The sequence below is a fragment of the Streptomyces sp. SCSIO 30461 genome (genome assembly GCF_037023745.1).
GTDB lineage: Bacteria > Actinomycetota > Actinomycetes > Streptomycetales > Streptomycetaceae > Streptomyces.
In genome coordinates this window covers 1839577-1897247 of the sequence record NZ_CP146101.1, presented here as the reverse complement: position 1 = coordinate 1897247, position 57671 = coordinate 1839577, and the positions used below count along the sequence as shown (strand labels likewise).

At 69.9% G+C, this 57671-nt stretch carries 52 protein-coding genes, 1 pseudogene and 1 riboswitch (2 of these 54 only partly in view); of the genes and pseudogenes, 14 read left to right on the top strand and 39 right to left on the bottom strand.

Translation table 11 applies throughout. From position 1 onward, the window contains the following. The 6 genes from V1460_RS08600 to V1460_RS08575 form a co-directional block, all read right to left on the bottom strand. Positions 1-936 carry the 5' portion of a branched-chain amino acid aminotransferase gene (locus V1460_RS08600; protein WP_338673132.1) on the bottom strand. It extends 153 nt beyond the left edge of the window, so the window shows 936 of its 1089 coding nt (coding positions 1-936); its start codon is at positions 934-936; its stop codon lies beyond the left edge, outside the window. A gap of 281 nt (positions 937-1217) precedes the next feature. Continuing rightward, positions 1218-2258, bottom strand: a complete 1041-nt coding sequence (locus tag V1460_RS08595) for a 3-isopropylmalate dehydrogenase (protein ID WP_338673130.1) — start codon at positions 2256-2258, stop codon at positions 1218-1220. Positions 2259-2489: 231 nt separating this feature from the next. Beyond that, the gene (locus tag V1460_RS08590; protein WP_338673129.1) at positions 2490-2621 is read right to left on the bottom strand and encodes a hypothetical protein; all 132 of its coding nucleotides are present in this window, start codon (positions 2619-2621) and stop codon (positions 2490-2492) included. A 452-nt stretch (positions 2622-3073) separates the two neighbouring features. Beyond that, a complete protein-coding gene (locus V1460_RS08585) occupies positions 3074-3313 on the bottom strand; it encodes a hypothetical protein (RefSeq protein ID WP_338673128.1) in 240 nt (79 codons plus the stop codon). A 147-nt stretch (positions 3314-3460) separates the two neighbouring features. Further along, positions 3461-5092, bottom strand: coding sequence for an L-glutamate gamma-semialdehyde dehydrogenase (gene pruA, locus V1460_RS08580; protein ID WP_338673126.1), 1632 nt, complete (start codon positions 5090-5092; stop codon positions 3461-3463). Between the two features lie 89 nt (positions 5093-5181). Further along, entirely contained in the window at positions 5182-6108 is a 927-nt protein-coding gene (locus V1460_RS08575) for a proline dehydrogenase family protein (RefSeq protein WP_338673124.1), read from the bottom strand. 184 nt (positions 6109-6292) lie between these two features. Here V1460_RS08575 and V1460_RS08570 point away from each other — a divergent pair, with 184 nt between their 5' ends. Beyond that, positions 6293-7513 (top strand): helix-turn-helix domain-containing protein, encoded by a 1221-nt coding sequence (locus V1460_RS08570; protein WP_338673123.1) that lies wholly within the window; start codon positions 6293-6295, stop codon positions 7511-7513. Positions 7514-7635: 122 nt separating this feature from the next. Here V1460_RS08570 and serA read toward each other — a convergent pair whose 3' ends face one another. The 6 genes from serA to V1460_RS08540 form a co-directional block, all read right to left on the bottom strand. Beyond that, complete coding sequence (serA, locus tag V1460_RS08565) at positions 7636-9237, bottom strand: phosphoglycerate dehydrogenase (RefSeq protein WP_338673122.1); 1602 nt, start codon at positions 9235-9237, stop codon at positions 7636-7638. 375 nt (positions 9238-9612) lie between these two features. After that, on the bottom strand, positions 9613-10614 hold the full coding sequence (ilvC, locus tag V1460_RS08560) for a ketol-acid reductoisomerase (RefSeq protein ID WP_338673120.1): 1002 nt from the start codon (positions 10612-10614) through the stop codon (positions 9613-9615). A gap of 121 nt (positions 10615-10735) precedes the next feature. Then, entirely contained in the window at positions 10736-11260 is a 525-nt protein-coding gene (gene ilvN / locus V1460_RS08555) for an acetolactate synthase small subunit (RefSeq protein ID WP_338673119.1), read from the bottom strand. Between the two features lie 34 nt (positions 11261-11294). Beyond that, positions 11295-13178, bottom strand: a complete 1884-nt coding sequence (locus tag V1460_RS08550; RefSeq protein ID WP_338673117.1) for an acetolactate synthase large subunit — start codon at positions 13176-13178, stop codon at positions 11295-11297. Between the two features lie 210 nt (positions 13179-13388). After that, positions 13389-16268 (bottom strand): EAL domain-containing protein, encoded by a 2880-nt coding sequence (locus tag V1460_RS08545; protein WP_338673115.1) that lies wholly within the window; start codon positions 16266-16268, stop codon positions 13389-13391. A gap of 427 nt (positions 16269-16695) precedes the next feature. Next, positions 16696-17649 carry a 2-hydroxyacid dehydrogenase gene (locus V1460_RS08540; protein ID WP_338673114.1) on the bottom strand — a complete coding sequence of 318 codons (954 nt, stop codon included), beginning with the start codon at positions 17647-17649 and terminating at the stop codon, positions 16696-16698. Positions 17650-17725: 76 nt separating this feature from the next. Between V1460_RS08540 and V1460_RS08535 the strand changes: the two genes are divergently transcribed. The 4 genes from V1460_RS08535 to V1460_RS08520 all read left to right on the top strand — a co-directional run bounded on the left by V1460_RS08535 (position 17726) and on the right by V1460_RS08520 (position 21679). Further along, a complete protein-coding gene (locus V1460_RS08535; protein ID WP_338673112.1) occupies positions 17726-18793 on the top strand; it encodes an aldo/keto reductase in 1068 nt (355 codons plus the stop codon). Between the two features lie 223 nt (positions 18794-19016). Further along, positions 19017-20204 (top strand): PQQ-dependent sugar dehydrogenase, encoded by a 1188-nt coding sequence (locus tag V1460_RS08530; protein ID WP_338673111.1) that lies wholly within the window; start codon positions 19017-19019, stop codon positions 20202-20204. Positions 20205-20218: 14 nt separating this feature from the next. Next, positions 20219-20395: a DUF6191 domain-containing protein gene (locus V1460_RS08525; RefSeq protein WP_338673110.1), complete on the top strand. Its 177-nt coding sequence runs from the start codon at positions 20219-20221 to the stop codon at positions 20393-20395. Between the two features lie 375 nt (positions 20396-20770). Beyond that, entirely contained in the window at positions 20771-21679 is a 909-nt protein-coding gene (locus V1460_RS08520; protein ID WP_338673108.1) for a hypothetical protein, read from the top strand. Positions 21680-21872: 193 nt separating this feature from the next. Here V1460_RS08520 and gatB read toward each other — a convergent pair whose 3' ends face one another. From gatB to gatC, 4 genes are read right to left on the bottom strand one after another with little or no spacing between them, the layout of a single operon-like run. Next, entirely contained in the window at positions 21873-23387 is a 1515-nt protein-coding gene (gene gatB / locus V1460_RS08515) for an Asp-tRNA(Asn)/Glu-tRNA(Gln) amidotransferase subunit GatB (RefSeq protein ID WP_338673107.1), read from the bottom strand. 16 nt (positions 23388-23403) lie between these two features. Continuing rightward, positions 23404-23643, bottom strand: a complete 240-nt coding sequence (locus V1460_RS08510; RefSeq protein WP_338673106.1) for a hypothetical protein — start codon at positions 23641-23643, stop codon at positions 23404-23406. Beyond that, complete coding sequence (gatA, locus tag V1460_RS08505; RefSeq protein WP_338673105.1) at positions 23640-25139, bottom strand: Asp-tRNA(Asn)/Glu-tRNA(Gln) amidotransferase subunit GatA; 1500 nt, start codon at positions 25137-25139, stop codon at positions 23640-23642. The genes V1460_RS08510 and gatA overlap by 4 nt, the downstream gene beginning before the upstream one ends. A 5-nt stretch (positions 25140-25144) precedes the next feature. Further along, on the bottom strand, positions 25145-25441 hold the full coding sequence (gene gatC / locus V1460_RS08500; RefSeq protein WP_338673103.1) for an Asp-tRNA(Asn)/Glu-tRNA(Gln) amidotransferase subunit GatC: 297 nt from the start codon (positions 25439-25441) through the stop codon (positions 25145-25147). 342 nt (positions 25442-25783) lie between these two features. Here gatC and V1460_RS08495 point away from each other — a divergent pair, with 342 nt between their 5' ends. Next, positions 25784-26389 (top strand): SGNH/GDSL hydrolase family protein, encoded by a 606-nt coding sequence (locus tag V1460_RS08495; RefSeq protein ID WP_338673102.1) that lies wholly within the window; start codon positions 25784-25786, stop codon positions 26387-26389. A 208-nt stretch (positions 26390-26597) separates the two neighbouring features. Here the strand turns inward: V1460_RS08495 and V1460_RS08490 are convergent, their stop codons facing one another. The 6 genes from V1460_RS08490 to mnmA all read right to left on the bottom strand — a co-directional run bounded on the left by V1460_RS08490 (position 26598) and on the right by mnmA (position 34736). Continuing rightward, a complete protein-coding gene (locus V1460_RS08490; RefSeq protein ID WP_338673101.1) occupies positions 26598-28715 on the bottom strand; it encodes a bifunctional diguanylate cyclase/phosphodiesterase in 2118 nt (705 codons plus the stop codon). Between the two features lie 262 nt (positions 28716-28977). Then, positions 28978-31161, bottom strand: coding sequence for an NAD-dependent DNA ligase LigA (gene ligA / locus V1460_RS08485; RefSeq protein ID WP_338673100.1), 2184 nt, complete (start codon positions 31159-31161; stop codon positions 28978-28980). 35 nt (positions 31162-31196) lie between these two features. Continuing rightward, complete coding sequence (locus tag V1460_RS08480; RefSeq protein ID WP_338673098.1) at positions 31197-32213, bottom strand: methionine synthase; 1017 nt, start codon at positions 32211-32213, stop codon at positions 31197-31199. 53 nt (positions 32214-32266) lie between these two features. Beyond that, complete coding sequence (locus tag V1460_RS08475) at positions 32267-32956, bottom strand: SDR family oxidoreductase (RefSeq protein WP_338673096.1); 690 nt, start codon at positions 32954-32956, stop codon at positions 32267-32269. Between the two features lie 16 nt (positions 32957-32972). Continuing rightward, positions 32973-33512, bottom strand: coding sequence for a TIGR00730 family Rossman fold protein (locus V1460_RS08470; protein WP_338673095.1), 540 nt, complete (start codon positions 33510-33512; stop codon positions 32973-32975). Between the two features lie 96 nt (positions 33513-33608). Next, positions 33609-34736, bottom strand: coding sequence for a tRNA 2-thiouridine(34) synthase MnmA (gene mnmA, locus V1460_RS08465; RefSeq protein WP_338673094.1), 1128 nt, complete (start codon positions 34734-34736; stop codon positions 33609-33611). 85 nt (positions 34737-34821) lie between these two features. On the opposite strand from mnmA, the gene V1460_RS08460 reads away from it, so the two are divergent. Next, positions 34822-35505, top strand: coding sequence for an N-acetylmuramoyl-L-alanine amidase (locus tag V1460_RS08460; RefSeq protein WP_338673093.1), 684 nt, complete (start codon positions 34822-34824; stop codon positions 35503-35505). A 221-nt stretch (positions 35506-35726) separates the two neighbouring features. Here V1460_RS08460 and V1460_RS08455 read toward each other — a convergent pair whose 3' ends face one another. From V1460_RS08455 to V1460_RS08445, 3 genes are all read right to left on the bottom strand, one after another. Next, a complete protein-coding gene (locus V1460_RS08455; RefSeq protein WP_338673092.1) occupies positions 35727-36890 on the bottom strand; it encodes a cysteine desulfurase family protein in 1164 nt (387 codons plus the stop codon). Positions 36891-37052: 162 nt separating this feature from the next. Next, entirely contained in the window at positions 37053-37328 is a 276-nt protein-coding gene (locus V1460_RS08450) for a DUF4190 domain-containing protein (protein ID WP_338673091.1), read from the bottom strand. 16 nt (positions 37329-37344) lie between these two features. After that, a complete protein-coding gene (locus V1460_RS08445; protein WP_338673090.1) occupies positions 37345-37503 on the bottom strand; it encodes a hypothetical protein in 159 nt (52 codons plus the stop codon). Between the two features lie 91 nt (positions 37504-37594). Between V1460_RS08445 and V1460_RS08440 the strand changes: the two genes are divergently transcribed. Then, positions 37595-38260, top strand: a complete 666-nt coding sequence (locus V1460_RS08440) for a TetR family transcriptional regulator (RefSeq protein WP_338673089.1) — start codon at positions 37595-37597, stop codon at positions 38258-38260. 76 nt (positions 38261-38336) lie between these two features. Here the strand turns inward: V1460_RS08440 and V1460_RS08435 are convergent, their stop codons facing one another. The 11 genes from V1460_RS08435 to V1460_RS08385 form a co-directional block, all read right to left on the bottom strand. Further along, positions 38337-38543, bottom strand: a complete 207-nt coding sequence (locus V1460_RS08435) for a hypothetical protein (RefSeq protein WP_338673087.1) — start codon at positions 38541-38543, stop codon at positions 38337-38339. A gap of 69 nt (positions 38544-38612) precedes the next feature. After that, positions 38613-39479, bottom strand: coding sequence for a thioesterase family protein (locus V1460_RS08430; protein WP_338673085.1), 867 nt, complete (start codon positions 39477-39479; stop codon positions 38613-38615). A gap of 26 nt (positions 39480-39505) precedes the next feature. Continuing rightward, positions 39506-40189, bottom strand: a complete 684-nt coding sequence (locus V1460_RS08425) for a trimeric intracellular cation channel family protein (RefSeq protein WP_338673083.1) — start codon at positions 40187-40189, stop codon at positions 39506-39508. 121 nt (positions 40190-40310) lie between these two features. Beyond that, positions 40311-41387, bottom strand: coding sequence for a dipeptide ABC transporter ATP-binding protein (locus tag V1460_RS08420; protein WP_338673081.1), 1077 nt, complete (start codon positions 41385-41387; stop codon positions 40311-40313). Further along, positions 41384-42376 carry an ABC transporter ATP-binding protein gene (locus V1460_RS08415; RefSeq protein ID WP_338673080.1) on the bottom strand — a complete coding sequence of 331 codons (993 nt, stop codon included), beginning with the start codon at positions 42374-42376 and terminating at the stop codon, positions 41384-41386. Before V1460_RS08415 ends, V1460_RS08420 begins: the two co-directional genes overlap by 4 nt. A gap of 4 nt (positions 42377-42380) precedes the next feature. Then, a complete protein-coding gene (locus V1460_RS08410; protein WP_338673079.1) occupies positions 42381-43343 on the bottom strand; it encodes an ABC transporter permease in 963 nt (320 codons plus the stop codon). Further along, the gene (locus V1460_RS08405) at positions 43343-44338 is read right to left on the bottom strand and encodes an ABC transporter permease (RefSeq protein WP_338673078.1); all 996 of its coding nucleotides are present in this window, start codon (positions 44336-44338) and stop codon (positions 43343-43345) included. The genes V1460_RS08410 and V1460_RS08405 overlap by 1 nt, the downstream gene beginning before the upstream one ends. A gap of 106 nt (positions 44339-44444) precedes the next feature. Next, on the bottom strand, positions 44445-46112 hold the full coding sequence (locus V1460_RS08400) for an ABC transporter substrate-binding protein (RefSeq protein ID WP_338673077.1): 1668 nt from the start codon (positions 46110-46112) through the stop codon (positions 44445-44447). A gap of 253 nt (positions 46113-46365) precedes the next feature. Beyond that, positions 46366-47163, bottom strand: coding sequence for an enhanced serine sensitivity protein SseB C-terminal domain-containing protein (locus V1460_RS08395; protein WP_338673076.1), 798 nt, complete (start codon positions 47161-47163; stop codon positions 46366-46368). Between the two features lie 105 nt (positions 47164-47268). Then, positions 47269-48021 carry an enhanced serine sensitivity protein SseB gene (locus V1460_RS08390; protein WP_338673074.1) on the bottom strand — a complete coding sequence of 251 codons (753 nt, stop codon included), beginning with the start codon at positions 48019-48021 and terminating at the stop codon, positions 47269-47271. 181 nt (positions 48022-48202) lie between these two features. Next, positions 48203-48922 (bottom strand): AAA family ATPase, encoded by a 720-nt coding sequence (locus tag V1460_RS08385; RefSeq protein ID WP_407077424.1) that lies wholly within the window; start codon positions 48920-48922, stop codon positions 48203-48205. 128 nt (positions 48923-49050) lie between these two features. Continuing rightward, positions 49051-49178: riboswitch (glycine riboswitch) on the top strand. Between the two features lie 160 nt (positions 49179-49338). On the opposite strand from V1460_RS08385, the gene gcvT reads away from it, so the two are divergent. The 4 genes from gcvT (at position 49339) to V1460_RS08365 (ending at position 53714) form a co-directional block, all read left to right on the top strand. Then, positions 49339-50454 (top strand): glycine cleavage system aminomethyltransferase GcvT, encoded by a 1116-nt coding sequence (gene gcvT, locus V1460_RS08380; RefSeq protein ID WP_338673072.1) that lies wholly within the window; start codon positions 49339-49341, stop codon positions 50452-50454. Between the two features lie 76 nt (positions 50455-50530). After that, positions 50531-50905: a glycine cleavage system protein GcvH gene (gene gcvH / locus V1460_RS08375; RefSeq protein WP_338673071.1), complete on the top strand. Its 375-nt coding sequence runs from the start codon at positions 50531-50533 to the stop codon at positions 50903-50905. Positions 50906-50948: 43 nt separating this feature from the next. Further along, on the top strand, positions 50949-52208 hold the full coding sequence (gene glyA / locus V1460_RS08370) for a serine hydroxymethyltransferase (RefSeq protein ID WP_338673069.1): 1260 nt from the start codon (positions 50949-50951) through the stop codon (positions 52206-52208). Positions 52209-52346: 138 nt separating this feature from the next. Continuing rightward, positions 52347-53714 carry an L-serine ammonia-lyase gene (locus V1460_RS08365; protein ID WP_338673067.1) on the top strand — a complete coding sequence of 456 codons (1368 nt, stop codon included), beginning with the start codon at positions 52347-52349 and terminating at the stop codon, positions 53712-53714. A 140-nt stretch (positions 53715-53854) separates the two neighbouring features. Here the strand turns inward: V1460_RS08365 and V1460_RS08360 are convergent, their stop codons facing one another. Next, positions 53855-55552 carry a TlrC/CarA/OleB/SrmB family ABC-F type ribosomal protection protein gene (locus V1460_RS08360; RefSeq protein ID WP_338673066.1) on the bottom strand — a complete coding sequence of 566 codons (1698 nt, stop codon included), beginning with the start codon at positions 55550-55552 and terminating at the stop codon, positions 53855-53857. A gap of 340 nt (positions 55553-55892) precedes the next feature. On the opposite strand from V1460_RS08360, the pseudogene V1460_RS08355 reads away from it, so the two are divergent. Then, positions 55893-56185, top strand: a pseudogene (locus tag V1460_RS08355) (hypothetical protein); the annotation flags it as partial. Positions 56186-56261: 76 nt separating this feature from the next. Here V1460_RS08355 and V1460_RS08350 read toward each other — a convergent pair. Then, positions 56262-56477: an EF-hand domain-containing protein gene (locus tag V1460_RS08350; RefSeq protein WP_338673065.1), complete on the bottom strand. Its 216-nt coding sequence runs from the start codon at positions 56475-56477 to the stop codon at positions 56262-56264. A 112-nt stretch (positions 56478-56589) separates the two neighbouring features. Between V1460_RS08350 and V1460_RS08345 the strand changes: the two genes are divergently transcribed. Beyond that, the gene (locus tag V1460_RS08345; RefSeq protein WP_338673064.1) at positions 56590-57234 is read left to right on the top strand and encodes a GNAT family N-acetyltransferase; all 645 of its coding nucleotides are present in this window, start codon (positions 56590-56592) and stop codon (positions 57232-57234) included. Positions 57235-57564: 330 nt separating this feature from the next. Here V1460_RS08345 and V1460_RS08340 read toward each other — a convergent pair whose 3' ends face one another. Further along, positions 57565-57671: the 3' portion of an ATP-binding protein gene (locus V1460_RS08340; protein ID WP_338673063.1), read on the bottom strand. The gene runs 397 nt beyond the window's last position; 107 of the gene's 504 nt are visible here — the last part of the coding sequence; its start codon lies off the right edge, out of view — the gene reads right to left on this strand; its stop codon occupies positions 57565-57567.

The following is a 57671-nucleotide window of genomic DNA, read 5'->3' as shown; positions in this document are numbered from 1 at the left end:
GATCACCGCGGCCGTACCGCAGGCGAAGACCTCCCGGAGCGCGCCGTTCTCGGTGTCGCGCCGCCAGTCATCGATGGAGATCCGGCCCTCCTCGGACTCATAGCCGAGATCGCGGGCCAGCTTGAGCAGGGAGTCCCGGGTGACACCGGCGAGGAGGGAACCGGTGAGCTCCGGGGTGACGATCTTGTTCTCGTAGACGAAGCAGAGGTTCATACCGCCCAGCTCCTCGACCCAGCGGTGCTCGACCGCGTCGAGGTAGGCGACCTGCTCGCAGCCGTGCTCGGCCGCTTCGGCCTGGGCGAGCAGGGACGCCGCGTAGTTGCCGCCGGTCTTGGCGTCGCCGATGCCGCCCGGGACCGCGCGGACCCGGTCCTCGGAGACCCAGATGGAGACGGGCTTGACACCCCCGGGGAAGTAGGCGCCGGCCGGGGAGGCGATGACGATGAAGAGGTACTCGTTGGCGGGGCGCACCCCGAGGCCGACCTCGGTCGCGATCATGAACGGGCGCAGATAGAGCGAGGATTCGCCGCCGTGTGCCGGGACCCAGTCGATGTCCTGCTGGACCAGAGCGTCACAGGCGTCGATGAAGGTCTCGACGGGCAGCTCCGGCATGGCCATCCGGCGGGCCGAACCCTGGAAGCGCCGGGCGTTGGCGTCGGGGCGGAAGAGGGCGACCGAGCCGTCGGGCCCGCGGTAGGCCTTCAGGCCCTCGAAGATCTCCTGCGCGTAGTGCAGAGTCATGTTCGCGGGGTCGATCGAGAGCGGGGCGTACGGCGTGAGCTGGGCATCGTGCCAGCCACGGCCCTCCGTCCACTTGATCGTCACCATGTGGTCGGTGAAGTGGCGCCCGAATCCGGGGTCGGCCAGGATCGCCTCGCGCTCCGCGGCCGACAGGGGACTCGATGAGGGCTTGAGCTCGATCGGGGTGGTCGTCATGTCTGCGTGTCCTTCACCTTTTGTGTGTGACGGACCGCCTGCACGTCTGTCCGGAAACGCCCTGCGCTACCGGTATGGCTTGCTCACAGCTGGTACCGGTACCAGGACGTCCGAGCTTCCCCGTACCGTGCGGCCCCACGCCCGATTATCGCAGGGCGCGGATGGGCGGTGCGGAGTGGTGTGCGTGCGGCCCATGGCTCGATGGTGGCACCCGGAGGCCGCACAGGAGAAGCCGCCGGGTCGCTTGACCCGGCGGCTTCGATGTGTCTGAAGTCGACGGGTCAGCCCGCTGCCCGTACGGCGAGCGCGTCGCCGATCTGGTCGGTGGTGCGGGCGGTACCGTCCCGTTCGGCCAGGTCGGCGGCGACGGCTTCCTCGATACGGACGGCCTCGCCCTCGTAACCGAGGTGGCGCAGGAGGAGGGCGACGGACAGGACCGTGGCCGTGGGGTCGGCCTTGCCCTGGCCCGCGATGTCCGGCGCCGAGCCGTGCACGGGCTCGAACATGGACGGGTACGCGCCGGTCGGGTTGATGTTGCCGGACGCGGCCAGGCCGATGCCGCCGGTCACGGCGGCGGCGAGGTCGGTGAGGATGTCGCCGAAGAGGTTGTCGGTGACGATGACGTCGAAGCGCTCCGGCTGGGTGACGAGGAAGATCGTCGCCGCGTCGACATGCAGGTAGTCGGTGGTGACCTCGGGGTATTCCTGAGCCACCCGGTTGAAGATCTTCGTCCACATGTGACCCGCGTGGACGAGGACGTTGTTCTTGTGCACCAGCGTCAGCTTCTTGCGGGGGCGCGCGTCGGCCCGCTCGAACGCGTCGCGGACCACCCGTTCGACGCCGTACGCGGTGTTGACGCTGACCTCGGTGGCGACCTCGGCGGGCGTGCCGCTGCGCAGCGAGCCGCCGTTGCCCGTGTACGGGCCCTCGGTGCCCTCTCGGACCACGACGAAGTCGATGTCGGGGCGGCCGGCGAGCGGGGTCGCGGTGTTCGGGAAGAGCTTCGACGGACGCAGATTGACGTAGTGGTCGAAGGCGAAACGCAGCTTGAGCAGCAGCCCGCGCTCCAGCACGCCGGACGGCACGGACGGGTCGCCCACCGCGCCGAGCAGGATCGCGTCGTGCTGCTTGAGCGCCTCCAGCTCCGCGTCCGGAAGGGTTTCCCCGGTACGGTGCCAGCGCTGGGCACCGAGGTCGTACTCCCTGGTCTCAAGCTTCACATCGTCAGGGAGCACGGATGTGAGGACCTTGAGGCCCTGGGACACGACCTCCTGGCCGATGCCATCACCGGGAATCACTGCGAGATTGAGGCTGCGAGACATACCGGCACCGTACTCCCCGTCCCAGCGTATGACACGCCCCGTCCATCATGCGGACGGAATCCTCGGACACCGGGTGCTGCGCGTCGCATGCGTTCCTGTCTGCATGGTTCGCCTTGCCTGCGTGGTTCGCGCCGTCCGCACCGGCACACACACGCGTCGCACCGGCTGCTCAAGCCTCCGCCCCGCGACGGAGGCTTGAGCAGCCGGTGCGGCCCTCACCCTGACGATGGGTCAGTGGCCGGTCTGGCCGCCGTTGTCCCGGCGGTCAAGGGCGCGCTGGAGAGCGGCGGCGGCGTTCTTGCGGTCGGCGTCGGTCACCCGGGGGGTGTGGCGGACACGGCGGCGGAGGGTCGTCTCGGACATGGTGATCGACTCCTTGAGATCGAGAGCCGTGCGCAACCGCACGGCATATCTGCGAGGGGCCGGAAGAGGCGGGGAGCGGGCCGCAGGGATTGCCTGCACGAGGGCACCGGCTCGCGACCGCCATTCGCTGGATCTAGCGAGACGTTCGGCTCCTACAAAAGTAGGGGAGTCCGAGCGCCGTGTCTCTACAGTTAGTCGGACTTCCTACTATCTGAGACGCGCCAATGAATCAGTGCAGGTCGGAGGACTGCCGCGTTACGCCGAACGCATCGGCACAGGTCACCCCTACGGCCAGAAGGCTCAAGGGCTCCGAGGAGCAGTCCGGATCCCGACGGTGGCCCCGAGGTCGGGCCGCCCCGTGGCCCGGCCAAGCCGAGCGGGGGCACGCCCTGCGGACCCACGGGAGCCGTTCCAGGGGCTCCAGGCACCCATCGGACCCCGGCGCGGAGTGCTCAGGTCGCGGTGACCTTCTCCAGGTACACCGCCATCCGGCCCACCCAGCCGGTGAACTCATCGCGGCTGTGTGGCTGCGCCCCGCACAGCGCGGCAACCTGCGGATCCGTGAGCCGGTGCGGTCCCGCCCCGTCCAGCAAGCGGTACAGGTCCCGCATGAGGGACGCGAGCCGCCGGGCGTCGGCGTGATCGATCGCGTCGACCCCGTGGCCGGAGCCGAGCGTGGTGGAACCGGGCATGGTGTGCCTCCTCGGCGCGACCCCCCTGCCTTCTCCAGCAGCCTAAGCCCGGTGAACGTGAGCCGCCCCCGGCCGGTACGGGGGAAGCCGGCAGGGGGCTGGGGTCACGGGGCCTCGGAGCGCTGTGCCCCGGGGCCGGGGGCGGGGTCAGCCCATGTGGGGGTACGTGTAGTCGGTCGGAGGGACCAGCGTCTCCTTGATCGCGCGGGTCAGCGTCCAGCGCATCAGGTTCTGCGGGGCCCCGGCCTTGTCGTTCGTACCGGAGGCACGGCCGCCGCCGAAGGGCTGCTGGCCGACGACGGCGCCGGTCGACTTGTCGTTGATGTAGAAGTTGCCCGCGGCATAGCGGAGCTTCTCCATCGCGTCGGCTGCGGCGGCCCGGTCACCGGCGATGACCGAGCCGGTCAGCGCGTACGCGGACACCGACTCCATCTGCGCCAGCATTTCCTCGTACTTCTCGTCCGCGTAGACGTACACCGCGAGGATCGGGCCGAAGTACTCGGTCGTGAAGACCTCGTTCTCCGCGTCGGTGCACTCGATGACGGTCGGGCGGACGAAGTAGCCCACCGAGTCGTCGTAGGTGCCGCCCGCGACGACCGTGCAGCTCGGATCGGCCTTGGCGCGGTCGATGGCGGCCTTGTTCTTGGCGAAGGCGCGCTCGTCGATGACGGCGCCGATGAAGTTCGTCAGGTCGGTGACATCGCCCATCCTGATGGCGTCGACCTCGGAGGCGAACTCCTCCTTGAAACCCGAGTTCCAGATGGAGGCCGGGATGTACGCACGCGAGGACGCGGAGCACTTCTGGCCCTGGAACTCGAAGGAGCCCCGGGTCAGCGCGGTCTTCAGGATGGCGCGATCGGCGCTCGGATGGGCGACGACGAAGTCCTTGCCGCCCGTCTCGCCGACGATCCTCGGGTAGGAGCGGTACTTCTCGATGTTGTTGCCGACCGTCTTCCACAGGTGCTGGAAAGTCTTGGTCGAGCCGGTGAAGTGGATACCCGCGAGGTCCGGGTGGTTGAGTGCCACCTCGGAGACGGCGATGCCGTCGCCCGTCACCAGGTTGATGACGCCCTTGGGCAGACCGGCCTCCTCCAGCAGCCGCATCAGCAGCACGGCGGCGTGGGTCTGCGTCGGAGACGGCTTCCAGACCACCACATTGCCCATCAGGGCGGGAGCGGTGGGCAGGTTGCCCGCGATCGCCGTGAAGTTGAACGGGGTGATCGCGTAGACGAAGCCCTCCAGCGGACGGTGGTCCAGGCGGTTCCACACGCCCGGAGAGTTGGCCGGAGGCTGCTCGGCCAGGATCTGGCGGGCGTAGGCGACATTGAAGCGCCAGAAGTCCACCAGCTCGCAGGGGGTGTCGATCTCGGCCTGCTGCGCGGTCTTGGACTGACCCAGCATGGTCGAAGCGGCCATCGTCTCGCGCCAGGGGCCTGCCAGCAGTTCGGCGGCGCGCAGGATGATCGCGGCGCGGTCGTCGAAGGACATCGCGCGCCACGCCGGAGCGGCGGCGAGCGCGGCGGCGACGGCGTCCTGCGCGTCCTGGCGGGTGGCACCGCGGAAGGTGCCGATGACGGCCTGGTGGTTGTGCGGCTGGACGACCTTGAACTCCTCGCCGCCGCCCATCCGCCGCACGCCGTCGATGGTCATCGGAAGGTCGATCGGGTTCTCGGCCAGCTCCTTGAGCTTGGCCTCGAGCCGCGCGCGCTCGGGCGAACCGGGGGCGTACCCCTGGATCGGCTCGTTGACCGGGGCGGGGACCTGGGTCACAGCGTCCATGAGTTCCGTTGCTCCTTTGGAGAGGGATGGGAGGGCTCGGTACTGGGGCCCTGGGGTCGGATCTGGGTCGTTGCCCGGTGAGATCCAGGTCAGTTCTTGGTGATCATCGAGCGCACGAAGAACAGCAGGTTGGCCGGCTTCTCAGCCAGACGGCGCATGAAGTAGCCGTACCAGTCGGTGCCGTACGCCGTGTAGACGCGCATCCGGTGGCCCTCGGCCGCCAGCCGGAGGTGTTCGTCGCTGCGGATGCCGTACAGCATCTGGAACTCGTACTCGTCCAGTTTGCGCCCGGCACGCCGCGCGAGCTCCTGTGCGATCGAGATCAGCCGCGGGTCGTGGGACCCGATCATCGGGTACCCCTGTCCCTCCATCAGAATCCTCAGGATGCGGACGTACGCCTTGTCGATCTCCGACTTGTCCGGATACGCGACGGACCCGGGCTCCTTGTACGCGCCCTTCACCACCCGTACCCGGCTGCCGGCGGCGGCGAGCCGGCGGGCATCGGCCTCGGTGCGGAACAGATAGGCCTGGATGACGCAGCCGGTCCCCGGGAAGTCCTTCCGCAGTTCCTCGTGGATCGCGAACATCGAGTCGAGGGTGGTGTGGTCCTCGGCGTCGAGCGTGACGGTGGTGCCGATCTCCGCGGCGGCCTCGACCACCGGGCGGACGTTGGCGAGCGCGAGTTCATGGCCGCCGTCGAGGGACTGGCCGAACATCGACAACTTCACCGACATCTCGACCCTGGCGCCCAGGTCCAACTCCTTGAGGCGCCCGATCAGCTCCAGATAGGCGTCACGGGCGGCCGCGGCCTGCTCGCGGGTGGTGATGTCCTCGCCCACCACGTCCAGCGTCACCTCGAGTCCGCGGCTGGTCAGATCCACGACGATCGGGATGACCTCATCGACTGTCTCACCGGGGATGAACCGGTTGACGACGGGCTTGGTCACCGGGGCCGCGGACACCAGACGGCGCAACATGCCGCTGCGCGACGCGGCGAGGATCACGGGACCCAGCACGGGGCACCTCCACGGAAGGGGGTCGAGGACGGCCGGAACCGGATGGTCCGGGATCGGCACGGGGGAACCACCGTGAAACCTAAATATCGCTCCGTGAGCGTGCCATCGACAGCTGTCACGCATCCGTGTCCCGCACTTCAGACATTTGTCTGAAGCAGAGGTGGTCCGATGGGAGAATGTGCGGGTGAAGGGCGATTACCAAGAGCTGGTGGACGAGATCTCGGCCTTGCTGGGCGCCCCCGCGACCCTGGAGGACCGCGACTTCGCACTGATCGCCTTCGGCGCACACGACAGCGAGGACGACAGCGCGATGGACCCGGTCCGTACGCGCTCCATCCTGACCAGGAAGTCCACCCCGGCCGTCCGCTCCTGGTTCGAGGGCTTCGGCATCGCGCGGGCGACCGGCCCGGTGCGCATCCCGGCGGCCCCGGATGCGGGCGTGTTCCGCGACCGGCTGTGCCTGCCCGTCCGCCATCGCGGGGTGGTACTCGGCTATGTCTGGCTGCTGGACACCGAGCCGGGTCCTGCGCGGGACAGGATGGACGCCGCCATGGAGGTGGCTGAACGGATCGGAGTGCTGCTCGCGGACGAGGAGCGGGTCGGTGCTGATCTGTCTCGGGAACTGCGCGCGGCGCTGACCGCGGAGCGCGACTGGCAGTACGACCTTGCTCTCGCCACGCTGCGCACCGCCCTCGGCCCGGACGCGGACGGACCCCACACCCTGGTCTGTGTGGCGCCGTGGAACTCACCGGACGCTCCCTCCGCGCGAACGGTCCCGGGTGTGTCCGCGCTGTGCCTGATGCCGTGGCCATGGTCCGGCGGCCCACGCGGCGCCGCCGGTCAACCGGAAGGACCAACCGCCGACCAGCCCCGGTCACCCCGTTCCGCTGCGCCCCGGCCCCCTCGCCCGCCCCAGGCGCTCGCCGCGCTCGTACGGCTGCGCTCCCCGGAGTCCCCCGGTCCCGCGCACTCGGCTGCCGGACGGCTCGGCGGCAGCGCGGGAGTGGCGCTTCCCCGCCGTGGCATCGGCGAACTGCGCGTCTCCTGGCGCGAGGCCTCGGCAGCGGCCCGTGTCGCACAGGCCTGGCCCCGCCTCGGCCCGGTCGCGGACTGGTCCGTCATCGGCCCCTACCGGCTGCTCACCGCCCTGCCCCGGGCATCGGCGCCGGATCCCGCCGTGAGCCCCCTGCTCGGGCCCGCGCACGGCGAACTTGCCCGTACGGCAGAGGTGTACCTGGACTGCGCCGGGCAGGCGGGGCGTGCGGCCTCGGAGCTCGGCATCCATCGTCAGACGCTCTACTACCGGCTCTCCCGGGTCGAGCAGCTCACCGGGCTGGATCTGGACAAGGGCGAGGACCGGCTGCTGCTGCACATGGCGCTCAAGTCGGCCAGGCTCCAACGCTGAGGGCCGGGGCCGATCCGCCGATCCCGGGACCGCAGCGCACCCGCCGCGTGAGCGGCGGGTGCGTGCACAGAGCGAATGCGCTCAGCCGATGTGAACCGGCGTCAGCCGTCCTCCGTCGGCCCTCAGTCGGCCAGGTTGACCGAGCGGGCCGCGGTCGCGCCGATCTCTTCCGCGATCTCGGACAGCACCTGCGCCGGGACGGTGTCGTCCACGGTGAGCACGACCAGCGCCTCGCCGCCCTCCGACTGCCGTGCGACCTGCATACCCGCGATGTTGAGACCCGCCTCGCCGAGGATCCGGCCGACGGTGCCGACGACACCCGGACGGTCCTCATAGCGCGCCACGACCATGTGGTCGGCCAGCGCCAGGTCGATGTCGTAGTCACCGACGGCGACGATCTTCTGGAGGTGCTTGGGACCGGCCAGGGTGCCGGAAACGGCGATCTCCTCGCCGCCGGACAGCGTGCCGCGCACGGTCACCACATTGCGGTGGTCCGGGGACTCGGAGCTGGTGGTGAGCCGGACCTCGACTCCGCGCTCCTGGGCGAACAGCGGAGCGTTCACGTAGGACACGGTCTCGTCGATCACGTCCTCGAACACGCCCTTGAGCGCGGACAGCTCCAGCACCTTCACATCGTGCTGGGTGATCTCGCCGTAGACCTCGACGTCCAGCCTGACGGCCACCTCGCCCGCCAGGGCGGTGAAGATCCGGCCGAGCTTCTCTGCGAGCGGCAGGCCCGGGCGCACGTCCTCGGCGATCACACCGCCCTGGACATTGACCGCGTCCGGCACCAGTTCACCGGCCAGGGCCAGCCGCACCGACTTGGCGACCGAGATCCCGGCCTTTTCCTGCGCCTCGTCCGTGGACGCGCCGAGGTGCGGGGTGCAGACGACCTGATCGAACTGGAACAGCGGGGAGTCCGTGCAGGGCTCCTTCGCATAGACATCGAGGCCGGCGCCGGCGACCCGGCCCTCCTTGAGCGCGCTGAACAGTGCCTCCTCGTCCACGATCCCGCCGCGGGCGGCGTTGACGATGCGGACGGTCGGCTTGACCTTGTGCAATGCCTCGTCGCCGATCAGCCCGAGCGTCTCCGGCGTCTTCGGGAGGTGGACGGTGATGAAGTCCGCCGTCTCCAGGAGCTCGTCCAGTGCCAGCAGCTTGACGCCCATCTGGGCCGCGCGCGCGGGCTGGACATAGGGGTCGTAGGCGACGACCTTCATACCGAAGGCAGCCATCCGCTGGGCGACCAGCAGACCGATCCGGCCGAGGCCGACGACGCCGAGGGTCTTCTCGCTGAGCTCGACGCCGGTGTACTTCGAGCGCTTCCACTCACCGTTCTTCAGCGCGGTGTTGGCCTGCGGGATGTGGCGCGCGGTGGCGACGATCAGACCGCAGGCCAGCTCGGCTGCGGTGATGATGTTGGAGGTCGGGGCGTTGACGACCATCACGCCGGCCTTGGTTGCGGCGGAGACGTCGACGTTGTCCAGGCCGACACCGGCACGGGCGATGACCCGCAGCCTGCGCGCCGCGGCGATGGCCTCGGCGTCGACCTTGGTGGCGGAGCGGACGAGGATCGCGTCGACGTCGGCGATGGCGGGCAGCAGCTCGGCGCGGTCCGCGCCGTTGCAGTGCCGGATCTCGAAGTCCGGGCCGAGTGCGTCGACTGTCGCGGGTGACAGCTCTTCGGCGATGAGTACGACGGGTTTGCGGGGCGCAGTGCTCACGTGTGTCCTCACTGGTCCTGATGGCGCCCCCGTGCTCGGAGAGCCACGAGGGAAGACGGCCGTCCCGACGGCCGCCTGGCGGTGGAGGGGCTAGCCGCGTGGAAGACGCACGACGCTGTGGGCCTGACCTGACGCGTATATATCGACCACTCTAGTGGTGATGGGGGGATGGTTTCCCGCCTTGGCGGAAGGATCACCCATCCGTGTCGAACCCGGGGCCGGCGACGTACACGATGACGCGTCGGGCGACCTGTCCGACCGCGTGCGGCGGGTCCCCCCGGGAGGACCCGCCGCACCGAGGCGTTTGGCGCCGCCATTCGTTCGGATCTTGCCGGGCTCGCGTGCCCTGGTGCGGCCTGACCCGAACGGAGGACCCTACGCCTCCTCGTTGTCCACCCAGCTCATGAGCTTGCGCAGCTCCTTGCCCGTGGTCTCCAGGAGGTGGTTCTCGTCCTGGGTCTTGTACTCGTTGTACTTCTTCAGGCCGCCGTGGTACTCGTCCATCCAGTTCTTGGCGAACGTGCCGTCCTGGATCTCGGCGAGGACCTTCTTCATCTCGGCCTTGGTCTGGTCCGTGATGATGCGCGGGCCGGTGATGTAGTCGCCCCACTCGGCGGTCTCGGAGACCGACCAGCGCATCTTCTCCAGGCCGCCCTCGTACATCAGGTCCACGATCAGCTTGAGCTCGTGGAGGCACTCGAAGTACGCGATCTCGGGCTGGTAGCCGGCCTCGACCAGGGTCTCGAAGCCCGCCTTCACCAGCGCGGCGGTACCGCCGCAGAGCACGGCCTGCTCACCGAACAGGTCGGTCTCGGTCTCCTCGGTGAAGGTGGTCTTGATGACGCCGGCACGGGTGCCGCCGATGCCCTTGGCGTAGGAGAGCGCCAGGGCGAAGGCGTTGCCGGTCGCGTCCTGCTCGACACCCGCGATGCAGGGGACGCCGCGGCCCTCCTCGTACTGGCGGCGGACCAGGTGGCCCGGGCCCTTGGGAGCGACGAGCGCGACATCCACACCGGCCGGAGGCTTGATGAAGCCGTAGCGGATGTTGAGGCCGTGGCCGAAGAACAGGGCGTCGCCGTCCTTCAGGTTGTCCTTGATGGACTCCTCGTACACCTGGGCCTGGATCGGGTCCGGGACGAGGATCATGATGACGTCGGCCTCGGCGGCGGCCTCCGACGGCGTCACCACGCGCAGACCCTGCTCCTCGGCCTTGGCCTTGGACTTGGACCCCTCGTGCAGACCGACGCGGACGTCCACACCAGAGTCACGGAGCGACAGCGCGTGGGCGTGGCCCTGGCTGCCGTAGCCGATGACCGCGACCTTGCGGCCCTGGATGATGGACAGGTCGGCGTCGTCGTCGTAGAACAGCTCGGCCACTGGGTTTCTCCTTGGTTTTCTGGTGTTGCGTCCACCGTACGGCGGCGAGGGGAAGGATGGACTTCGGGTCTCGGCATCCGGGCGGGTGGCCTGGACACAGGCCCTGGCCCGGACACCGGCGTCACGCGCTGCGGTCGAGGGCGCGCAGGCTGCGATCGGTGATGGACCGGGCGCCGCGCCCTATGGCGATCGTGCCGGACTGGACGAGCTCCTTGATGCCGAACTGCTCCAGCATCTTCAGCATGGCCCCCAGCTTGTCACTCGATCCGGTGGCCTCGATGGTGACGGCCTCGGGCGAGACGTCCACGGTCTTGGCACGGAACAGCTGGACGATCTCGACGATCTGGGAGCGGGTCTCGTTGTCGGCGCGGACCTTCACCAGGACCAGCTCGCGCTGGACTGCGGAGCTCGGCTCCAGCTCCACGATCTTCAGCACGTTGACCAGCTTGTTGAGCTGCTTGGTCACCTGCTCCAGCGGGAGGTCCTCCACATTGACGACGATGGTGATGCGGGAGATGTCCGGGTGCTCGGTGACGCCGACGGCGAGCGAGTCGATGTTGAAGCCGCGGCGGGAGAACAGCGCGGCGATCCTGGCGAGGATGCCCGGGGTGTTCTCCACCAGGACGGAGAGCGTGTGCTTGGACATGGTCGTGGTGTCTCTCTCTACTCTCGCTGGTCGCTCAGTCGTCTTCGTTGTCGCCGAAGTCGGGGCGGACCCCACGGGCGGCCATGACCTCGTCGTTGGAGGTGCCTGCGGCGACCATCGGCCACACCATGGCGTCCTCGTGCACGATGAAGTCGACCACGACCGGGCGGTCGTTGATCGCGTTGGCTTCGGCGATGACCTTGTCCAGATCGGCCGGGTCCTCGCAGCGCAGCGCGACACAGCCCATCGCCTCGGACAGCTTGACGAAGTCCGGGATGCGGGTGCCCTTGCGGGGCGAGGTGGACGCGCCGAGCTGGGAGCCGGTGGTGTGGTGGCCCGTCTCGTCAGAGTGCAGCACGGTGCTCGAGTAGCGCTCGTTGTAGAACAGCGTCTGCCACTGCCGGACCATGCCCAGAGCACCGTTGTTGATGATCGCGACCTTGATCGGGATGCCGTTCAGCGCGCAGGTGACCAGTTCCTGGTTGGTCATCTGGAAGCAGCCGTCGCCGTCGACCGCCCAGACGGTGCGGTCAGGCATGCCTGCCTTGGCCCCCATGGCGGCCGGGACCGCGTAGCCCATGGTGCCCGCTCCACCGCTGTTCAGCCAGGTCGCCGGCTTCTCGTAGCCGATGAAGTGGGCGGCCCACATCTGGTGCTGGCCGACGCCCGCCGCGAAGATCGTGTTCTCGGGGGCGAGCCGGCCGATGCGCTGGATGACCTGCTGCGGCGAGAGGCTGCCGTCCTCCGGCACGTCGTAGCCCAGCGGATAGGTCTCGCGCCAGCGGTTGAGGTCCTGCCACCAGGCGGTGTAGTCGCCGGTGTGGCCGTCGTTGTGCTCGGCCTGGACGGCCTGGATGAGGTCGGCGATGACCTCGCGCGCGTCGCCGACGATCGGGACGTCGGCAGCGCGGTTCTTGCCGATCTCGGCGGGGTCGATATCGGCGTGCACGATCTTGGCGAACGGGGCGAAGCTGTCCAGCTTGCCGGTGACCCGGTCGTCGAAGCGCGCACCGAGGGCGACGATCAGATCGGCCTTCTGGAGGGCGGTGACAGCGGTGACCGCACCGTGCATGCCCGGCATTCCCACGTGCAGCGGGTGGCTGTCGGGGAAGGCGCCCAGCGCCATCAGCGTGGTGGTGACCGGGGCGTTGGTGAGCTCGGCGAGGATCCTGAGCTCACCGGTGGCGCGGGCCTTGAGGACACCGCCGCCGACGTACAGCACGGGGCGCTTGGCCTGAGTGATCAGCCGGGCGGCCTCGCGGATCTGCTTGGCGTGCGGCTTGGTGACGGGCCGGTAGCCGGGCAGGTCGGTCCCCGGGGGCCAGCTGAAGGTGGTCTGCGCCTGGAGGGCGTCCTTGGCGATGTCGACCAGGACCGGGCCGGGGCGTCCGGTGGCGGCGATGTGGAAGGCCTCGGCGATCGTCCTCGGGATGTCCTCGGCCTTGGTGACCAGGAAGTTGTGCTTGGTGATCGGCATCGTGATGCCGCAGATGTCCGCCTCCTGGAAGGCGTCCGTACCGATGGACTTGCTGGCGACCTGGCCGGTGATCGCGACCAGCGGGACCGAGTCCATATGGGCGTCGGCGATCGGGGTGACCAGGTTGGTGGCACCCGGCCCCGAGGTGGCCATGCACACTCCGACCTTGCCCGTGGCCTGCGCGTAGCCCGTCGCGGCGTGGCCAGCGCCCTGCTCGTGGCGGACCAGGATGTGGCGGACCCGGGAGGAGTCCATCAGCGGGTCGTACGCGGGGAGGATGGCGCCGCCGGGGATACCGAAGACGGTGTCGGCCCCGACTTCCTCGAGAGAGCGGATGAGGGACTGCGCGCCAGTGACGTGCTCGACGGCGGAGGTCCCTCCGCCGGTACGGGCTCGCGGCTGCGGATGGTGGGCCCCGGTGGCCTGCTCGGTCATCGGCATTCTCTTCTCGAAGCTGAGGGTTTTTGCGGGGATTTTGCGGGGTGGGGCGCCGTGCCGGTGCAACAAAAAACCCCTCGTGCCGTGAGGCAAGCGAGGGGAGCGCGCCGGTGCGATACAGGCCTGTGCAAGGGCCTGCTAGCCGACGCGCTTTCCAAGTACGAGAATTCGGGTGCGCATGGCACTGACCCTCCACCCGACGCACGGTCACTGTCAAGTGGGTGGGACAGGCGTCTCATTATTTGAGCGGGTTGGCTGACGTCCGATGAGGTCGGAGCCTGTGGGTGCCGCCGACCCGGCCGGGAGGCAGCCACCGCTGAGAACCGGCCAGGCTCCGGGAACGTCCGGTCCGGGCACCGGATACTCACCGCGCACCAGCGCACGGCGGAGCCGGTACTCGTCCAGCGGTCCCGAGAACGCCGCGCCCTGGCCGTGGGTGCAGCCCATGGCGCGCAGGGCGAGCACCTGCTCGGGCTCGTCCACACCGTCCGCCACGGACTCCATCCCGAGGTCGCAGGCGATCCTCAGCAGTCCGGCGGTGATCTTGTGCAGCCTGGCCGATTCCACCACACCCTCGACCAGCCCGCGGTCGAGTTTCAGCACATCCAGGGGCAGTCTACGCAGGGCGTTGATCGCCGCGTATCCGCTGCCGAAGCCGTCCAGGGCGATCCGGGCCCCGAGGCGGCGCAGGGTCAGCAGGCGCTGCTCCAGTTCGTCGAAGGAGATCCGCGGGTCGCTGTCGGCGATCTCCAGCACGAGCGCACCCGAGGGGAGCCCGTGCCGGGTGAGCGACGCCTCGATGGAGCCGAGCGGAATCGACCGGTCGAGCAGTCGTCGCGCGGACAGCCGGAGGATGACGGGGACGTCATGGCCGAGGCGACTGCGCTCGGCGGCCTGTTCGACCGCCTCTTCGAGGAGCCTGCGGCCGGGCTCCGCCGGGCTGCCGCCACCGTCCTCGGACAAGCGGAGGAATTCGGCCGGTGTGAAGAGGATGCCCTGGGCGGACCGCCAGCGCGGCTGGGCGGCGACGGCGGTGATCCGCCCGGTGTCGAGGCTGACCACGGGCTGGTGGAGCAGTACGGACTCGCCATCATGGCGGGAGCGGCGCGCCCGGCCCGGGTGCTCTCCCCGGCGGCCAGTGTCGGTCTGCATCTGGGGCACGTAGAGCTCGACCCGGTCCTTGCCCGCCGCCTTGGCCCGGTACATCGCCAGGTCGGCGTGGCGCAGCAGATCGCCCGCGGTGATCCCGGGCTCGGCGAAGGCCACGCCGATGGACGCGGCGACCCGGACCTCGTTGCCGTCGACGCGATAGGGCTGGGAGAGCGTCTGGCGCAGCCGATCCGCGATCTCCTGCACCTGCCGCTGGTGTGCCGCGAGGTCCCTGGCGCCGTGGCCGAGGATGAGCGCGGCGAACTCGTCGCCGCCGAGCCTGGCGGCCGTGTCGCCCGCCCGCACCGACTCCTGGAGCCGGCGTGCGGCCTGGATGAGCAGTTCGTCGCCGGCCTGGTGGCCGAGCCGGTCGTTCACCGCCTTGAATCCGTCCAGGTCGATGAAGAGCACGGCGGTCCCCGCGTCACCGGCCCTGCGGCCGCCGAGCGCCTGGCGCACGCGCTCGGTGAACAGCGCACGGTTGGGCAGGTCGGTGAGCGGATCGTGTTCGGCGTTGTGCTGGAGCTGCGCCTGGAGGCGCACGCGCTCCGTGACGTCCCGGCTGTTGAAGATCAGCCCGCCCTCATGGCGGTTGACCGTGGACTCCACGTTGAGCCAGTGACCGGTGCCGGACCTGAAGCGGCACTCGATGCGGGTGGTGGGCTCGTCGGACTGCCGGGCGGCCAGAAACCGGCGCACCTCGTGGACCACACGCCCCAGGTCCTCGGGGTGGATCAGCGAGGCCAGCTCGGAGCCGATGAGTTCGTCCGCGTCCCGCCCGTACACTCCCGCGGCCGCCGGGCTGACATAGCGCAGGACACCGGTCGGTGCGGCGATCATGATGACGTCGCTCGAACCCTGGACGAGGGAACGGAAATGGTTCTCCTTCTGGGCCAGCTCATGGGTCAGCGCGATGTTGTCCAGCAGCATGATGCCCTGGCGGACGACCAGCGCCAGGACGACCGTGCAGCCGGTGATCAGCACCACCCGGTCCACCCGGCGGCCCTCTGTCACGTTGTAGAGGATCCCCAGAGTGCAGACGGCAGCCGCCAGATAGGGCGTGAGGGCCGCGAGGGAGCCGGTGATGGGGCGACTGAAGGCCGGATGACCGGGGGGTCTGGGCCCGCGCGACTGGGCCGCGCCCGCCTCCATCCTGCGCACCCCCCAGGGCGCGTAGGCGAGCAGCAGCGATCCGGCGAACCAGCCGGCGTCGAGCAACTGGCCGGAGCGGTAGCTCTCGCGCAGCAGCGGGGAAGTGAACAGGGCATCGCAGAGCACGGTGAGGGCGAGGGCCGCGATCGCGGTGTTGATGGCCGGGCGGCTGGCGTTGGACCGTCTGAAGTGCAGGGCCAGGACCATGCTCACCAGGACGATGTCCAGCAGCGGGTAGGCGAGCGACAGCGCCGCCTCCGTGACGGTCTCGCCCTGGGTGTGCGCGGTGTGCGCCAGCGCGAGGCTCCAGGAGAGGGTGAGCAGGGAACCGCCGATCAGCCAGGAGTCCAGGGCGAGGCAGACCCATCCGGCCCGGGTCACCGGGCGCTTGGCGAGCACGAGCAGACCGACGATGGCCGGTGGTGCGAAGCAGAGGAAGAAGACGTCGGCGAGGGAGGGGCTCGGCACCTTCACGCCCAGCACCACCTCGTACCAACCCCATACGGCGTTTCCGCACGAAGCCATGGCGGAGGAGACCGCGAACAGTATCCATGCGGGCCGAAACCGCACGCCCCGCGTGCGGGCGTGGAGGAAGCAGGAGACCGCGGCGAGCAGTGCGGCGAAGCTCAGTCCGAAGTCGCCCATGATCATGGCGAGTTGCTGGGAGCCCCAGCCGAGCGCAGCACCGGTGGCGTAGCCGCCGCTGGCCACCACCAGCAAGACCCGGGGCAGCCGGCTCTGACCGCCGTCGGAGACGGGCGAGCGCGTCAGCACGGCTCCCCGGGACGTCACCGCCCCACTCCTGCCAGGCTCAACCGGCTCCGCCCTCCGGAACGGCACTTCGGCAGGCGCCGCAGGGCGCGCCTCGGTGCCCCCGGGGCCGGTCTGCGCGAGAGTGGTCGGCGGCTCGGATGGTTCGCCGGATTGCCGCTCGGATGGTCGGTCGGATTGCTGCTCGGATTGCTGGTCCATTGGCCGTGCATCGCCCGTCGCCCCCTCGAAGTCCTGAACGCTCCGGTAGCGCCGCCCCGTATACGACGCAGCCCCCAAGTCGGGACGATACACCAGTCTCGTCACTCAGCGACAGGGTTTCTCTACGCTGAGTGACGACTTGCGGTCGCCGCCAACACGCGTAGCATCCGGATGACTTCACTGAGTGTCGGCCCGTAGTACCCGCCCGTCTACAGGGCGCGCCGGGGAGGGACTTGTGAAGGGCTTGTCAGCGTGTGGTGAGGACCACGTTGTGCAGCGGGCCCCCGGCCGCGAACCGGCGCAACTGGTCCCTCATCAGACGCTTGGCGCGCGGCATGAACGCCGAGGTGGAGCCCCCGACATGAGGGCTGATCAGCACGCCTCGGGCATGCCACAGGGGATGCCCCGGCGGCAGGGGTTCCGGGTCGGTGACGTCGAGGGCGGCGGTGATCCGGCCGGTGGCGGTCTCGTCGATCAGGGCCTCGGTGTCCACGACCGGCCCGCGAGCGACGTTCACCAGCAGGGCGCCGTCCCTCATCCGGCGCAGGAAGTCGGCGTCCACCAGGTGACGGGTGGCTGGGGTGAGCGGAGTCGAGAGGATCACCACGTCCGCTTGCGGGAGCAGGAGCGGCAGCCGGACGAGTGGGTGCACCTCACCGCGCGCCGTTGCACGTGCGGAGCGCGCGACGCGCGCCACCCGCGCGCATTCGAAGGGAGTGAGCCGGTCCTCGATGGCCGCGCCGATCGAGCCGTAGCCGACGATGAGCACGGACTTGTCCGCGAGCGCGGGATAGAAACCGGCCCGCCACTCCTCCTCCCGCTGGCCTTCCACGAAGCGGGGAATGCCCCTCAGCGAGGCCAGGACGAGGGCGAGTGCCAACTCGGCGGTACTCGCTTCGTGCACACCCTTGGCGTTGCAGAGGGACACGCCCGCGCGCAACGAGCCGAGTCCCGGCTCCACATGGTCGATACCGGCGCTGAGGGTCTGGACGACCTGAACGGACGTCATGGCGGCGAGCGGCCGTACCGCGACCTCGGTGGGCTTCAGGTAGGGGACGACATAGAAGGCGCAGTCGGCCGGATCGGCGGGGTACTTCTCGCCGCCGTCCCAGAACCGGTAGGTGAACCCCGACCCCTCCGGGGTGGGCAGTCCCTCGATCTCATCGGCCTCGACGGGGAGCCAGACGTCTGCTGCGTTCATGGTCAGGAGGCTATGCGATCCGCGACGGCGCCCAGAGGTTAGTTTGGGGGGCGGCACGAGGAGGGGTACGGGCAAGGTGGAGCGCAGGACAATCGGCGCGGGGGCGCTCGAAGTGGGCGCGGTCGGCCTCGGCTGTATGCCGATGAGCTGGGCTTACACCAGATCACAGCAGCGCAGCGACCGTTCACTGCGCACCGTGCACGCGGCGCTCGACGCCGGAGTGAGTCTGCTCGACACCGCCGACATGTACGGACCTTTCACCAATGAACTGCTGCTCGGCCGAGTGCTGAAGGAGCGGCGACGGGACGCGTTCGTTTCGACGAAGGTCGGACTGCTCGTGGGCGGTGACCAACACGTCGTGGCCAACGGGCGCCCCGGATATGTCCGGCGGGCATGCGACGCCTCGCTGCGACGGCTCGGCACCGATGTGATCGATCTCTACCAGCTCCACCGGGCGGATCCGGAGGTGCCCGTCGAGGAGACCTGGGGCGCCATGGCCGAGCTGGTCCAGGCGGGCAAGGTGCGTGCGCTCGGGCTCTGCGCCGTGGGGGCGCACACGGCACGCCGTTCCGGTGCGGGCACGGGTGCCGCCCGGCCCGGCCGGTCGGGCACTGCGGGACGGTACGCGGGCGGCACGGAGTCCGGTCACCATGCGGGAACGATTCGTCAGCTGGAACGCATACAACAGGTGTTCCCCGTCAGCGCGGTCGAGGCCGAACTGTCGGTGTGGTCGCCCGAAGCACTGGCGGACCTGCTTCCCTGGTGCGAGGCACGCGGCGTGGGCTTTCTGGCGGCGATGCCGCTGGGCAGCGGATTCCTCACCGGGACGCTGACGCCCGGCAGCGGCTTCGAGCCGGACGACCCGAGGGCCCGGCATCCCCGGTTCACCGCGGAGATGATGGCGGCGAACCAGCCGGTGGTGGCAGGACTTCGTCGGATCGCACGACGACACGGCGACGGGACGACCGCGGCGCAGGTGGCACTCGCCTGGGCGCGCGGCCAGGGCCGGCACGTGGTGCCCCTGCCGGGCGCCAAACAGGAGCGCTGGGCCATGGAGAACGCGGCGGCCGTCGGCCTCGCGCTGACCGCTCGGGACCTGGCCGAGATCGCGGACCTGCCAGCTGCCAGGGGATCCTGGGACTGAGGCTACGGACCGAGACCCTGGGGCCGGCGGGAATGTTCCGTTCCCGGCCGACGGACCGAACCCGTCCCGCTCGCCGAACGCGCTGGTGCCCGGCCCCCGTATTCGTGATCCTTGGCGAATACGGTAACGCCGGGGACCGCCGTGGCGTATGAACAGGGCACGGGGCCGCTCCACGGCACCGAGCCAGTCCGAACCGTCCGCAGTCCGGTGAAGGGACACCACAGTGCAACGTCCAGCCGCGACGGCCGTACTGGTCGCAGCCGCCCTGCTCGCCGCGGGCTGCACGTCCGGCGGCGCCGGCACCGCTCAGGACGGCGGCCGCGACAACACGCCGCCCGGCTCCCCTGCCGCCTCCCCCGGCTCCCCCGGCTCCCCCGCCGCCTCCGCTCCGACCGCACCGCCCGCCAGGGGTTCGGTGCGGGTGGCATCGACCCTGACGAGGGATCTGAAGTCGCCGTGGGGGCTGGCCGCGCTGCCCGACGGCGATCTGCTGGTGTCATCCCGCGACGAGGGCACCATCACCCGGATCGACGCCGCCAACGGCAGGCAGACCGAGATCGGCTCGGTGCCCGGAGTCGCCCCGGGCGGTGAAGGCGGGCTGCTCGGCCTGGCGGTCTCCCCGTCCTTCGCGTCCGACCGCCTGGTGTACGCCTACTTCACGACGGAGTCGGACAATCGCATCGCCCGCATGCTGTACGACGAGAAAAAGCCCGCGGGACAGCAGCTCGGAGCGCCGGACACCGTCCTGAGGGGCATCCCGAAGGGGACCGTCCACAACGGGGGCCGGATCGCCTTCGGCCCCGACCGGATGCTCTACGCCGGCACGGGCGAGACCGGCGATACGGGCCTCGCTCAGGACAAGGAGTCCCTCGGCGGCAAGATCCTTCGGATGACCCCGGACGGGCAGCCGGTGCACGGCAATCCCTGGGCCGAATCCCTGGTGTACTCCTACGGGCACCGCAATGTGCAGGGTCTCGCCTGGGATTCCGGGGGGCGGCTGTGGGCATCCGAGTTCGGTCAGAACACCTGGGACGAACTGAACCTCATCGAGCCGGGCAGGAACTACGGCTGGCCCGAGGTGGAGGGCAAGGGAGGGCACTCCGGCTTTGTGGACCCGGTGGCGCAGTGGCGTACCGACGAGGCTTCGCCCAGTGGGATCGCGTATGCCGGGGGCTCGATCTGGATGGCCGGGCTGAGGGGCGAGCGCCTCTGGCGGATTCCGCTGGCCGGTACGGAACCTTCGGCGGCCCCCCAGGCGTTCCTCCGGGGTGAGTACGGTCGGCTGCGCACGGTTCTGCCGGTCGTCGGGGCCGGGGGCGCCACGGCCGTCTGGCTGGTCACCAGCGAGACGGACACCAGAGGCACACCCGGGGCGGGGGACGACAAGGTCCTGCGGCTTGAGGTCGAGTGAGAGGTGGGCGGCCTGTGTTCAATCTGATCGAGCAGCTCTTCGCACCCAGCCGCAAGCACACCGACGACGAGCGCAACCGGCTCCAGTTGACGAGGGTGGACGTCGGCGACGGGGATCCCGGGCACGGTGAGATAGACCTCGCCTCGGGCAAGGTGGTCATCCGGCCCCGGCGCGAGGCACCCGGGACCTGACGGTGCGGGTGAGCCTGGGCCGGGTGAGCCCCGCACCCCGGCCGCCGAGGACTCCCACGGCGGGCTCGTCCCCGCGAACGGGGTGCCACGATCCGGGCACGTCGAGGGCGAAGCCCACTGCGGCGCTTCTCGGGAAGAGCCGCAGCCGGTGAGCGCGGGCCGCGGCCTCACCGCGGCCGGTGACGCCCTCTGCGGCTCGGAGGGCCTTGGGCGGTGGCCGCCTTCAGGCATCGCGCCTCAGGCCGTGTCCGAGGAGTCCGCCTGGCGGGGCCAACCACACGGAGCGCTTGGTCGAGATCACGCCAAATGATCCGATCCGTCAGCCGGAGCCGCGAAAACGGCATCGTTGTCATCGCCGCCTGGCAGCATGGAAGCATGACTGATACGGGGGCGTCGAAGACCATTGCTGTCAGATCACCGGGGGAAGCCGCCGAACTCGCCGGACGGTTATGCGACGAGCCGGAGGAGTACGCCGGGCTGCCACCGATCCCGGTGTTGTGCCACGAACCGGGAGCCGCCGCGCTCGACCGGCGCGAGGCGTTCCGGGAGGTGTACGGGGCGATTGCGGACCGTGTGGGAGAGCCGACGCTGTATGGGGGTTCGGCCCAGGGGCCGAACGTCCGCTGGCGGGACGACGGCAACCTGGTGCTGCTGTCCGGTGACCTCTTCGGTGTCCGGCTGTCCGTGCACCATACGGAGTTGCTTGAGGAGGAGGAGTACCGCAGCTTCGCCTGGGGTGCCGTCTCCTCACCGGCCGGGCATCCCGACTTCGATCTGCTGCCGTACAGCTGGCAGTTGTACCGGAGCGGTCCGGGCGAGCGCCCGTTGGCCAGGTCGGACGCCCTGCTCGCCGGTTGCTGGGAGCATTTGGAGATCGCCCTGGAGCTGATGCTCGGTGCCTGGACGGAGCAGTTGCCGGTGCAGCTGCCCGGTGACTGGGCGGGCTTCACGGTCCTGTCCGGCAGGGACCCGGGGCGCGAGCTCGTCGTCTCCTACAGCCCGGACGAGGGCTTGAGCGTGGCCGTTGACGACCGGGACACCGAACAGGGGCCGGGGCGGGAACGCCAGATGCGGGGGCGTGGCTGGCAGGCCAGGGACCGGGGCTGGTGGCAGTCGGTGTTCCATGAGGTGTTCGAGAACGCGCCCAGGCTGGCCGCGCGGCTGACGGTGACGGAGCTGCGGGCGCGCGGAGCCGTGAGCCCCGATGATCTCGTGGTGCGGGATGCGGGGGTCAGCGACCGGGGTGAGCTGTGGCTGCCCGGCCTCGGGATACGCATGGCCTGACATGCTCGTACCCGCTCGGCGCCCATCGCCCGGCGGGTACGACCGCGGTGGGACCGCTGCTGCGGGGGTGCCGGACTCCGGCTCGCCCGCCGTCCGGACACACGCGAGGGCGGGGCACCGGTCGGTGTCCCGCCCTCGTCGCGCATCGCATGCACGTACCGCATGTCACACGTCACGCACGTACCGCTGGGTCTCAGCCCTCGGAAACGCCGAGCTTCTCCAGGATCAGCTCCTTCACCCGGGCCGCGTCAGCCTGGCCGCGCGTGGCCTTCATGACCGCGCCGACCAGTGCGCCGACCGCCGCGACCTTTCCACCGCGGATCTTGTCCGCGATGGCGGCGTTGCCCGCGATGGCATCGTCCACGGCCGTGCCGAGCGCGCCCTCGTCGGAGACGACCTTCAGGCCTCGCTTGTCCACGACGGCGTCCGGGTCGCCCTCGCCCGCGAGGACGCCCTCGATGACCTGGCGGGCCAGTTTGTCGTTGAGCGAACCGCCGGCGACCAGGGCGGTCACCCGAGCCACCTGCTCCGGGGTGATCGGCAGCTCTTCCAGGGCCCGGCCCGACTCGTTGGCGTTACGGGCCAGCTCGCCCATCCACCACTTGCGCGCCGAAGCGGAGTCGGCGCCCGCCTCGATGCTGGCGACGATCAGGTCGACCGCGCCCGCGTTGAGGATCGACTGCATGTCCGTCTCGGAGACGCCCCACTCCTCGCGCAGGCGGTTGCGGCGCACGCGCGGAAGTTCGGGCAGCCCGGCCCTGAGCTCTTCGACCCACTCACGGGCCGGGGCCACGGGCACCAGGTCGGGCTCCGGGAAGTACCGGTAGTCCTCGGCCTCCTCCTTGACCCGGCCGGAGGTCGTGGAGCCGTCCTCCTCGTGGAAGTGGCGGGTCTCCTGGACGATCGTGCCGCCGCCGTTCAGCACGGCGGCATGCCGCTGGATCTCGAAGCGGGCGGCACGCTCCACGCTGCGAAGCGAGTTGACGTTCTTGGTCTCACTACGGGTGCCGAACCGCTCGCTGCCCTTGGGCATCAGCGACAGGTTGACGTCGCAGCGCATCTGGCCCATCTCCATCCGGGCCTCGGACACGCCGAGTGCCTTGATGAGCTCGCGCAGCTCCGCGACATAGGCCTTCGCGACCTCGGGAGCACGGTCACCGGCGCCGGTGATCGGCTTCGTGACGATCTCGATCAGCGGGATGCCGGCACGGTTGTAATCGAGGAGGGAGTGGGACGCGCCGTGGATACGGCCGGTGGCTCCGCCGACATGCGTCGACTTGCCCGTGTCCTCCTCCATGTGGGCGCGTTCGATCTCCACACGGAAGACCTCGCCGTCCTCCAGCTGGACGTCCAGATAGCCGTTGAAGGCGATCGGCTCGTCGTACTGAGAGGTCTGGAAGTTCTTCGGCATGTCCGGGTAGAAGTAGTTCTTCCGGGCGAAGCGGCACCACTCGGCGATCTCGCAGTGCAGCGCGAGACCGATCTTGATGGCGGACTCGACGCCGACGGCGTTCATCACCGGCAGCGAGCCGGGTAGACCGAGGCAGGTGGGGCAGGTCTGCGTGTTGGGCTCCGCGCCCAGCGCGGTGGAGCAGCCGCAGAACATCTTGGTCTTGGTGCCGAGCTCGACATGGACCTCAAGGCCCATGACGGGGTCGTAGGCCGCGAGGGCGTCCTCGTACGACACCAGTTCAGTCGTGACGGTCACGGTGAAACTTTCCCTCTCAGCCGAACAGGACGTCGTCGTCGCCCAGGCGCTTGAGCTCCCGGTAGAGGATCGCCAGTCCGGTGACGATGGCGGCGGCGGACACCGCCGCGTCGATCAGGCGGAGCGTGTCGTGCTCCAGGCGCGCCTTCTTGGCCTGCTTGGCGACGCTGACCGCGCCCACCGCGGTGCTGGCCATGGCCAGATAGGTGCCGGTCTTGGACTTCCTGAAGCCCTTGGCCTTCTGCAGCGTGCTCACAGTGACGGTGCCTCCTCCAGCAGCGGGTGGCCCCACTTCGCGACGAAGGCGGCCTCGACGGCGGCGCCCACCTTGTAGAGGCGGTCGTCCTTCATGGCGGGGGCGATGATCTGCAAACCGACCGGGAGGTTGTCCTCCGGCGCCAGGCCGCAGGGCAGCGACATCGCCGCGTTGCCGGCCAGGTTGGTCGGGATGGTGCACAGGTCGGCGAGGTACATCGCCATCGGGTCGTCGGCGCGCTCGCCGATCGGGAAGGCGGTGGTCGGGGTGGTCGGCGAGACGATCACGTCGACCTGCTCGAAGGCCTTCTCGAAATCGCGGGTGATGAGCGTACGGACCTTCTGGGCACTGCCGTAGTACGCGTCGTAGTAGCCGGACGACAGCGCGTAGGTGCCCAGCATGATTCGGCGCTTGACCTCGTCGCCGAAGCCCGCCTCACGGGTGAGGGCGGTGACGTCCTCGGCGGACCGGGTCCCGTCGTCGCCGACCCGCAGTCCGTAGCGCATGGCGTCGAAGCGGGCGAGGTTGGACGAGCACTCGGACGGGGCGATCAGGTAGTAGGCGGAGAGCCCGAGGTCGAAGGACGGGCAGTCCAGCTCGACGATCTCGGCGCCCATCTCCTTCAGCATCTCGACGGACTCGTCGAAGCGCTGGAGGACGCCCGCCTGGTAGCCCTCACCGCGGAACTGCTTGACCACACCGACCCGCATCCCGGCCACCGAGCCGTTGCGCGCGGCCTCGACCACCGGCGGTACCGGGGCGTCGATGGAGGTGGAGTCCAGCGGGTCGTGCCCGGCGATGACCTCGTGCAGCAGCGCCGCGTCCAGCACCGTGCGGGCGCACGGGCCACCCTGGTCCAGGGACGAGGAGAAGGCGACCATGCCGTAGCGGGAGACCGCGCCGTAGGTGGGCTTCACGCCGACGGTGCCGGTGACGGCGGCGGGCTGGCGGATCGAACCGCCGGTGTCCGTGCCGATGGCCAGCGGAGCCTCGTAGGAGGCCAGGGCGGCGGACGAGCCGCCTCCGGAGCCGCCGGGGATCCGGGTCAGGTCCCAGGGGTTGCCGGTCGGGCCGTACGCGCTGTTCTCGGTGGAGGACCCCATGGCGAACTCGTCCATGTTGGTCTTGCCGAGGATCACGACGTCAGCGGCCTTCAACCGCTTGGTGAGCGTGGCGTCGTACGGCGGGATCCAGCCTTCGAGGATCTTGGAGCCGACCGTGGTCGGGATGCCCTCGGTGGTGAAGATGTCCTTCAGCGCCAGCGGCACACCGGCCAGCGGGCCCAGCTTCTCGCCGCGCGCGCGCTTCTCGTCCACGGCGCGGGCCTGCGCGAGCGCGCCCTCGCGGTCGACGTGCAGGAAGGCGTGCACCTTCTCGTCCACGGCCTCGATACGGGCCAGGTGCGCCTCGGTGACCTCGACGGCGGTGAGCTCGCCGGAGACGATCTTCGCGGCGATCTCGGCCGCGGTGAGCTTGATGATGGTGCTGTCCGTCATGGCGGTCAGTCCTCCCCCAGGATCTGCGGCACCTTGAAACGCTGCTGCTCCTGCGCGGGTGCGCCGGAGAGCACCTGCTCGGGGGTGAGCGACGGACGGACCTCATCCGCGCGCATGACGTTGGTCAGCGGCAGCGGGTGGGAGGTCGGCGGCACGTCTTGGTCGGCGACCTCGGCGACGCGGGCGACCGCGCCGATGATGTCGTCCAGCTGTCCGGCGAAGTGGTCGAGCTCTTCGGCCTTCAGCTCCAGACGCGCCAGCCGGGCGAGGTGGGCGACCTCCTCGCGCGTGATGCCAGGCATGCAGCGATCCTCAGGGTGAGTGCTTCGGGTTTTGGCCCAATCCTATGGGGCGGCCACCCCTGCCCGCGAAACGCTTTGCCCGGCCGCTCTCCGGCGGCGGTGGAGCCGGGGCACCCGGGTGGACTCCGTGCCCTCCCGCGCACGGCTGCCGCGGGTCCCACGATCCGATGGGGTAGCGATGGGGCGGTGCGTACGATCATGGCCGCCGACGGGCCGGTGATCGCCCGGATCATGGTCGGCGCCGGCCTGGCCCGGCAGGTATGTGACCGAGTTCATGGCGCTCGCAGCGCTGAACGCGGGCGGTGTCGTAGATGATCTACGGGGCGCGAAGGGGGAATCCCGATGATCCGACTGTCCGACGGACCGATGACCTGGGTGGCCGCGGGTGACAGCATCACACATGGCGTGCTGCACACCCACGGCGCGCGGGGATGGGTCGAGCACGTACACGAGCGGGTGCGCTGGCAGCTCGACCGGTTGACCGACATCGTGGTGAACACCGGTGTCTCGGGCTGGACGGCCACCGAGGTACTCGCCTCCTACGACCATCTGATCGGCCGCTTCTCCCCCGACGTGCTCTCCGTATCCCTCGGTACCAACGACGCCCTCGACGGACCAGCCGCCCTCCCCGGGTTCCACCGGGCGATGCGGGCGATCATCGCGCGCACCGCAGGCGCACAGATCGTGGTCCACACCCCGGTACCGGTCGGCGAGACCGGGCGGGCCAGACGCGCCACGCTGCCGGACTACTGCCAGGCCGTACGCGAGATCGCGAGGGACACCGGCGCCCTCCTCGTCGATCACGAGGCGTACTGGAACGCGCGGTTCGGCGCCGAGGATCCGATCCCCTGGCTGGACGATCCGGTGCACCCGAACGCCGTCGGGCATCTCCACATGGCCAACCACACCCTGCGCACGCTCGGTCTGGGTGAACTCCGGCCGCTGTAGCCGCTGCTGGCCTTGACCAACCCACACACCAGCGTAGGACCGACTGAGCGGTTCCCGCGAAGTCCGGCGCAGCCCTGGGCCCCCGAAGGCCGAGCCCGCCGTGTCGCGACTGTCCTGGGGTGGAGGGCGGCCCGCGCGTCGAGGAGGACAGGGCCGTCGCAGGTGATCCGGCAACGGCGAGGCGCCCGGCCGCGGAGGCGTTCGAGGTTCACGACATGGCCGGCGGCCTGTCCGCGTCCGCGGGTGCCGCGGCGGGCAGCTCGCCCACGGGGCGGCGCCAGCCGTGTTCGCCGCGGGCACGGAGCCAGGCCGTGGTCTCCTGCGGCGGCATCGCCGCGGCGACCAGCCAGCCCTGGACCGCGTCGCAGCCCAGGTCCCGCAGCCGCTCCCAGGTCTCGTCGTCCTCGACCCCTTCCGCCACCACGAGCAGCCCCAGCGAATGGGCCAGGTCGACGGTGCAACGGACGATCGCGGCGTCCTGGATGTCGATCGCGAGGCGGGCCACGAACGAACGGTCGATCTTCAGCTCGCTCACCGGAAGACGGCGCAGATGTACCAGCGAGGAGTAGCCGGTACCGAAATCGTCGAGGGACATCTTCACTCCGTGGCCCGCGAGCCCGGCCAGAGTGTCGGCGGCGCGCTGGGGATCCTCCAGCAGCACATGCTCGGTGATCTCCAGCTGGAGGGCTCCGGCGGGGACCCCGTGCCGGGCCAGCCGGGCCGCGACGGCCCCGGCGAATCCGGGGGTGTGGACATCGCGCGGCGACACATTGACGGCGACCGGGACGTGCAGCCCCTCGGCCCGCCATCGGGCCACCTGGGCGAGCGCGGTCTCCAGGACGTACTCCGTCAGACGGGGCATCAGTCCGGAGGATTCGGCGATGGCGATGAACTCGTCCGGCGGGACCCGGCCGCGGTCCGGGTGCACCCAGCGCACCAGCGCCTCGAGTCCGACCACCTGGCCGTCGAAGCCGACCTTGGGCTGGTAGTGCAGCTCCACGTCTCCGGCGTCCAGCGCCCTGCGCAGATCGCCCAGCAGCCCGAGCCGGTCCGGTGTGTTTGAGTCCCTTTTCGATTCGTACACCTCGACGCCGGAGCGATCGCGTTTCGCCTGGTACATCGCCACGTCCGCGCGCCTGAGCAAATCTTCGGCGTCCACCGCGTGATCGGGGAAGACCGCGAGTCCCGCGCTTGCCTCCAGCACGAGGGTGAGTCCGTCCAGATCGAGCGGTGAGGAGAGCCGGCCGACCAGTTGGCGGGCGACGCGCTGGGCGCTGGTGGCGGAGTCCGTGGTGGGCAGCAGTACGGCGAACTCGTCGCCGCCGAGCCTGGCCGCCTCCGCGCCGCGCGGCAGGGCGGCCCTCAGCCGTTCGGCGATCTGGAGCAGCAGCCGGTCGCCCGCCAGATGCCCGAGGGTGTCATTGACCGACCGGAAGCGGTCGAGGTCGATGAGGACGAGTGCGGACCGGGCGCCTACGCCCTCGGCTTCCTCGATCGCAGCCCAGGTCCGCTCCAGCAGCCACTGCCGGTTGGGCATCCCGGTCAGCGGATCACGCAACTGCTCCTCGGCCCGGGCCCGGGCGATCCACAGGGTGGAGTCCAGGGCGATCAGCGGCACGGCGAACAGCGGCAGCAGGATCGGCAGCGCCGTCGCCACCACACAGATCAGCGGGGCGATGCCGAGCAGCGCCACCGCGACAAGGCCCTGCCGTAGCAGGGCCGTACGGGCGGCGGTGGGGAGTCCGCCGCTCTGCGGTGCCAGCGTGTACCACAGCACCGTTCGGGTGACGCCGAGATAGGCGGTGGCCGCGAGCACCACTTCCGGCCCGGCGTCGGCACCCCAGTCCAGGGGTGACCAGGGCTGGTCCACCGTCGGCACGTCGCCGAACGCGGCGAGCACCAGGGCCGCGGCGCCGACGCCCAGTACATCCGCCGCGCCGTGCAGCAGCCCTTGCCGCCAGCGGTGTCTGCGGGCTGCGCCGACGAGCAGCACGACCGTCAGGCTGACCAGCCCCGCGGGCACCCACCCGTAGAGCAGCAGCACGGCGAGGGTGAGGGCGGCACCCGAGCCGGTGCCGCCCCACCAGCGGTCGCGGCCCAGTGCGACCAAATGGCTGACGATGAGGCCCGTGAGCACAGCGAGGGACCAGCCCTCGACCCCTACAGGGAACAGGGGGTGTCCCTGGGTCAGTGCCGCGACGATGCCCGCTGCCAGGGTGAGGGCGGCCAGCCCGGCGACCAGGAAGGGCATCCTGGCGGCGATATGTGCAAACCCCCGGAAACCACGCGGCCGTGAGACCGGGGCGGCGCTCTCGGTCGGTTCCATACCCGTCCCTCTCACAGCCGGCGGTGCCGATGCCACGCGATGGGCTCCCTGTCATGCCACCACGGCCGGAACCTCACCACGCAGCCGTGTACGACAGGCGCACAACTCAACACTAGGCTGCGGAAGGCTCGGACGGGCAGCGCTCTACAGCTCTTGCCCGATTGAGGCCCAGCCACCCTTATCTCTCTGATATGCGCTGATCGGGTGAACCCACCAGAGGGAACAGTCGATCATACGTGCCATTCTTGACCGCACTTCGGCTCTACTCCTCGACCGGCATCGCGGCCTCACGTGCCGCGTCCGCCCCCTCGCCGAGGAGCACCCCGAAGCCGTCCTCGTCCAGCACCGGCACCTTCAGCTGCATCGCCTTGTCGTACTTGGAGCCCGGGCTGTCACCGACCACCACGAATGAGGTCTTCTTGGAGACCGACCCCGTCACCTTCGCCCCGAGGCCCTGAAGGGCGTCCTTGGCGCCGTCTCTCGTGTACTTCTGCAGGGTGCCGGTGACGACGACCGTAAGGCCCTCCAGCGGACGCGGCCCCACGTCCTCACCGGCGCCCTCGTCCTCCATCCGGACCCCCGCTGTCCGCCACTTGCGCAGGATCTCGCGGTGCCAGTCCTCCTCGAACCACTGCTTCAAGGAGGCCGCGATGGTCGGTCCGACGCCCTCGACCGCGGCCAGCTCCTCCTCCGACGCCTGCTCGATCCGCTCGATGGAGCGGAACTCGCGGGCCAGCGCCTCGGCCGCCACCGGGCCGACATGACGGATGGACAGACCCGTGATGACGCGGGCCAGCGGGCGCTCCTTGGCCGCCGCGATGTTCTCCAGCAACGCCAAGGTGTTCTTCTTCGGCTCGCCCAGCTGGTTGGCGAAAACCGTGACGATCTTCTCCTCACCGGTCTTCGGGTCGCGCTTGGGCAGTCCGCTGTCCTGGTCCAGGACATAGGCCTTGATGGGCAGCAGCTTCTCGACCGTCAGGTCGAACAGATCGCCCTCGTCCGCCAGCGGCGGATCCGCCGGCTCCAGGGGCTTGGTGAGCGCCGCCGCCGCGACATAGCCGAAGGCCTCGATGTCCAGGCACTTGCGCCCACCGAGATAGAACAGCCGCTCACGCAACTGGGCTGGGCAACTGCGGCTGTTGGGGCAGCGGAGGTCGATGTCGCCCTCCTTCATCGGCCGCAGCGCCGTACCGCACTCGGGGCACTCGGCGGGCATCACGAACTCCCGCTCACTGCCGTCCCTCAGATCCACCACAGGACCGAGGATCTCCGGGATGACATCGCCTGCCTTGCGCAGCACGACGGTGTCACCGATCAGCACTCCCTTGGCCTTTACCACGTCCTGGTTGTGCAGCGTGGCGAACTCGACCTCGGAACCGGCCACCTTGACCGGCTCCACCTGCGCGTAGGGAGTGACCCGGCCCGTACGGCCCACACCCACACGGATGTTGACCAGCTTGGTGTTGACCTCCTCCGGGGCGTACTTCCAGGCGATCGCCCACCGCGGAGCCCGGGAGGTGGAGCCCAGCCGCCCCTGAAGCGGAATCTCGTCCAACTTGACGACGACTCCGTCGATCTCGTGCTCGACGGAGTGCCGGTGCTCTCCGTAGTACGCGATGAAGTCGCGCACCTCGTCCAGAGAGCCGACCACCTTGTTGTGCTGTGCCGTCGGCAGACCCCATTCGTGCAGCAGCTCGTAGGCCTCCGACAGCCTGGTGATCTCCAGACCGTCACGCGCCCCGATGCCGTGCACCACCATGTGCAGCGGAAGCGCCGCCGTGGCCTTCGGGTCCTTCTGGCGCAGCGAACCCGACGCCGAGTTGCGCGGGTTGGCGTACGGCTGCTCGCCTGCCGCGACCCGCCGCGCGTTGAGCTCCTCGAACGCCTCCATCGGAAAGTAGACCTCGCCCCGGATCTCGACCAGATCCGGGATGCGGTCGCCCTTCAGCCGATCGGGGATGTCCCCGATCGTCCGTACGTTCGGCGTGATGTCCTCGCCGGTGCGGCCGTCACCACGGGTCGCCGCCCGGGTCAGCCGCCCCTTCTCGTACGTCAGGTTGACCGCGAGACCGTCGACCTTCAGCTCGCACAGGAAGTGGTACGCGGACGTCCCGACCTCCTTGGCGATCCGGTCGGCCCAGCCCGCCAGCTCGACCTCGTCGAAAGCGTTGTCCAGCGACAGCATCCGCTCGCGGTGCTCGACTGCGGTGAACTCCGTCTCGTAGGCCCCGGCGACCTTCTGGGTCGGCGAGTCGGGCGTGCGCAGCTCCGGATACTCGTCCTCCAGCACCTCCAGCGCCCGCAGCAGCTTGTCGAACTCGGCGTCGCTGATGACCGGCTGGTCTTTCACGTAGTACCGGAAGCGGTGCTCCTCGATCTGCTCCGCCAGCTGGGCGTGGCCCTCCCGTGCCTCCGAGGGCACCGTCCCCTGCTGTTCGACAGCCACCGTGATGTCCTCCCGTTACCTCAGCCCCAAGTCCACTACTCAGGGTTGTCCGCGAGTGATCTCGCCGCCCTGACACAGTGCGCGAGCGCCGCCCGCGCATAGGCGGGCGAAGCACCCGCCAGCCCACACGAAGGAGTGATTACCACAGACCCCTCAAGAGTCCCCGGACTCAGCCCCAGCCTGCGCCACAGCGTCCTGACACCCATGACGCTACCGCCCGGGTCCGACAACGGGCCGTCTGCGGATGCGACCACCCCGGCCAGAAGCTTCGTACCACCTTCGACCGCCTCGCCGATCGCCTCCTCATCACGCTCGGTGAGCAGGCTGAAATCGAACGAGACCCCGGTGGCCCCGGCCCTGCGCAACAGCGCGAACGGCACGTCCGGGGCGCAGGAGTGCACCACCACGGGGCCGTCCGTGACCGCCCGCACATCACGCAGCGCGCTCTCCACGAGCTGCCGGTCCACCGCCCGGTGCGTCCGGTAACCGCTGGCGGTCCTGATCCGCCCGCGCAGCACCGCGGTGAGGGACGGCTCGTCGAGCTGAAGCACCAGCCGTGCTTCCGGAACCCGCCGCCGCACCTCGGCGAGATGCCCGCGCAGCCCCTCGGTGAGCGAGGCCGCGAGGTCACGGCAGGCTCCCGGGTCGGCCAGCGCAGCCTCGCCGTTCCGCAGCTCCAGCGCGGCGGCCAGCGTCCACGGCCCGACGGCCTGGACCTTCAGCGGACCCTCGTATCCCTGGGTGAACTCCTCCAGCGCGTCCAGGTCCTCGCCGAGCCACGACCTGGCGCGCCGGGTATCGCGCCCCGGCCGGTCGCTGACCCGCCAGCCGCTCGGCTCGACATGCCCGTACATGTCCACCAGCAGGCCGATGGTCCGGCCGATCATGTCCGAGCCCGGGCCCCTGGCGGGGAGTTCGGGCAGAAACGGGAAGTTATCGAAGGAGCCGGTGACGGTCTTGGCCGCCTCGCGGGCATCGCCGCCCGGCATGGAGCCGACGCCGGTTGCCCGGCCCCACACGAAGTCCTCGACGGTCCCGCCTGTCCGTTCCACCCGATCCATCCGGTCTGTGCGGTCTGTTCGGCTTGCCTGTTCCGTTCGGTCTGTCACAGTCCCGGCCGCACCGTGAGGTCGTTGATCTCCGCGTCACGCGGCAGATCGAGTGCTGTGAGGATCGTCGTCGCGACCGACTCCGTGCCGATCCAGCGGGCCGGGTCGTACTCCTTGCCTTCCTGCTGGTGCACCTTGGCCTGCATCGGACTGGCGGTACGCCCCGGGTAGACCGAACTGACCCGGATGCCGTTGGGCCTCTCCTCCTGGCGCAGCGAGTCTGCGAGGGCCTTGAGACCGTGCTTGGAGGCCGCGTAGGCACTCCAGTCCGCGTGGGCGTTGAGCCCGGCGCCCGAGTTCACGAAGATCACCGTGCCCTGTGCGACCCGCAGTTGCGGCAGTACCAGCCGGGTCAGCTCGGCCGGCCCGACCAGGTTCACATCGAGTTGGGCATGCCAGGCCCTCGGGGTGAGCTCGCCGACCGGCCCCAGGTCCACGATTCCGGCGATGTGCAGCAGCGAGTCGACGCGTTCCGGCATGGTCTGGTGCGAGAACGCCCAGGAGAGCCGGTCGGGCGCGGCGAGGTCGCCGACGAGCGTGCGGGCGCCGGGATACGCCTGGGCAAGCTCCTTGGCGCGGCCCGCGTCGCGCGCCAGCAGCACGAGTTCGTCCCCGCGCTCGTGCAGACGCCGTGTGACGGCGGCGCCGATGCCGGAGCCCGCGCCGGTGATCAGATGGGTAGCCATGAAGACCATGCTCGCATCACCGCACGCCCGAGGACTCCTCAAGGTAGGCAAGGGCGCCGACGGGCTCCTCGGCGAAGAACACCAGGTCGCCCAGGGGCACCGGCAGGAAGCCCTCGGCATCCATACGCAGGAACTGCTGCCTGAGACCGTCGTAGAAGCCCGCGGTGTTGAGCAGCACCACCGGCATGGTGGCGTGTCCGTGCTTCTTCAGTTCCAGGATCTCGGTGGCCTCGTCCAGGGTGCCCGTACCACCGACCATGATCACCACGGCATCCGCCCGGCCGAGCATCTGCGCCTTGCGCTCGGCGAGATCGCGTGCCACGACCATCTCGTCGGCGACGGCGCGCGACCGGTCCGAGAGGAACTCCACGGACACACCGACCAGGCGCCCTCCGGCCTCCTGCACACCGTCGGCGACGACCTTCATCAGGCCGACGTCCGACCCTCCCCAGACGAGTGTGTGGCCGCCTTTGCCGAGCAGTTCGGCGAACTCACGGGCGGGCCGGGTGTAGCGCTCGTCCAGGTCGGCGGCGGACAGGAAGACACAGATGTTCATACGGTCACATTACGGGGCGCCCGCGGGGTCCCCGCACCGTGCCGACGAGTCAACCGCACCGGGGCGGCAGCCGGCGGAGCGGGCCTGATCCCCTGCCTACGCGACCGCGTCCGCGCCCCGCCGTACCGTCGTCGCAATCGTCGCCGAGCCGACCACGCGGGTGCCGTCGTACAGCACGATCGCCTGGCCGGGCGCCACTCCGCGCACCGGCTCGCCGAAGGCGACCTTCAGCTCGCCGTCGGTCAGCTCGGCGGTGACCTCGGTCTCGCCGCCGTGGGCGCGCAGCTGAGCGGTGTAGCCGCCCGGACCCTGCGGGGCGGCGCCGCACCAGCGCGGCTTGATCGCGGTCAGCGCGCTGACCGCGAGCGCTTCGGCCGGTCCCACCGTGACCGTGTTGTTCACGGGAGAGATGTCCAATACGTAACGCGGCTTGCCGTCAGGCGCCGGGTGGCCGATGCGCAGCCCCTTGCGTTGACCGATGGTGAAGCCGTACGCGCCCTCGTGCGTACCGAGCTTCGCACCGGTCTCATCCACGATGTCGCCTTCCGCCCTGCCGAGGCGGTCGGCGAGGAAGCCCTGGGTGTCACCGTCCGCGATGAAGCAGATGTCGTGGCTGTCGGGCTTCTTCGCCACGGCGAGACCGCGCCGCTCGGCCTCCGCGCGGATCTCGTCCTTGGTGGTGAGGGTGTCGCCGAGCGGGAACATCGCGTGGGCGAGCTGCTTCTCGTCGAGCACACCCAGCACATACGACTGGTCCTTGGCCATGTCGCTCGCCCGGTGCAGCTCCCGGCCGCCGTCCTCCCGGACGACCACCGTGGCGTAGTGGCCGGTGCACACGGCGTCGAAGCCGAGCGCCAGGGCCTTGTCCAGCAGCGCGGCGAACTTGATCTTCTCGTTGCAGCGCAGGCACGGGTTGGGCGTACGGCCGGCCTCGTACTCCGCGACGAAGTCCTCCACGACGTCCTCGCGAAAGCGCTCGGCGAGGTCCCACACGTAGAAGGGGATGCCGATGACATCGGCGGCGCGGCGTGCGTCGCGCGAGTCCTCGATGGTGCAGCAGCCGCGGGCACCGGTGCGGAAGGACTGGGGGTTAGCGGAGAGCGCCAGGTGCACGCCGGTGACATCGTGCCCGGCTTCGACGGCGCGGGCGGCGGCGACGGCGGAGTCCACACCGCCGGACATGGCGGCGAGCACACGGAGCGGACGCGGAGGAGTCTGAGTCATAGCCCTACCAGGGTACGGGGCTCCGGGAACCGCCGACTCACGAGTAAGCGTTCATCTGTGAGAGAGCAGGCGGCATAGGGGTGGCATGGGCAGCAGTGGAGACGGACGGCGAGGTGTCGGCCGCAGGGTGGTGCTGATCGGCGGCGGGGCCGCGCTCGTGGGCACGGGTGTGGCGGCCCATGACGAGCTGAGGCGCTGGTGGTGGCGGCTGCCCGGGGTCGAGAAGAAGCGGGTGGAGGGCGAACTCGACCACCCGGGGGCGCTGTGGACTGCGGCGTCCAGGGCCAACTGGCGCAGGGCCGACCGCCCTGACGACTACGGGATCGACCGGGTGGTGATCCATGTCGTCCAGGGCAGCTACGCGACCGCGCTGAAGGTCTTCAAGGACCCGGGGCACCGCGCGGCGACCCACTATGTGGTGGGCAAGGACGGGCGGACGGCCCAGCTGGTACGTGAACTCGACGTGGCGTACCACGCCGGGAGCCGCTCGATGAACGAGCGCAGTATCGGGATCGAGCACGAGGGCTTCGTGGACCGGCCGCAGGACTTCACGGACGCGATGTACTCCGCGTCGGCGCGGCTGACGGCCGGGATCTGCCGGCGGTACGGAGTCCCGGTGGACCGGGAGCACATCATCGGGCATGTGGAGGTGCCGGGTGCGGACCACACCGATCCCGGTCCGCACTGGGACTGGGACCGTTATCTGAGGCTGGTGCGCTCGGCTCCCCTGCCGAAGGAGTCCGATGTGTCCAGCGCTGTGACCGGATAGGTTCACCGGCTCGCGACGCCCGGCAAACCGATCCGGCCACGGCACCAGGGCGTGTTGCGAAAGTCCCTCCTGACCCGCGGCGTCTGGCACGCACGCTCGCTGCGTTGTCGGAGTCATCCACGTACGTCCAGTACGAGGATGATCCTCCGCCTTGCGATCGCACGCACCAGACGCCGCAGGCCCCGCCCTGCGGGCGGACGGAGCTACTTTCGCAACACGCCCTAGCTGAGTCCGGCCGAACGCGCCCGCTCGACCACCGGACCGATGGCCTTCGCGACCGCCTCCACGTCCTTCTGAGTGGAGGTGTGGCCAAGGCTGAATCGAAGCGTCCCGCGGGCCAGCTCGGGATCGGTGCCGGTGGCCAGCAGCACATGGCTGGGCTGTGCGATCCCGGCCGTACACGCGGAGCCGGTGGAGCACTCGATGCCCTGGGCGTCGAGCAGCAGCAGCAGCGAGTCGCCCTCGCAGCCGGGGAAGGTGAAATGGGCGTTGGCCGGCAGTCGGTGCTCGGGGTCGCCGCCGAGGATCGCGTCGGGTACGGCGGCGCGTACGGCGTCGACCAGCCGGTCCCGCAGGGCGCCGACCTCGTGCACGAAGTCCGCACGCCGCTCCGCCGCGAGCCGCCCGGCGACGGCGAAGGCGGCCACGGCGGGTACATCGAGGGTGCCGGAGCGGACATGGCGTTCCTGGCCGCCGCCGTGCAGCACCGGCACAGGGGTGTGCTCCCGGCCGAGCAGCAGGGCGCCGATGCCGTAGGGGCCGCCGATCTTGTGGGCGCTTACGGTCATCGCGGCGAGGCCCGACGCCGCGAAGTCCACATCGAGCTGTCCGAAGGCCTGCACGGCGTCGGAGTGCAGCGGAATGCCGTACTCGGCTGCCGTGTCGGCGAGTTCACGGATCGGGAGCACTGTGCCGATCTCGTTGTTGGCCCACATCACGGTGGCCAGGGCGACGTCCCCCGGGTCCCGCTCGACCGCCTCACGCAGAGCCTCGGGGTGCACGCGGCCCTGCCGGTCGACGGGCAGGTACTCGATGGTGGCGCCCTCGTGCTCGCCGAGCCAGTGCACGGCGTCGAGTACGGCGTGGTGCTCGACGGGGCTGGACAGCACCCGGGTACGGCGGGGGTCTGCGTCGCGGCGGGCCCAGTACAGGCCCTTCACGGCGAGGTTGTCCGCCTCGGTGCCACCGGAGGTGAGGACCACCTCGCTGGGACGCGCGCCGAGCGCTTCGGCGAGCGTCTCCCTGGCCTCCTCGACTGTACGGCGGGCCCGGCGGCCCGCGGCGTGCAACGACGAGGCGTTTCCGGTGACAGCGAGCTGGGCGGTCATCGCCTCGATCGCTTCCGGAAGCATCGGAGTGGTCGCGGCGTGGTCGAGGTATGCCATGGTGCCCACGATTCTACGAGTCATGGGGCACCCGGCCGCGCGGCCGGGTGCCCATGACTCGGACGGACCGGGCGGCGTCGACCGAGCAGCCCGGCGGCCGCGGCCCGACCGCGGCACCGGCCGGACGGTGTCGGGGGCACCCGGCCGGGAGTCGGTGCGGTATCAGCCGCCGAAGCTCCAGACGACGGCGTTGCTGCTGTCGAGGAGCACGACGAGCACGACGAGGTCGGCGATGCCGAGACCGAGACCGAGCAGGGCTCGCCCGCGGCGGGCGGTGCCGCGCAGCAGGGCGAGAGCGCCGAGGACGATCGCGGAAGGGCCGAGGATCACATTCATCACCAGCAGGCCGAGCAGCCCGAGCACGAAGGAGGCGACGGCCATGCCGTCGGCGTCGCGTGTGCCGCTGGTGAACCGTCGGGCAGGAGAAGCGAGTTCCATGTCCTGCTCCCTGGAGTCAGTGGGTACGGCGGCGTGCGCGGCGCTCGCGTACGGCGAAGACGAGCAGCCAGCCACCGATGACGGCGGCGGCTGCGGCGGACGCGGGGAGCGGGATCTGTGCCACGGCGCCCAGGAGGACTCCCAGGAGGAGCAGCGCGGCAACGAGGGCAATCATGATCAGCCTTTCACCGAATGAGAGTACGACTGTTCACTGACTTCTCAGTCTAGTATTCCCAGAGTCGGAGAACACATGTTTACTGAATGGCATGAGTCACAGCTCCGGCATCCGCCACACCCAGAAACTCAAGACCCGTCAGGCCCTCCTGGACGCGGCTCTTGGGCTCCTGGAGCACCAGAGCCTCAGCAGCCTCGGGCTGCGTGAGGTGACCCGGGCGGTCGGGGTGGCACCGGCGGCGTTCTACCGGCACTTCGCGGATCTGTCGGAGCTCGGTGTGGCTCTGGTGGAGGAGGCTCTGGGCAGCCTGCACGGGCTGGTCGCCGAACTGCTCGCGGAGACGGGCGACGCCGAGCTGCGCATCACTCGCACAGTGGACCTGATCGCGCACCATGTCCGGGCCCAGCCCGCCCACTTCCGCTTCATCGCGCGGGAGCGGCACGGCGGTTCCGGACGGGTCCGCACCGCCATCGCCACCCAACTCGACGCGTTCACCGATGAGGTGGCCAGGGCGTTCGCCGCGGAGCCCGGCTCCCTGGGCTGGACAGACGAGGACCTGCGCATGCTGGCGGGGCTCTATGTCGAGCACATGGTGCTCACGGCGTCGGCGTTCCTGTCGGCGCACGAGACGGAGGGCGGTGGCGATCCGGCGGCGAACGAGCGGGAGGTCGCCCGTGTCGCCCGCAACCGGCTGCGCATCGTCACGCTGGGCCGCCGCCACTGGCTGCAGGACGACACCTTCCGGTCCCGCGACTGACCGGGGGCGGCTCGGCGCGAGTCGCGGGCGGAGCCGCCCGTTCCCGCGGCACCCCGGCGCCGCCGGTCCCGCGCGGTCAATCGCGCTTGGGTCCGCTGTCCCCCGCTTCGGCCAACCGACCGGCCCCTGCCATGAAGCGCCACACCAGACCGTGCCCCAGCATGACCAGAAGGATCAGCAGGACGGCCTCGGTCTGGAGTGACGTGAGACCGACGGCTCCGGCGACCTCGGGCGCCGCGCCGACCACGGCGATCAGCGCGTAGATACCAGCCGCCGCGCCCATGGCCGGGCTGAGCAGCCCTGAAGAGTGTCGGTGCGACCGCGCGGGACCATCGGTACCGGTGCCGGTCGATCACTGCTTGGGCAGGGGCACCTTGGCCAGCTGGCGGGACTGGGCGACCAGACGGTCCTTGCCGTCCCAGACCTCGGCGTCCTCCTCCAGGAATCCGCCGGCGAGGTTCCGGGTGGTGATGGCGACCCGCAGCGGTCCGGGAGCCGGACGGCAGCGGATGTGGGTGGTGAGTTCGACGGTCGGGGTCCAGCCACGGATGCCGAGCTCGAAGGCGGTCGGCGGCAGCGCGTCGACGGTCAGCAGCAGCGACAGCGGGTCCGCGTCACGGCCGTCGGCCAGCCCGAACCAGCCGCGCATCTCGCCCTTCCCCGAAGGAGCCCCGAGAGCCCAGCCGCAGGTGGCGGGGTCAAGCCTGATGCTCAGGCGCTCGGTGATCGCCGTGGAGCCGGGGATCGCTTCGGCCGACGGCCGATGCTCAGACCCCGCGCACAGCTCGTACGGCGGGATGGCCGGTGGCTTGGCGGTCGTACGGACGTCGTCGGGCAGCCGGTCCAGGTCGCCGTAGGTGGCGAGGACGCGGATGCGCTCGACCTCGGTGCCGTCCTCCGCGTACTGGATCAGGGACGCCTGCCCCGTGGACACGGTGCGCCCGGCGCGGACCACCTCGGTGCGGATCAGCGCGGGACCGGGCTCGGAAGCGCTCAGGTAGTGGGCCGACACCGAGAACGGGTCCGGGTGCGGCAGGGCGTCACCGAGCGCACGCCCGAGTGTCGCCAGCAGATAGCCGCCGTTGACGGCCCGGATGATCGTCCAGCCGGCGGAGAGCTCCGCGCGGTAAACGCCCGGGACTCCCGGGTCTTGCAGGGTGACAGCGGTGTCGCGGTCGAACTCGCTGTCTCCGATGGTTGCCTGTGCCGCCTGTGCCATGGCGTGAACCGTACAGCAGGAAATTACTAAGCAGTAGCTTTTCCTGTTGTCTCTTCCGTCTCACTTGCCGCTGACCTGCGGTTCCACGCACGCGGAGCTCGCCAGTGGTAGCGCATGGCGAGCAGCCGCAGCACAAACGCGGTCACCACGGCGAGGCCGCTGGTGACCGCGTTCAGGGCGTCGAACCTGATGCAGAGCGCCACCATCACGGCGCCGACCATCGCTGGGACCGCGTACAGATCGCGGTCCCAGCGCAGCAGCGAGGGCACCTCGTTGGCCAGCACATCCCGCAGCACACCGCCTCCGACGGCGGTGGCCAGCCCGAGCACGGCGGATGAGGTCAGCCCGAGGCCGTACTCGTAGGCCTTCGTGGTTCCCGTGACGCAGAACAGCCCGAGTCCGGCGGCGTCGAAGACGTTGACCGAGCCCTGGATGCGTTCGACCTCCGGATGCAGGAAGAAGACGAGCGTGGCAGCGACCAGGGGCATCAGGAAATAGCCCAGATCCGTGAACGCGGCGGGCGGCACCGCCCCGATGACCAGATCCCGGAAGAGGCCGCCACCCAGCGCGGTGCTCTCCGCGAGAACGGCGATGCCGAAGACGTCGAAGTTCTTGCGGACGGCGAGGAGGGCGCCGGAGATGGCGAAGACGAAGATGCCCGCGAGGTCGAGCGCGTGTTGTACGGAGGGGGTGAACAGTTCCTGGAGCACGCCCCCAATTGTGCGGTGCGCCCCCGGTGGGGTACGTACGCGGTCGCCCGCGCCCCGCCGTGGCCCGTCGCACGGGGTGCGGTGCACCGAAGACCCTCTTCGGTGCACCGCACGCCACGGCCTAGGTGGACACCGACGTCCCGGATGGCTCCGCGTCCTCGATGCCCTCGCGGGTCGCGGGAACCACATCGCCCGAGATGCGGGCGATGTCTCCCGCCGCGATCTCCTCGGTGAAGTGGCATGCCACCTTGTGTCCGTCCCCCGTGTCCCGCAGCTCGGGACGCTCGGTGGCGCAGCGCTCCTGCGCCCAGGGGCAGCGGGTGTGGAAGCGGCATCCGGCAGGGGGGTTCGCCGGTGACGGCAGGTCGCCCCGGAGCAGGATGCGCTCGCGACGGTCCTCGACCCCGGGGTCGGGCACCGGCACCGCCGACATCAGCGCCCTGGTGTACGGGTGCTTCGGCTCCGCGTACAACGCGTCGCTCGGCGCCTCCTCCACCAGCGAACCCAGGTACATGACCCCGATGACGTCCGAGATGTGCCGGACGACCGCGAGGTCGTGGGCGATGACGAGATAGGTCAGGCCCATCGACTCCTGGAGCTCCTCCAGGAGGTTGATGACCTGTGCCTGGATGGACACGTCCAGCGCGGACACCGGCTCGTCGCAGATGATCACATCGGGTTCGAGCACCAGCGCCCGCGCGATCCCGATGCGCTGGCGCTGGCCGCCGGAGAACTCGTGCGGGTAGCGGGACAGGGCGTTCGCCGGAAGCCCCACCCTCGCGAGGATCTCCTTGATCTTCTCCCGGCGCTCCTCCTGGTTCGCGCCTATGCCGTGCGCGGCCATGCCCTCGGACAGGATCGACTCGATGTTCTGGCGGGGGTTGAGGCTGCCCAGCGGGTCCTGGAAGACCATCTGGAGCCGCCGCCGGAAGGAGCGCAGCTCCTTCTCGGGGAGCTGCGCCACATCCGTGCCGTCGAGCACGACCTTGCCGTCCGTGACGTCCACCAGACGCAGCACCGCGCGCCCGAGGGTGGTCTTGCCGCAGCCGGACTCGCCGACGAGCCCATAGGTCTGGCCCGCCTCGACCGACAGCGAGATCCCGTCGACGGCGTAGACATGGCCGACCGTCCGGTCGAAGAAGACGCCCTTCTTGACGGGGAAGTGGACCTTCACTCCGTCGAGTTCGAGCAGGCTCATGCCGGGACCTCCGTGGTGGCCAGGACCGGGTTGACGCAGCGGGCCTGGTGTCGGGGCTCGCGGGGTTCGGTCAGTTCGGGCGTGCCGGTCAGGCAGTCCATCTCGTACCGGTCGCAGCGCGGGGCGAAGGCACAGCCCTCGGCCCAGGCGATCTGGTCGTTGATGGATCCGCGGATCGGGTTGAGCGGCTCGCCGCGCGGGGCGTCGAGCCGCGGGATGGAGCCGAGCAGCCCGTGGGTGTACGGGTGCGTCGGGTGCGCGAACAGCTCACGGCGGCCCGCGGACTCCACCACCTTGCCCGCGTACAGCACGTTGACCTGGTCGCACAGCCCGGCGACGACACCCAGATCGTGTGTGATCATCAGCAGGGCGGTGCCCTCCTGATCCACCAGTTCCTTGAGCAGTTCGAGGATCTGGGCCTGGATGGTGACGTCGAGCGCGGTGGTCGGCTCGTCCGCGATCAGCAGTCGCGGCGCGCACGCGACCGCCATGGCGATCAGGGCGCGCTGGCGCATACCGCCCGAGAGCTGGTGCGGATACTCCTTGAGCCGCCGTGCGGGATCGGGGATGCCGACCCGGTCCAGCAGGTGGGCGGCCTCCTTGCGGGCGGCCTCGCCCTTGAGCCCCCGGTGGCGCTGCAGGATCTCGATGACCTGTATCCCGATGGGGATGACCGGGTTCAGCGAGGACAGCGGGTCCTGGAAGATCATCGCCAGCCTGCTGCCACGCAGGTCCCGCATCTTGCGGGGGGACACCGACAGCAGATCGGTGCCGTCGAAGTCGGCGCGCCCGCCGAGGGTGACGCCCTTGGACGGCAGCAGGCCCATCAGGGCCAGCGAGGTGACCGACTTGCCGCAGCCGGACTCGCCGACCAGGCCCACGACCTGACCCTGGTCGACGGAGAACGAGACTCCGTTGACGGCCCTGACGTCCTTGCGGCCGCGTCCGCCGAAGGTGACGGTGAGTTCGTCCACAGTGAGCAGTGGCATGACATCAACCTCGCAGCTTCGGGTCGAGCGCTTCGCGCATGGCCTCGCCGAGCAGGGTGAAGCCGAGGGCCGTGATGATGATGCCGACGGCCGGATACATCGACATCATCGGCTCGTTGTCGAAGAACCGCTGGGCCTGGGAGAGCATCACGCCCCACTCCGGCACGGCCGGGTCGGGGTTGCCCAGGCCGAGGTAGGACAGCGCGGCCGCCTCGATGATGGCGGTGGCCAGGCTGAGTGTCGCCTGGACGATCACCGGGCTCAGGGAGTTGGGCATGATCTGGGTGAGCACGATCCGGTGCTTGCGGATGCCGAGCGCGCGGGCCGCCAGCACATAGTCGCTGCCGCCCTGCGCGAGCATCGAACCACGCAGCAACCGGGCGAAGATCGGCACCTGCACCACACCGACGGCGATCATCACGGTGGTCAGCGACTGGCCCATCACCGCGGCGATGGACACGGCCAGCAGCAGCGAGGGCAGCGCCAGCATGATGTCGGTGACCCGCATGACGGCGTCGTCGAGGCGCTGTCCCGCACGTCCACCCAAGGTGGCCGCCGCTCCCGAGACGGCGCCGATCAGTGCTCCGGCGACCAGGCCGATCAGCATCGAGACCACACCGACCAGCAGGGTCTGCCGTGCGCCGACCAGCATCCGGGAGAACAGGTCGCGGCCGAGGTGGTCCAGACCGAACCAGTTCTCGCCGCGTGCTCCGATGAACTTGCCCTGGTTGGGGAATACCTCGCCGCGCCAGGCCTGGTCGGTGGGCGTGTGCGGGGCGATCCACGGACCGATGATCGCCAGCACGACGAACGCGGCGATGATCGCCGCACCGATGATCGCCATCTTGCTGGAGCGCAGCCGCCGCAGCGCCTCGCGCCAGAGGCTGGCACCGCTGGCCGCCTCGGTCTTCGCGGTGAGCTCCGCAAGCCTGTCGATCTTCGAGGACTTGGTGGTTGCCAGACTCATCAGTGCACCCGCACCCTCGGATCGATGATGCTGTACGCGAGGTCGACCAGCAGGTTGATCAGCACATACATCATCGCGATGAACATGATGAAGCCCACCAGCACCGGATAGTCACGGGCGTCGATGGCGGTACGGATGAAGGAGCCGAGACCGCCGAAGGAGAACACCGACTCGGTGAGCACGGCGCCGGACAGCAGGCTGCCCGTCAGCAGGCCGATCGCGGTGATGACCGGCAGCAGCGCGTTGCGCAGGATGTGCCGGCCCCGGACCACCTTGCGTTCGAGCCCCTTGGACTCGGCGGTGCGGACGTAGTCCTCGCCGAGCACCTCAAGCACGCTGGCGCGTGTCATCCGCACGATGACCGCCAGAGGGATGGTGGCCAGGGTGACTCCGGGCAGCACCAGATGCATGAGGGCGTCCCAGGAAGCGTCGAACTCCCCGGTGAGGATGCCGTCGAGTACGGCGAAACCGGTGACAGTGGTGGCGTCGATCCCGCTGGTCAGACGGCCGAAGGTGCCGAAGGTCTCACCGAAGGCTCCCTTGAGCAACTGCGCGAGGAAGAAGACCGGGATGCAGATTCCGACGAGCGACCCGGAGACCGAGGCGACGTCCAGCCAGCCGCCGCGCTTGCGCGCCGCCAGGTAGCCGAGCGGAATCCCGACCGCGGTGGCGATCAGCATCGCGGCGACGCTGAGTTCCACCGTGGCGGGGAAATGACGGACGAATTCATCCCACACCGGCTGCCCGGTCTGGGTGGAGGTACCGAGGTCCAGTTCGACGATGCGCTTCAGGAAGCGCCCGTACTGGACGTAGAGCGGCTGATCGAGCCCGAGCGCCCGGTTGATACGTGCCACTTCGGCTTCGGTCGCCCGCTCGCCCAGGATCGCCGAGGCGGGTCCGCCGGGCAGTCGGTTCAACCAGATGAAGAGCAGAACCGACAGGCCGAGCAGGGTGGGTATCAGCTGTAGGAGTCGTCGTACGACGAGTCGCAACACCCCGCATGCCCCTTTCTTGCTTGTGTTGTACGAGAGGTACGGAAACGGGACGCGGGTCCGCCCGGCCGACAGCGTGCATCGGCCGGGCGGACCCCCATGCGGTGTGCTACTTGAAGGAGACCTCGGCGAAGTTCTCCTGCGTCAGCGGGGAGACCTTCGGCGGGTTGACGTTCTTGCCGAACGCGATGGCGGGCGGCGACGAGGACAGCGGGACACCCGGCAGGTACTCCATGATGGCCTCGTTGGCCTTCTTGTAGAGGTCCACGCGCTTGGTCGGGTCGGCCTCGACGGAGCCGGCCTTCACCGCCTGGAAGACCTTGTCGTCCTTGAAGCCCCACTGCTTGTCGTACCCGGCGAACCAGGTGCCGATGAAGTTGTAGCCGTCGTTGAAGTCACCGGTCCAGCCCAGCATGTGCAGGTCGCAGGAACCGGCCTCGGTGGCGTCCAGGTAGTCCGGGGCCCACTTCATCGGCTTCGGGGTGACCTTGATACCGGCCTTCTCCAGGTCGGCCTTGATCAGCTCGAAGATGTCCTGGGGAGCGGGCATGTACGGCCGGGTGACCTCGGTCGGGTAGCAGAACTCGACGGAGAGACCGCTCGACTTCGCGGACGCCAGCAGCGACTTGGCCTTGCCGGTGTCGAACTCGTACTTCTTCACGTTCTCGGAGAAGCCGGCGACCGTGTCGGGCATGAACTGGGTCGCGACCTTGCCGCCCTCGGGCAGCTGGGTCTTGACCAGGTTCTCGCGGTCGATGGCGTGCGCGATGGCCTGGCGGACCTCGGGCTTCTTCAGCGCCGGGTTCTTCTCCTGGGACATACCGAGGTAGAAGAGGTTGAAGACGTCGCGGGTCGGCACCTCGAAGCCGGCGCCCTCCAGCGTCTTGATGTCGGCGGGCGCGACCAGGTCGTAGCCGTCGATGTCACCGGCCTGGAGGGCCTGGCGGCGGCCGTCCTCGGTGTCGATGGTGCGGAAGACGAGGTTCTTCACCTTCGCCTTCTCGCCCCAGTAGTCGTCGAAGCGCTCAAGGCTGACTTCCTTGTTCGCCTTGTTCCACTTCGTGATCTTGTACGGGCCGGTACCGGCGACCGTGCCGGCCTCCTGGCTGTACTTGGGGTATGTGATGGCGTCGCCCTTGGCGCTGGCGTCCTGCTTCTCGTACTCCTTGATCGCCTTCGGCGAGTGGATGGCGAGAGCCTGGAGCGAGAAGCCACCGGGCAGGTTGGCCGAGGGCTCGTTGACCTCGATGACCGCGGTGTTCTCGTCCTTGGCGGTGCAGGACTTGTAGTTCGCCTTCGGCGCTTCCTTGTCCTCGTTGACCTTGAACCCGCCCATGATGGTCTGCCAGTAGTAGGAGACCGCGCTGGACTGGTAGGTGCCCTTCCAGTTGAACCAGTGGTCGTAGTTGGCGCAGACCGCGGCGGCGTTGAGCGCCTCGCCGTCGTGGAACTTGACACCCTTGCGCAGGTTGAAGGTCCAGACCTTGCCGGCCGGGTCGCTGGACCACTTCTCGGCGAGACCGCCGACGAGCTCGCTGCCGCCGGACTCGTGCTCCAGCAGCGCCTCGAACGCCTGGCGGGTGACCCGGAAGGTCTCACCGTCGGACGCGAGAGCCGGGTCGAGGGCGCCCGGGTCACCCGGCGCACCGAAGACAAAGGTGTCCCCTGCGCCCTTGCCGCCGTCGTCGCCGCGCTCACTGGAGCAGCCGGTGGCAATGAGGCCGACCGCAAGGACCGCCGTCATCGCCCGAACGGCTCGGGACTTGAATATTCGCATGGGTCCACCCCTGGGTCGCCATGTGTGGGTCTTGACCGGCCGAACACTACTCACGCATGTCAGGACAGAGAACAGTCCGTATAGCGGTGATACCGAGCTGAGACCCGGACACTTGACAAATCGGGCGCATGCGGGACATCACAGCGCTTCGTTTAACTTCCCGGACACAAACGGATGTTGGGGAAGCAGGCTGCGATGACCGGAGGCGGGGCGGGTCGCCGCACGACAGAGCGTCCGATCGGCGATGCGCAGCTCAGCGGTACTGGGCGGAGGGCGGGTAGCCGTAACCGGGCTGCGGGGACTGGCCCGGTGCTCCGTGCGCCTCGCGGTCGTAGAACGGGCGGGCGTTGGCCCGCAGCCACATCGCCACCGGGTCGTACTCGTCGGACATGGCGACGGTGGAGACGGGCAGCCCGTCCGGCACCGCGGCGATCGACTGCTGCATCATCGCCCGCACGCTCTCGACGGACTGCTGCCCCGTGTCGTAGAGATCGAGGCCGATGGCGAGATACGGGGCACCGAGCGCGGGCTGCACCCAGACGCGGCGCAGCGAGCGGATGGCGGGAGTGCGGTGCGCGTTCTGCGTGAGCAGCGCGTAGAACTGCGGGAGTTCGATGGCGGGGTCGGTCAACCGCAGCGGTCCCGCGGGCATACGGTCGAGGCCCGTGGCGATACGGCGCAGATCCGGCCAGGGGATGCCGACGCCACCGCCCGGGGCATGCGGGTTCAGCCAGACGCCATAGCGGTCGGGGAAGAGAGCGCGGGCGACGTCCAGGGCGCCGGTGACCTCGTGTGCCCGGTCCCAGCCGGAGGCGGTGAGCTCCTGGGGGGAGGTGACGCACGGGGCGTAGAGCTGGCCGTCGACCTCCATGTTTCCGTACTGGGCGTCGGCGGAGCCGGGTCCGCCGTGCCACAGCAGCATCCACAGCCGGCCGGCCGCGGGGTCGGCGAGTGCGTGCAGCAGCGCCTCGTAGGCGTCGTACCGCCCGGGCGTCACCTGGCGCAGCATGTGCTCGACCTGCCCGGCCGCCGCAGTGCCCGACGCGCTCACTTGGACCCCGCCCCTCTTCGATCCGTTTTGGGAAACCAGCTTATGCGGCCGTACCGACACCGACCGGACGCGTGCCGTGCCGCTCTCGTGCGCGTCCGGACACGCCTATGCGTGCGGCGGGGGGTACTGCCGGGTGTAGAAGGGCCGCACCCGGTTCAGCATCCAGTCGCCCACCGGGTCCTGGGCGACGTCCAGCAGGACCAGGTTGACCGGCCATTTCACGGGGGCCCGGCCCAGCGCCCGGCCGAGTGCGTCCATCGGGGCGGTGCGGTGGTGCCCCTCCCAGGCGGACATCTGGACACCGACGAACAGGGTCGGAGCGTCGCCCTCGATGCTCGCGAGGACCCGGCGGGCGGTCTGCACGACGCCGGTCTCCTCGAACTCTCCGGCCGCGGCGGCGAGGAAGTCGATGGGCTCCTCCTGCCAGTCCGGCTCGAACAGCCGCACCCGGGCTCCGCTCGCGGGCCCGTCCAGCGGGGTGCGGCCGGCCCGGCACAGTTCGGCGACGGCCGGCGGTGGCAGGGGTACGCCGACGGCGCCGCCGGGGTTCACTGCGATGCCCAGCCGGGGCGGCAGACCACGGGCGAACTCGACCGCCGGGGCCACGGTGCCGGACATGTGTTCGCCCAGGCATCGCACGAACTGCTGGTGCGAGCTGTACACGGGCACATAGGGAGCCCCGTCGATCTCCAGCGTCGGGAGGTCGAGACTCGGGCTGTCCGGTCCGCCTCCGTTGGGCAGGGGCACCCAGACGTGGCTGCGGCCGAGCACCTCGACGAGCCGGCCGCCCGCGCCCGGCGTCCCTACGGATGCGGCCAGCACCTCCTCCAGCTCATTGGAGGGCCATGTCGTGTCCACTTCGTCCCTGCTTCCCCGTCCGCCCGGCCGGTCCGGGTGTGCTCTGCCTCGCGACTTCCCCGCGCCAGCAGAGTAACCGTAATGGCGTAAGGCGACCGGGGCACGGCGGCTCACGAACGGGTACTCGCTCGAACGGGTATGGGAGTGGGACCGGAAGTCACAGAGCGGACGGCTCCGGGCCTCACCCCGGTCTGCCGAAGCCGATCCGCTTCAGCACGGTCGCCGCGTCCCGGTCCAGCAGAGTCGCCGAGGCACACCCCGCCGGAAGACGCCCGCGCTCGGCGTCCCGCACGAGCCGGGAGACCGCGCGCCGGTGGCGGCCGAAGGCGTACGGGGAGACGCCGCGGCCCCGTTCGTGCTGCCCCGCACGGGCGACAGCCGGGGTGACGTCCAGCAGGAGGAGGTGGAGGGAGCTGCCGCGGCGCCGGGCCTCGCGGGCCAGCCAGCGGCGGACCCAGGACTGGGTGCCGCAGTCGTGCACGACCACCCCGGAACCGGAGCGCAGCACACGCCACAGACCCGCGTAGTGGGCGACACGGACCAGCGGGCGGTACACCGCGTAGGGCAGCAGCCGCGGCATCCGGGTGTCCCAGCGGTCGCGGGTGTCCTGGGAGTCGATCCCGCGGCCGTCCGCCGCCCGACGGATCAGGGTGGACTTGCCGCTTCCGGGCAGACCGGAGATCACCACCACGTCCCCGGCGGCGAACTCCAGTCCTCGCGGGCTCCGCCCGGCGCGCTCCCGCAGGTCGCGCACCACGGGCCGCCTGTTCGCCGTCGCACGCACACCCACGCCGCCCGTGCCCAGGAGCCCGCGCACCCGCACGGGCAGCCGAGCTCCGTCGGGTACTTCGGAAACGCCGGGTGTTGTCGTCATCGAGGCACCTGACCGCTCCAACGTCATCGCACTCCCCCTTGTCGGGTCGCAGAGACCCTGCCCAAGAAGCCTAAAGAAAAGGTAATGACCATCAAGTGATTTGCCGATCGTGACACCCGTGCGATGATGAGGCCGCCAACTGCATACCGGCCGCTTGAATCCGCGCGGGAGAGTCCCGGTCATCGTCATGTGTGTACCTGTGGTCACCATGTGTACGAGCACCGGGCGCCGAAGGAGCAAGTCCCTCCCTTGAATCTCTCAGGCCCCGTACCGCGTGGATGAGGCAGATCTGAAAAGCGGGCCGCAGGCATCTGCGGCTCCACCCAAGGTGCAAGTCTTGCCCCGCCTGTACGCCGTGTACACCGGGCCATGACGAACCTCTCAGGTTTCATGACAGATGGGGAGGATCGTCCTCGCCAGTCATGCCCTGGGAGTCCTATCCAATGAGCACCACCCCCCGTCTCACCGCCCTCGACGCGCTGCACCGCTCGCTGGGCGCGACCATGACCGACTTCGCGGGCTGGGACATGCCCCTGCGGTACGGCAGTGAGCGCGACGAACACAACGCCGTACGTACCAAGGCCGGTCTCTTCGACCTTTCCCACATGGGCGAGATCACGGTGACCGGACCGCAGGCCGCCGCCCTTCTGGACTACGCGCTGGTCGGCAACATCGGTGGGGTCGGGGTCGGCCGGGCGCGGTACACGATGATCTGCCAGGAGGACGGCGGGATCCTCGACGACCTGATCGTCTACCGGCTGGGCGACCAGGAGTACATGGTCGTCGCCAACGCCTCCAACGCGCAGATCGTGCTGGACGCCCTGACCGCGCGCGCCGACGGCTTCGACGCGGCCGTGCGGGACGACCGCGAGGCCTACGCGCTGATCGCGGTGCAGGGCCCGGAGTCCCCCGGCATCCTGAAGTCGCTCACGGACGCGGACCTCGACGGTCTCAAGTACTACGCGGGCCTGCCCGGCACCGTCGCCGGGATCCCCGCGCTGATCGCCCGTACCGGCTACACCGGCGAGGACGGCTTCGAGCTCTTCGTGGAGCCGCAGCACGCCGAGAAGCTGTGGCAGGCGCTGACCGAGGCGGGCGCGCCCGCCGGTCTCGTGCCCTGCGGCCTGTCCTGTCGCGACACGCTGCGCCTGGAGGCCGGCATGCCGCTGTACGGACATGAGCTGACCACCTCGCTCACCCCGTTCGACGCGGGTCTCGGCCGGGTCGTGAAGTTCGAGAAGGAGGGCGACTTCGTAGGCCGGACCGCGCTGGAGGCCGCCGCAGAGCGCGCCGCCGCCAACCCGCCGCGCAAGCTGGTCGGCCTGGTCGCCGACGGCCGCCGGGTGCCGCGCGCCGGAATGCCGGTGGTCGTGGACGGCGGGGTCGTGGGCGAGGTCACCTCCGGCGCCCCCTCCCCCACCCTGGGCAAGCCGATCGCCATGGCCTACGTGGACGCCGCGCACGCCGCGCCGGGCAGCACGGGTGTGGGCGTCGACATCCGCGGTACCCATGAGCCGTACGAGGTCGTCGCGCTCCCCTTCTACAAGCGCCAGAAGTAGCCCCTTGCTGCCTCTCCGGCAGCCTGTCAGCAGCCCCCGTCAGCAGCACTTCCCCGCGTACAGGAGAATTCAGGCCATGAGCAACCCCCAGCAGCTGCGCTACAGCAAGGAGCACGAGTGGCTGTCGGCCGCCGAGGACGGCGTGTCGACGGTCGGCATCACGGAGCACGCGGCGAACGCCCTGGGCGACGTCGTCTATGTGCAGCTCCCCGAGGTCGGTGACACGGTGACCGCGGGCGAGACCTGCGGCGAGCTGGAGTCGACCAAGTCGGTCAGCGACCTGTACTCCCCGGTGTCCGGTGAGGTCACCGAGGTCAACGACGACGTCGTGAGCGACCCGTCTCTCGTCAACACCGCTCCGTTCGAGGGCGGCTGGCTGTTCAAGGTGCGCGTCGCGGACGAGCCGGCCGACCTGCTCTCCGCCGACGAGTACACCGAGTTCGCCAGCTGACCCACGGCCACCGGCCACAGCCCCAGCCACAAGGGATCGCGTGATGTCGCTTCTGAACACCCCCCTGCACGAGCTCGACCCGGACGTCGCCGCCGCCGTCGACGCCGAGCTCCACCGCCAGCAGTCCACCCTGGAGATGATCGCCTCGGAGAACTTCGCTCCGGTCGCGGTCATGGAGGCCCAGGGCTCCGTCCTGACCAACAAGTACGCCGAGGGCTACCCGGGCCGCCGCTACTACGGCGGCTGCGAGCACGTCGACGTGGTCGAGCAGATCGCCATCGACCGCATCAAGGCGCTGTTCGGCGCCGAGCACGCCAACGTGCAGCCGCACTCGGGTGCCCAGGCCAACGCGGCGGCGATGTTCGCGCTGCTCAAGCCGGGCGACACGATCATGGGCCTGAACCTCGCGCACGGCGGGCACCTGACCCATGGCATGAAGATCAACTTCTCCGGCAAGCTCTACAACGTGGTCGCCTACCATGTGGACGACGCCACCGGCCAGGTCGACATGGCCGAGGTCGAGCGGCTCGCCAAGGAGTCCAAGCCCAAGTTGATCGTGGCCGGCTGGTCGGCGTACCCCCGCCGGCTGGACTTCGCCGCCTTCCGCCGGATCGCGGACGAGGTCGGCGCGTACCTGATGGTCGACATGGCCCACTTCGCGGGCCTGGTCGCCGCGGGCCTGCACCCCAACCCGGTGCCGCACGCGCATGTCGTGACCACGACCACGCACAAGACGCTGGGCGGTCCGCGCGGCGGTGTGATCCTGTGCACCTCCGAGCTGGCCAAGAAGATCAACTCCGCGGTCTTCCCGGGTCAGCAGGGCGGTCCGCTGGAACATGTCATCGCGGCCAAGGCGGTCTCCTTCAAGGTCGCGGCCTCCGAGGACTTCAAGGAGCGCCAGCAGCGCACGCTGGATGGCGCGCGGATCCTCGCCGAGCGCCTGGTGCAGGCCGATGTGACAGAGGTCGGCGTCTCCGTCCTGTCCGGCGGCACGGACGTGCACCTGGTCCTGGTCGACCTGCGGAACTCCGAGCTCGACGGCCAGCAGGCCGAGGACCGCCTCCACGAGGTCGGCATCACGGTCAACCGGAACGCAATCCCGAACGACCCCCGCCCGCCGATGGTCACCTCGGGTCTGCGGATCGGCACCCCGGCCCTCGCGACCCGCGGCTTCCAGGCCGAGGACTTCCGCGAGGTGGCTGACATCATCGCGGAGACGCTGAAGCCGAGCTACGACGCGAAGTCGCTGGGCGCACGAGTGACGGCACTCGCCGAGAAGCACCCGCTTTACCCTGGGCTGTAGCAGCCGGGAACGAACAACTGAACGGGGCATCGCACGCACTTTCGGTGAATGCGATGCCCCGTACCACGCACCCCACGTTTGTCTTTCTGCACGACCCTGGCAGACAACGGCGTCTACCACCCCCGCAAGGAGTACCCCGTGGCCATCTCGGTCTTCGACCTGTTCTCGATCGGCATAGGCCCGTCCAGCTCCCATACGGTCGGCCCGATGCGGGCGGCGTCCCTGTTCGCCCGCCGGCTGAAGAACGAGGGCCTGCTGGCCCACACCACCCGGGTCCGCGGCGAGCTGTACGGCTCGCTCGGCGCGACCGGCCACGGCCACGGCACCCCGAAGGCCGTCCTGCTCGGACTGGAGGGCGAGTCGCCCCGCAGCGTCGACGTGGAAACGGCCGACGAGCGGGTGGAGCAGATCAAGAGCGCCAAGCGGCTCAACCTGCTCGCCGCACACGTGATCGACTTCGATTTCGACGAGGACCTGGTCCTGCACCGCCGCAAGGCCCTCCCGTACCACGCGAACGGTATGACCCTGTGGGCTTACGACACCGAGGGCGCCACGCTGCTGGAGAAGACCTACTACTCGGTCGGCGGCGGCTTCGTCGTGGACGAGGACGCGGTCGGCGAGGACCGGATCAAGCTGGACGACACCGTGCTGAAGTTCCCCTTCCGCACCGGTGACGAGCTGCTGCGGCTGTCCCGTGAAACGGGTCTGTCGATCTCCTCGCTGATGCTGGAGAACGAGAAGGCATGGCGCAGCGAGGACGAGATCCGCGAGGGCCTGCTGGACATCTGGCGGGTCATGCAGGCCTGCGTCTCGCGCGGAATGTCCCGCGAGGGCATCCTGCCCGGCGGCCTCAAGGTCCGCCGCCGCGCCGCCACCACCGCCCGCAAGCTGCGCTCGGAGGGCGACCCGCAGGCCTTGTCCATGGAGTGGATCACGCTCTACGCGATGGCCGTGAACGAGGAGAACGCGGCCGGCGGCCGGGTCGTGACCGCCCCGACCAACGGCGCCGCCGGCATCATCCCGGCAGTCCTGCACTACTACATGAACTTCATCCCCGGCGCGGACGAGGAGGGCGTGGTCCGCTTCCTGCTCGCGGCGGGCGCCATCGGCATGCTCTTCAAGGAGAACGCCTCCATCTCCGGTGCCGAGGTCGGCTGCCAAGGCGAGGTCGGCTCCGCCTGCTCCATGGCCGCCGGAGCGCTCGCCGAGGTCCTGGGCGGTTCCCCCGAGCAGGTGGAGAACGCCGCGGAGATCGGCATGGAGCACAACTTGGGCCTGACCTGCGACCCGGTGGGCGGTCTGGTCCAGATCCCGTGCATCGAGCGCAACGGCATGGCCGCGGTGAAGGCCGTCACGGCGGCTCGGATGGCGATGCGCGGCGACGGCAGCCACAAGGTCTCGCTGGACAAGGTCATCAAGACCATGAAGGACACCGGCGCTGACATGTCCGTGAAGTACAAGGAGACGGCCCGGGGCGGGCTCGCGGTGAACATCATCGAGTGCTGAGGGCTCCGGGTCCCTGCCTTCAGGCTCCCGTCCCGCACCGCGTCAGTCACACCGGCGGCCTGCCAGCCGAGCGCCTCATGACCGTCGGCCTGGTACGCGTGCCCGGCCGGGGCAGGGGGCGCATACCAGGCCACCCTCGTTCACCCGCCACCGGTCGGGCGCGAGGGAGGGACGGCGACGGCCCCCGCGCACAGGGCCAGACGCGTTCCGGAGAACCGGGAGCGCATCCGGCGGTCATGGGTCACCATGACCAGGGCGCCCTGGTAACAGGCCAGGGCCTCTTCCAGTTCCTCCACCAGCGCGGGCGACAGGTGGTTGGTGGGCTCGTCCAGCAGGAGCAGATCGACCGGTTCGGTCACCAGCCGGGCGAGCTCGATGCGCCGCCGCTGCCCGTACGACAGCTCCCCGACCCTCAGCCGCAGGGCGTCCGGCTCGAACAAGCCGAGTGACAGCAGCCGGTCGGCGTGTTCGTCGCGGTCTCCTGGGCGCCCCTGGGCGAACGCACCGAGCACGGTCACGCCAGGCGCCCATGGGGTTTCCTCCTGGCGCAGGTGTCCGACCCGTCCGGGGACGGCGACAGTGCCCGCGTCGGGCTGAAGCTCACCGGCGAGCACCCGCAGCAGGGTGCTCTTCCCCGCGCCGTTCGGGCCGGTGACGAGAAGCCGTTCGGCGGACCGGACGCTCAGTTCGGGCATGCTGAGGCGTCCGTGGACCACGAGACCCTCCAGCGACACTGCCGGTTCGGCGCCCTGGCCGCTGTCCGCCGTGGTGAGGCGCGGGGTGAAGGCCAGCGGGGTCGGCGGGGGCGCCACCGGGTCGGCGGTGAGGCGCTCCACACGTTCCTTGGCGTTGCGAATGCGGCTCATGGCGCCGTGTGCGCGCCCGCGTGCCCGGAAGGCGGAGGCACCGAAGATGGCCTTCTCCATCTTCCGCGGAATGGTGCCGAGTTGAGCGGCGTGGTTCTGGGCGAGCTTGCGGTTGCGCTCCAACTCCTCACGCCATTCGTCGTATTGGATCTGGCGGCGGCGGCGATCGGCGGCCTTGGCGGCCAGGTAGCCCGCGTAGCCGTCGCCGTGCCGGGAGACCTTCCCCTGGTCGATCTCCAGGACGGTGGTGGTGAGCCGTTCGAGGAAGACGCGGTCGTGGGTGACCGCGACGACGGTGCCGCGGTGGCCCCGCAGGTGCTCTTCGAGCCAGCCGACGGCCTGATCGTCGAGGTCGTTGGTGGGTTCGTCGAGCAGGAGGAGTTCGGGCTGGGAAGCAAGGGTGGCCGCGAGCGCGAGACGGGAGCGTTCTCCGCCGGAGAGGGTCCCGAGCCTCCGCTCACGACGGAGCGAGGGCAGACCCAGTCCGTACAGGGCTGCCTCGACGCGGACGTCGGCGCCGTAACCGTCGCGCGCCTCGTACTGCTCGGTCAGCCGCGCGTACTCGGCGAGGGCTTCTCCGAGGGCGGTGTCGGAGGTGATGTCGGCGAGCCCGGCTTCGGCCCGGCGCATGGCGGTCTCAAGCGAGCGCAGTTCGGCGAGCGCCAGGTCGACGGCGTCCTGGACGGTGGCCTCGGGCGGCAGAGCCAGGGTCTGCGCCAGATGGCCGACGCCGCCGGGCGCGACCACGGTCACCTCACCGGTGTCGGGCTGCTCCTCACCGGTGAGGAGCCGCAGCAGGGTCGACTTTCCTGCTCCGTTGTCGCCGACGACACCGGCCTTCTCACCGGGAGCGAGGGAGAAGGAGACCTGGTCGAGCACGGTGCGCTCGTCGTAGCGCTTGGTGACACCGTGCAGCGAGAGCTGGGAGACGGAGAAGGAGGAAGGAGTGGGAGAGCAAATGGGCGCAGTCATGCGAAACCCTGTTCTCGGCCGTGCCGATTGACGGAATCGGGTGCACGGAACGCCACGACGGCGGAGTCGAGCTCTACGCGGTCGGGCGGGGGGATTTCACAGAGTTCCCATGTGGACGACGGTAGGGAACTACCCTCACACACGGCAACACCTTTTCGGGGTACTGGCGGAAAACACGTGCCTGTGCACCGGGTCGACCGGCCCGGGGCACACTCTTCGTCCGTCCGTCAGATCTCCGCGTGCGGCGATTCGCCGCCGTCGTCCCGGTAGCCACTGTGCGCGCTGGTGTCGACCGTGAAGTTTGTTCCCACCGAAGCCGCCAAGCTCCGGGGCGCGGCCGAGGGAGCGCAATCTGCTGGGCCGCACCATGTGGGAGTTCCCTGGCGGCCGGACCGGTGGCAACCGGTATCCGGTGCTCGGCCTCGGCGTCGCGGGGCGGGCCGCCGACCTCGCCGTACCGCGCGGCAGCGAGGAGGAGCTGATCGCGTTCGGCCCGCTGCTGTCCGACGACGGCACCGTCTGGCTGGGCACCACGGCTCTGGTCCGGACCCGGACCGGGCACGTGCCGTCCTGATGCCGGACCGGTACGCGGACACAGAGGTCCACGACTGGGAGTTCGGCGGGCGGCGCTGAACCGGCCGACCGCGAGCATCGCGACCCCCGGCAGGCACCGGGGGCCGCACCATGGTCACCGTGCCGCCGGGGCGCGTCAGTTCTTGTCGAGCGAGGCCCAGAACTCGTCGAAGGTCAGCAGGCCGTCGCCGTCGCCGTCCTTCGAATTGATGACGGCCTCGGCGACGGTCTCCGTGACGTGGAAGTCGCCCAGCTGAGCCATCACGCTCTTGTACTCGGCGGCCGAGATCAGCCCGTCGCCATTGATGTCGTAACGGTCGAAGGCCTTGCGCGCCGACTCGATGTCCGCCACTGGTCCACCCCTTCTTGGTGCCTTACTGATGGATGCAGGGTATCCGCGTGGCCGCGGACCGTCTCCGGGGGGCGGCTGGGACCACCCGCCCCGGTGGGGGGATCATGAGGGTATGAGCGATGCGCTGGCGAGGATCCTGGCGGCGGCCGAGAACGGTGAGTTCCCACCGCCGGACGGGACGACCACGGTGGTGCCGCAACCCAACCGGCGGGACGCGGGTGTGCTGGCGTTCACCGCGCACTCGGTCGTGTTCACCGACGAGGATCCGGAGTGGGTACGGGCCACCCTCGCGGCGGTCTCCGGCGATCCGCTCGCGGCGAGCATGAACCCCGGCTTCCTGGGCTCCCTGATGGCACGGACGAACCGGTCGATGAACACCATCGACCTCCTCACGGTCGCCCCGTCACGTCCGGGGCCGCCCGAGCTCCCGCTCCGCGAGATCGAGGACCCGGACCACACCCGGGTGGCCGGGGCGCTCCAGCACCGGGACGACGTGCGGGTGTGGGCCGCCGACGGAGGCGTGCTGGTCATCGGCCGCGGGGTGGCCGGGCGCTGGGAGGCGGCGATCGAGGTGGATCTGGAGGCCCGCGGGGCCGGGCTCGGGGCACGACTCGCGGACGCGGCCAGGCATCTGATCCCGGACGGCGAGCACGTCTGGGCCCAGCAGTCCCCCGGGAACGCGCGCAGTGTGCGGACCTTCCAGCTCGCGGGGTTCCGGCCGGTCGGCTCGGAGGCACTGCTCCTTCCGAGCGGATGAGGATTCATCCACACCGACCATCGAATCAATGAATCACTCAGGAAGTCCTGCATTTGTTCATTGTTTGCAAGGAAGGTGGCCGATTTCACCATGGATTCATTTAACAATTGTCCGTAAATGCCCAATGTGAATAGCTAGAGGTGTTTGGTGGTGCGGCAGACGTCTGCCATAGTCGGTGGCACGACCTCCCATTGACCCGGGCCGGGTCGCCTCCAGCGGTCGTGGACCACACCCCTCCTGTCCGCGACCGCACGCGTGAAGCCCCCGAAGCGCCGCACCACGGCGACAGGGGGCTTTCGCGCGTCATCAGACGCCCCCAGGCGCACGGTATCAGCGGTCGGACACCCGCATCTCGAACCAGGTCGTCTTGCCGCGCGGCAGCAGATCGACCCCCCAGCGGGTGGACAGCTTGTCCACGAGGGTCAGACCGCGGCCAC

Bases quoted from the DNA above. Each gene is read 5' to 3' on its own strand.
- V1460_RS08430 (WP_338673085.1), bottom strand. From the start codon at position 39,479: ATGGCACAGGCGGCACAGGCAACCATCGGAGACAGCGAGTTCGACCGC.
- V1460_RS08415 (WP_338673080.1), bottom strand. From the start codon at position 42,376: ATGCCACTGCTCACTGTGGACGAACTCACCGTCACCTTCGGCGGACGC.
- V1460_RS08460 (WP_338673093.1), top strand. From the start codon at position 34,822: ATGGGCAGCAGTGGAGACGGACGGCGAGGTGTCGGCCGCAGGGTGGTG.
- V1460_RS08495 (WP_338673102.1), top strand. From the start codon at position 25,784: ATGATCCGACTGTCCGACGGACCGATGACCTGGGTGGCCGCGGGTGAC.
- V1460_RS08360 (WP_338673066.1), bottom strand. From the start codon at position 55,552: ATGACTGCGCCCATTTGCTCTCCCACTCCTTCCTCCTTCTCCGTCTCC.
- V1460_RS08520 (WP_338673108.1), top strand. From the start codon at position 20,771: ATGACTGATACGGGGGCGTCGAAGACCATTGCTGTCAGATCACCGGGG.
- mnmA (WP_338673094.1), bottom strand. From the start codon at position 34,736: ATGACTCAGACTCCTCCGCGTCCGCTCCGTGTGCTCGCCGCCATGTCC.
- V1460_RS08345 (WP_338673064.1), top strand. From the start codon at position 56,590: ATGAGCGATGCGCTGGCGAGGATCCTGGCGGCGGCCGAGAACGGTGAG.
- V1460_RS08585 (WP_338673128.1), bottom strand. From the start codon at position 3,313: ATGCCCGGTTCCACCACGCTCGGCTCCGGCCACGGGGTCGACGCGATC.
- V1460_RS08435 (WP_338673087.1), bottom strand. From the start codon at position 38,543: ATGGGCGCGGCGGCTGGTATCTACGCGCTGATCGCCGTGGTCGGCGCG.
- V1460_RS08470 (WP_338673095.1), bottom strand. From the start codon at position 33,512: ATGAACATCTGTGTCTTCCTGTCCGCCGCCGACCTGGACGAGCGCTAC.
- V1460_RS08475 (WP_338673096.1), bottom strand. From the start codon at position 32,956: ATGGCTACCCATCTGATCACCGGCGCGGGCTCCGGCATCGGCGCCGCC.
- V1460_RS08445 (WP_338673090.1), bottom strand. From the start codon at position 37,503: ATGATTGCCCTCGTTGCCGCGCTGCTCCTCCTGGGAGTCCTCCTGGGC.
- pruA (WP_338673126.1), bottom strand. From the start codon at position 5,092: ATGGACGCTGTGACCCAGGTCCCCGCCCCGGTCAACGAGCCGATCCAG.
- V1460_RS08490 (WP_338673101.1), bottom strand. From the start codon at position 28,715: ATGGAACCGACCGAGAGCGCCGCCCCGGTCTCACGGCCGCGTGGTTTC.
- V1460_RS08400 (WP_338673077.1), bottom strand. From the start codon at position 46,112: ATGCGAATATTCAAGTCCCGAGCCGTTCGGGCGATGACGGCGGTCCTT.
- V1460_RS08590 (WP_338673129.1), bottom strand. From the start codon at position 2,621: ATGTCCGAGACGACCCTCCGCCGCCGTGTCCGCCACACCCCCCGGGTG.
- gatC (WP_338673103.1), bottom strand. From the start codon at position 25,441: ATGCCTGGCATCACGCGCGAGGAGGTCGCCCACCTCGCCCGGCTGGCG.
- V1460_RS08440 (WP_338673089.1), top strand. From the start codon at position 37,595: ATGAGTCACAGCTCCGGCATCCGCCACACCCAGAAACTCAAGACCCGT.
- V1460_RS08595 (WP_338673130.1), bottom strand. From the start codon at position 2,258: ATGTCTCGCAGCCTCAATCTCGCAGTGATTCCCGGTGATGGCATCGGC.
- glyA (WP_338673069.1), top strand. From the start codon at position 50,949: ATGTCGCTTCTGAACACCCCCCTGCACGAGCTCGACCCGGACGTCGCC.
- gatA (WP_338673105.1), bottom strand. From the start codon at position 25,139: ATGACGGACAGCACCATCATCAAGCTCACCGCGGCCGAGATCGCCGCG.
- V1460_RS08455 (WP_338673092.1), bottom strand. From the start codon at position 36,890: ATGGCATACCTCGACCACGCCGCGACCACTCCGATGCTTCCGGAAGCG.
- gcvH (WP_338673071.1), top strand. From the start codon at position 50,531: ATGAGCAACCCCCAGCAGCTGCGCTACAGCAAGGAGCACGAGTGGCTG.
- gcvT (WP_338673072.1), top strand. From the start codon at position 49,339: ATGAGCACCACCCCCCGTCTCACCGCCCTCGACGCGCTGCACCGCTCG.
- V1460_RS08550 (WP_338673117.1), bottom strand. From the start codon at position 13,178: ATGCCGATGACCGAGCAGGCCACCGGGGCCCACCATCCGCAGCCGCGA.
- ilvN (WP_338673119.1), bottom strand. From the start codon at position 11,260: ATGTCCAAGCACACGCTCTCCGTCCTGGTGGAGAACACCCCGGGCATC.
- V1460_RS08540 (WP_338673114.1), bottom strand. From the start codon at position 17,649: ATGAACGCAGCAGACGTCTGGCTCCCCGTCGAGGCCGATGAGATCGAG.
- V1460_RS08385 (WP_407077424.1), bottom strand. From the start codon at position 48,922: ATGACGTTGGAGCGGTCAGGTGCCTCGATGACGACAACACCCGGCGTT.
- V1460_RS08410 (WP_338673079.1), bottom strand. From the start codon at position 43,343: ATGAGTCTGGCAACCACCAAGTCCTCGAAGATCGACAGGCTTGCGGAG.
- V1460_RS08450 (WP_338673091.1), bottom strand. From the start codon at position 37,328: ATGGAACTCGCTTCTCCTGCCCGACGGTTCACCAGCGGCACACGCGAC.
- V1460_RS08420 (WP_338673081.1), bottom strand. From the start codon at position 41,387: ATGAGCCTGCTCGAACTCGACGGAGTGAAGGTCCACTTCCCCGTCAAG.